Consider the following 57,671-nt stretch of genomic DNA (forward strand, 5'->3'; position numbering starts at 1 on the left):
GTAGCGCATGACTGTTAATCATGATGTCGTAGGTTCGAGTCCTACTGCCGGAGTTCTATATTCGGTTTAAAAGACAATTTTATTGTCTTTTTTTGATTCTGATGGTTCTAGTTCTTTGTCAAATAGAACTGATAGGAAATTTTTGGTCAAAGGATGAATTTGAGAGTTTTCTCAGATTCATCCTTTTTTGCGTTATTTAATCGTAATCAGCTGATTGATTAAAAAGATTTAAATCTTCATGCTTCTGAATGATTTAAAAGAATAAGAAATATATTTTTTATATCAAAAATAAAAATAGGGCTGATAAGAATTTTAAATTCTCATCAGTCCTATTTATTATAGAGCCAAAATTCTCATCAGCTTTATTTAGTTGGTTTTTTTATTAATATTATAGTCATTTTTAAAAATGTTATGAATATCTTTTGTTAATTTTTCAATGAATGACTGTGTAGCAGGATTTAATAAATATTGTTGTTTTACAAGATAAAAGGGTTGTAGTTCATTAAAATTATTTAATTTGATTTGAGATATTTTTTTATTATTTAAATCATGATGAATGGCAGCTTCATAGAAAAAGGCAATAGATTGACCTTTTTTTACCAGTGATTTTGCGAGTTTGATATTACCAACCGTCTGTCGATTAATAAAATCATTAATATGTAAGTTGAAAGAATGAAGTTTATTATTGATCGCATCTTGTAAACCAGAACCATCCTCTCGAATGAGCAACTTTTCATCCTTGATATCGTTAATATCTACCGTTTGGTTAGCCAAATGGTGATTATTAGAGCAGGCTAGAACGATTCGATCAGTATAGAAAATATCCTTAACAAATAAATCATCATCAACTGGTCCTGAAATTAAAGCTAAATCAATTTTATGTGTTTTTAAAGCACTTAAAAGATGATCAGTATGATCAACCATTAAAGAAATATTAACCATAGGGTATTGATCGCTATATTCCTCAATGATATTAGAAATTAAATATTCACCAATCGTTTTACTTGCACCAATTGTTAAAGTTGTTTGATTATTCAAAGATTGTTTAATTTGATTTATTTGTGATTGTAACTGTTTAATTTTATCGTAGAGATATAAGCCCTCATTAGTGATGCTGACGACACGATCATCGTATCGAACGAGTGTTGTATTTAGTTCTTTTTCAATAAACTGAATATGTTTTGTGACAGCAGGTTGTGTAAAATTAATTATTTCAGCGGTTCTAGTATAGCTTTTGGTTTCAACCAAAGTCACAAATGTATTGTATCGGTAGTCTAGCATAAATCTCCCCTAATTCTATTGATTTGATTATCTCAATTATAGTATAAAAAAAGCCTTTTAGTAAGTGCTATAAAATCAATCATAATCTTTTGTTATAGCACTATGACAATTCATTATTTTATTTTTGTGAAATAATGTACTAATATTATTTGTGTAGTCATTAACAAGAGGAGGAATAAAGTTGAAACAGGAGAATACGTTACAGAATGAAGGGTTTGCCTGGTCACAACCGATTATTGCAATCATTATTGTGATATCATTAACAATCTTTGGTAGTATGATTGGGCATGAAAAAGCTGTTTTACCTATTCAATTATTTTCAGGTGTTTTGTTAGGAATAGTTTTAACACGCTCACGTTTTGGTTTCGCAGGTGGGATTAAACGAATTTATGTTAGAGGAGAAGGTAGTTTAACAAAAGCATTGTTGGTTATGCTATTTTGTACCATGTTATTATTTTTAGGTATTCAGTGGTTTTCAGCTCAGAATGGTGCGATTCCAGCCTTTCAAGCTGCAGAAGGACAAGCGATTATCCCTGGTACTCAAAATGTTCACTTTGCCAATTTAGCAACGGTTCTAGGTGGTATTTTGTTCGGGATGGGCATGATATTTGCTGGAGGATGTGCATCAGGAACCTTAACGGATATGGGGGAAGGTGAAGGCCGAGCAATGTTTGTTTTTATTTTCTTTATTTTAGGTTCTGCACCGGGAGAATGGGCACGATATACATTTGATCAGGGAACTTTCGGTAAGATTGGTATTCAAGCTTACTTGCCAGAACACTTTGGTTTCTTTGGGGCTTTTGCGATTTCAATCTTATTGCTTTTAGCGATTTATTGGTTGGTTTTAAAATATGAAGCACGTCGTAAAGCGGAAGGAACCTATGCTAATCCACTTGGCGATTGGGAAGACTTTGAAAAGCCGTTAATAGAGGATGATTCAGAGCGAACATCACTCTTTAGTTTCCGTACTTATCATAAATTATTTATTGAACGTTTATCATTTAAAACGGGCGCTGTTTTGATTGCAATTATTTGTACTTTCATTTTATTGACAACAAATAAAGCTTGGGGAGTAACGAGTGCTTTTTCTAAATTAGAAGTAGCAGCTTTACAACTATTTGGTGTTGAATTTACATCACCTGCTTTTGCGAAGATTGTTGAGGATGTCAACGGTGGTTTATTACAAGATGGAGGAACCATCCGAAATTTTGGGATTGTTGCAGGTTCAGCAATTGCATTTCTTTTAGCGGGACGTTTTAAATTTGCAATGAAATTAAACAAAAGTGATCTTCCTTACTTTGTTGTTGGGGGGTTGTTGATGGGCTTTGGTGCTCGATTAGCCAAAGGATGTAATGCTGGTGCGATGTATTCAGCAATATCAACTTTTTCGATTTCAGGTTGGATTTTTACAGTAGCGATGGTAATTGGTGGTTTAATTAGTTTAAAAGTGTTTGCTGGTAAGATGTCATTGATTCCAGCCGCTAGAAATAAAAAATAAAGAGATATTATTAGGAGGAAGTTTTAATGAGTAAACGCGTATTAATTGTTGGTGGAGTTGCCGGTGGTGCTTCAACTGCTGCTAGAGTAAGAAGAATTGATGAATTTGCAGAAATTATTATGTTTGAAAGAGGACCACATGTTTCATTTTCAAACTGTGCTTTACCGTTTCACTTAAGTGGCATTGTGGAAGAAGCAGATAGCTTGGTCTTGATGTCGCCAGAAGTTTTCCACAAACAATATAATATTGATGCTCGAGTGAATCATGATGTGATTAAAATTAACGCTGATAAACAAACTATTATTGTTAGGAATGTATTAACTGGTGAAGAAACTGAGGAACATTATGATGAATTAATGGTTTCACCAGGTGCGAATCCAATTTTACCTGCAAGTATCAAAGGGATTGGTTCGGATCATGTCTTTACTGTTCGTAACGTTCCAGACATCGATCGTATTAAAAAATACTTAGATACAAATGCAATTAAAGATGTAGTCGTTGTCGGAGCCGGATTTATTGGGTTAGAAGTAGCAGAAAACTTAGAGATGGCAGGGAAACACGTCACAGTTGTCGAAGCTGCTAATCAAGTGATGGCTCCATTTGATCATGATTTTGCTCAGTTATTACATAAAGAAATAATTGATAATAAAGTAGACTTGGTTTTAGAAGATGCGGTTAAAGCAATTTATTGCGATAAAGTTGTTTTAGAATCAGGAAAAGAAATACCAGCAAAAGCTGTGATTATGGCGATTGGAGTGACACCAGAAGTTGAATTAGCGAAACAAGCAGGTTTAGAAATTGGTGTAACGGGTGGAATAAAAGTCAATCAACATTACTTAACGTCAAAACCACATATTTATGCAGTAGGAGATGCGATTGAAACGTCTCATTTTATTACGAGAAAACCAACGCGTTTAACTCTAGCAGGGCCAGCGCAACGTCAAGCTCGTGCAGCAGCAGATCACATGTATGGTAAAGCACACCGAAATACAGGAGTCATCGGTTCTTCAGTCATTCAGTGCTTTGGCTTAAACGCAGCAGCAACAGGTTTGAATGAAAAAGAGTGTCAACGTGAAGGAATTGCTTATCAAACAGCTTATGTGATTCCAAAAGATAAAGTTGGTTTAATGCCGAATGCGCGTCCTCTATTTTTTAAATTAATTTTTGCAGATCCTTCCGGTGATATTTTGGGAGCACAAGCGATAGGTGAGGGAAATGTTGATAAACGAATTGATGTGATTGCAGCGATGATTATGAATCATGCAAATCTTGAAGATTTAAAAGAATTAGAATTATCTTATTCTCCAATGTTTGGGACAGCTAAAGATGTAGTTAATATGGCTGCTTTGGTTGGTTTAAATGTCTTGAATGGTGAATACAAGCAAATTCCAGTGACAGAAATTCGTGGTCTAGTTGAAAAAGGAGCGTTTATCATTGATGCTCGTGAAGTACATGAATACGCCGAAGGACATATTAAAGGGGCTGTCAGCATTCCATTTAGTGAGTTTAGACAACGTTTGGATGAAATTCCAACCGATCAACCAGTCTATGTTCATTGTTTATCTAGTCAACGAAGCTACAATATGGTAAAAGCTCTACAAATGCGTGGTTTTGATAAGGTCTATAATCTAATGGGGTCATTCTTAGGACTATGTGTTTATGAATATTTTACCGATCAACAAACAGGTCGTGAACCAATTGTGACAAATTATCGTTTTGATTTACTTTAAAAAATAAGATAAAGGAGGTGTTGATAAAACAGGATGTTTTATCACAGCTCCTTTTATAATAAGGGCAAAAAAGATAGGAGTTAAGTCATGAAAAAAGACAAAACAAAAAAATATAAACGCTATACCTATTTAACGTGGCTTGTTATTATTTTAGCGTGGTTTTTAGCGACTCATTTTAAATTGATTTCGTCTCAATTAGTCCCTTCTCCTTTGGAAGTAGTTCGAACATTTATCAGTATTTTAAAGGAAGGGTATAACGGAACAACATTTTGGGGACATGCGGGTATTAGTCTCTATCGTTTGGTCATTTCTTCAAGTTTAGCTCTTATAACTGCCATTCCATTAGGTTTATTAAGTGGCTATTTCCCTAAATTTCGAGCGATTATCGATTCGGTCGTTCAATTTTATCGCCCGTTGCCACCATTAGCGTATTATACATTATTAATTTTATGGTTAGGAATTGATGAATCATCAAAAGTAACGTTACTCTTTCTAGCAGCTTTTGCTCCTATTTATTTAGCTTGTGTCTCAGCAGTTGGTAAGATAAATCCAGATTTTATTCATAATGCTGAATCTTTAGGTGCAAGTAAACAAGCAGTTTTTTTAACGGTTGTTTTGCCGAGCTGTTTACCAGAAATATTTACAGGCTTGAGAACCGCAGTTGGTGTCGCTTATACAACATTAGTTTCAGCTGAGATGATTGCTGCAACGTCAGGTATTGGGTGGATGGTAATCGATGCTTCTCGTTACTTAAAAAGTGATGTCATGTTTGTTGGGATTATAATAATGGGCTTAACGGGTTTAGCCATTGATTTTGTTTTACGAAAATTAGAAGAAAAAATTGTTTTTTGGAAAGGGAAGGAAAGTTAATGCCTAAAAAGTTAAAACAACTTATAAGTATATTACTGCTGTTGTCTCTTTTTTTATTACTAGGAGCTTGTTCAGCTAAACCTCAATCAGCAACATCAAAAGAGAAACAACCTAAAGAAATTAGGATAGGAATGATTAGGGTTCCTAACGATAAGCAAGTAGCAAAAGCAGAAGGTTTTTTCAAAAAACATTTTGAAGATAAAGGAATTAAAACAAAATTTATCTTTTTTGATTCGGGAGTTGCTGCCAATCAAGCATTTGTTTCAAACAGTATTGATTTCGCTGAGATGGGTTATACAAATGGAGTGGTGGCACTAGCAACAGAAGTACCAGTTGAATTAGTTTGGATTCATGAAGTTTTAGGAGGAAACGAAGCTTTAGTCGCTCGAAAAGGAGCAAAGATTAAAAAAATAAAAGATTTAAAAGGAAAAAAAATAGCAACCCCCTTTAGTTCAACCTCTCATTTTAGTTTGTTACAGGCATTGAATGAAGCAGGGTTATCTCATCAAGAAGTGACACTTTTAGATATGCAAACAAGTGAGATTGTTGCCGCTTGGGAACGTGGTGATATTGATGCTGCTTACACGTGGGAACCCACTTTGTCTAATTTAAAAAAGACTGGAAATACGTTGATTGATAGTAAAGAGTTAGCAAAAAAAGGGTATATGACGACTAATATTGAACTTGTTCATCAAAGCTTTGCTGAGGAATATCCAGAATTAGTAAGTGAATTTTTATTAACCTTGAATGATGGTGTCATGAGTTACCAAAAAGAGCCTAAAAAAGCTGCTGCAAGTACTGCTAAGGAATTAGAGTTATCAACTGAAGAAGCACTTGGACAAATGGAAGGAACAACGTGGGTCCCACTAGAAAGCCAGATAACAGCTGATTATCTTGGAACACAAACAAAGCCCGGACAGTTTCATCACGTTTTTTTTAAGACGGCTCAATTTTTAAAGGAGCAAGGCTCTATAAAAAAAGAATTGACAGAAAAAGAAATTTCAGAATTTATTAACCCTTCTTATGCTGAGAATGCAATGAAAAAAATAAAGGAGTGAGAATGATGACGACCAAACTTCCGTTAATTGAATTACAGAATGTTTCACAAACTTTTTCTAGTACAAATGAAGCTTTAAATGTTTTACATGAAATCAATTTAGAAATTGAAACAGGTGAGTTTGTTTGTGTCATTGGTCCCTCTGGTTGCGGTAAAAGTACGTTATTAAAAATGCTGGCAGGCTACTTATTACCAACAGATGGTTCTTGCGTAATGAAAGGTGAAAGCATCAAAGGACCTGATAAAAGAAGAGGGGTTGTTTTTCAATCTCCCACCCTTTATCCTTGGTTGACAGTTGAAAAAAATATAGAATATGGTCCTAAAATGGCCAAAATAGCGCCGAAAGAGATTAAGAAAAAAAGTGAACACTATCTGGAAGCAGTTGATTTAACTGATTTTAAAACGGCTTATCCTTTTGAATTATCAGGAGGAATGAAGCAACGTGTAGCAATTGCGCGAGCGCTAGTTAATGAACCTGAATTAATCTTGATGGACGAACCCTTTAGTGCACTAGATGCAATCACCCGTTTATCAATGCAACAATTGCTAAGGAAAATGTGGTACGAATCAAAACAAACGATATTTTTAATTACTCATGATATAGAGGAAGCTTTGAAATTAGGAACACGTATTTTAGTAATGTCAAAAAATCCAGGCGAAATTATAATGGAAAAACGCGTCGACTATACGAATCATTTGTTACGTGAGCCCAATTATGAATTGCTTGAAGACCCTCAATTTCAAGCAGATAAGCTAAGTTTACTCAATCAAATTGCTTAAAAAATTTTCCCAATGAATAATTAAATTTAACTAAAATAAAATGAGGCTAATCTTCTAGAGACTAGCCTCATTTTGTTGTTTATCTTATCTTATTTTAATTTTTCCAAACGGTAAAAGCGCCACAACATAAATGATTCAAAAAGTGCTAATACTAAGCAAACAAAAGCGGTTAAAAGGATTGCTTTCGCTTCCCATTTAAAAGCATCGTATAAGCCAACGGAAGAAACAACGCCAAGTAAAAAGAAGCTCACAACAAATAGAAAGTGACTTGCTTTTTTCTTACTCTCTCTATTTTTAGTGGTCAAATAATCATATAAGTTAGAGGCTAATCCTTTTAAGTTTCCGGTTGTAAAAAGATTGGTATAAGCGATTCCATTAATTTTATCAAATGAAATCCACTGGATTGCCGCTGTAAACGAAATTAGAATAGTGACGAGTGCTGGGTAATGATTAATCGGAGTTAAACTAATTAAAAAAAAGATAAAAGCTTCATAGTAAAGAACAATTAAACGCCAAGTATAGAATTTTTTTGAGCGACAAAAGTCAATGAGGAACTTAGCTGATAAGATACCCAAGAAAAAGAAAAAAGTCGAAAGAAGTTTTTTCCCTACATCTGTCCACTGTTGATCAAAAGCTTGAATAATTGCCATTACTAGATTTCCAGTTTGGGCAGTAGCAAAAGTCCCATAATGAATATAGGTATAGCCATCCATCGCCCCACCAATAAACGCAAGAGTCAGACCGACTAAGCGATCTTCATGAAAATTTTTTAACAAAAGAACCACCTTCAACTATTTATTATCTACTATGCTATTAGTTTAGCACAAAATAATAGCATTGTTTTAACTATTTTTATGCTACATAATAAAAAAAACAGCAAAAAATAAAAATCTTTCTGAGATTTTTATTTTTGCTGTTTTGATTATACCACCATCATTTTCTAAACCAACGGAGATAAACAGTAAGAGAAAAAACAGTTAAGAGGGCAAAACCAAAGTTTGATAGCCAGGCTTGTCCATTTTCTCCAGTTTGTGGTAGTAACTTAGTATTTCCCATAGGAACCCTTTTATAGGTAATTCCTCCGGGTTGACTATTATGATTTGAATTATTATTTTGATTGTTGTTATTCTGATTATTCTGAGATGGGATTTTATGTCCTTTGACAACGACCTTCGTTTGTTGGTCTTTTTTGATGGTAAAATTAAAGCGATTATTATTTATTTCGTAGCCTGTTGGAGCGTTTGTTTCTTTCAAATAATAGTTACCTTCTTTCAAATCATTAAAAGTAACTTCTCCTTTGCTATTCGTTGCTAAATTTTGAGCTATTGCGACACCATTATCTTGAAAGATTGAGAAGGCTGCTCCTGCAAGACGAATTTTATTATTATTGTCATCTTCTTTGATGATTAGGAGGGTTCCTTTAGACGTATTATCAATAATCGGAGCTTTTTTCTTTTTATTCTCAAACACTAAGTCTATTTTTTCATTTTCAATTTTACCAGAAATGCTGAATGACTGTTTGAGATTTTTAGGTAACTCGTATTGGTTAGTCGTTTTAGTCTGTTGTACATAATAACTGCCTTTTTTTATATTTTTAAGAGTCGTTTTTCCATAAGCGTCTGTTCGAAGCGTATTAGAAAGTAATTTATCATTATTGTCGTATAAACTAAAAATAGCATCTTTAATTTTTACAGTCGGTTTACCTTCTTCAGCAACTTCGATTGTAAGAATCCCTTCAAAATCTTCTTTTGCATCTGGTTTTTCGATATTAGTCCCCTCGCTATGTCCAACAGTTGATTCTGCCGAAGCAGCGATATCTCCATCAATAGTAGGATCTTTTTGAGAAACAGGTAAAATAGGATTGATATTATTTAAAACAGGAGTAATGATTTCCTTTTCATTTTCTGGAGTATTCACTGCTTTAGGTTGAATAATCCTAGCATCAGGGGCAATAATCTGTCCTTGCCACTCTGTATCAAAAGTTATCTTTTTATCATAAAAGGCATCCTTTTGAGCAAAAATCCAAAAAAGTTGCTTGTTAATTTTATCATTGTTTAATGTTTCAATCGTTAATTGACGGCGAACGATTAACTCACTCTCTTTTTTTGCTTCGACGATGATAAACACTTTTTGTGCTTCTGTTAACCCAATGATCTTTAAAGAGCCATCAACTTCTAAAATCTCAGAAGGCATTTCAATTAAAATAGTTTCCTTTTTTTCTTTAACATCAATAATCACTTCTTTTTTATTATCCGTATCTTTTAAAGAAAAATCTGGATTATTCATTTGTCTTTTATCTAGAAGAGCCTCGAATTCATCTTCTTTGATATTTTCTTTGGCAGCTTTTTCTTTAATCAGGTCTTTAAAAGGAACTTGAGTCCCAACAATAAAACGATTGAAAATATTAAAATTCATTCTATTTAAATCAAGAGAATGTGCTTGTGCATTTAAAGGTATCACTCCAATTAAGAATGTTAAGAGTGTGGCTCCAAAAAATAACTTAACCCTTTTTTTCATTTTAAAACTCCTTTCATTTAAAACGTTACTTTTATTATAAAGGTGTTTGTAATACATTACAAACTAAAATGTTCATTTTTGTCTAAAAAAGTGAAAACCTTTACTTAAAAATCAATTTTAGGTATGTTTAATTAGTATCTGTTGTTTTAAAAAAGACTAATCCTTTTTATTTAGCGACTCATACTAACTATATGTATATTATTATGATTATTTTATGAATTTAATGTTCGTTTTTAAGGTGTGAAACTTGAATTTTTATTTTAAAGGGACTATAATAAAACATATAAAGGAGAGAGGAGTTGGAATAAAATGAAAAATAAGAAGCAAATTAAACTTTTGATTGGGGTTTTAGTTCTATTTATAATCAGTTTTTGTTCATTAAATGTAGTTAAAGCTGAAAAAATAGAACAAGACGATTTATCAACCCTAAAGCAAGCTAAAGTAATATCAAATCGTGATAAAAACCTAATCATTGATGTAGTTGCTTCTAAAGATCAACCCTACTTAAAAATCCCTTCGTCTTATTTGAAAAATAAAGACAAAGTAACTTTTAAAGGAATAAAAAACAGTCAAAAAATATCGATTTTAATTGATAATAGTCAAAAGAGTATTGAAAAATTATTAATTAATTTTCAAGTAGATGCGATTGGTTTATCCAAAGTTGAGATGGGAAGACAGTTGAGTTGGATTTTTGTAAGTAACTTAGAAGAAAAATTAGTTTTTAAGTCTGAATTGCCCGGTAAGATTAGTTTAGTAGATATACCAAAGATGACATCAGATAAAAAAGAGAAGAATCATCAGGTTCAAGAAATAACAGAAAATAAAGAAGACTTAATTTCTAATAAAAATAGCTTGAATGCCTTAGAACTAAATGAGGATAAGAAGGTTACAAGATTTGGAAATAAGTTACCCGTTCAAAAAGAAGAAAGTCTTGTTAATATTGTTAGTAGTCATGAGGAAGAAACAGAAGATATTGATAGACCCTCAACGAGTAGTGATGGGACAGAAGAAACTGCAAATCCTGATAAAGATGAAAATACATCATCAAGTGATGGGCAGGAAAACCCAGGTGGGTCACTTCCTAATGAAACTGTTGGCGAAAGTGTGGTTACTATTTATTGTATTGATATAGAGGATGAAAACGTACGATTAGCGGGAGCTGTTTTTACGATATTTGATGCCAATCATACGATAGTTCAAGATGATGTAACAACAAGTGAAGATGGTTATATTGTCTCTAAGAAACTAAAAGAAGGTAACTATTATATTAAACAAAAAAAAGCACCACAAGGTTATTTGTTTGATGAAGATAAAAAATACGATTTTAGAATAAAAAGTAGTTCAATGCAACAAATTTATGTAGAAAATAAATTAGACGATAGCAGTGTACCTGGCGAAAAACCTCAAGATACAGATTTTGGAGCAATTATGATAGTTAAAGTGAATGAGAAAAATACTGAAGAACGATTAGCAGGAGCAACGTTTGCTATTTATAAAGAGAGCGGTGAACTTTATGAGGATGAGGAAATCGTGACAAATAGTGAGGGTGAAAGCTTACTATTGGACCTTCCGTTTGGTAACTATTATTTAATAGAAACAAAAGCACCACAAGGTTATCGTTTAAATAGTGAAAAACATTATTTTACGATTGATGAAAATAATAAAAGTTCCAAACTCGAACAAATTGTTGTGATGGGGTTGAAAGAAACCGATTCGACGGATGCTTCGTCAGCTAATAGTGGTCCTACTGGAAAAACAAGCACGACTTTTTTAGAAAGTGATGGCACTGCTACAACAGAGACGCCCTCCATTTCTTCAGGTGCAACGAATAGAAAGTCACCATCAAGAAGCCAAGGGGAATATTATCAAGTTTCTAATGGAGATCAAAGTCAACAGCAGACGCCAGGGACTATAAAATATCTACCACAGACTAATGAAGAAGATGAAACAGGAATGGTTGTTGCAGGTTTAATAGTTTTTACTATAGTCTCATTAATTAGTTATGGACGATTTTTGAAAAATTAGTCTCAACTTAGTTTAGCATAATTGGTTTTGATAGACATCGTGTCAACTTAGTTTTTATGTTATTTAAGTTAGATTGGTTAGATTATAAAAATAGTTAGAAGAATCATCGAAACAGGAGGTTACATAAAAAAGTGTAATCGATGATTATTAAGAAAGGATAGGATGAAAAATGGATAAGGAAAAAATGTCGCGTTTTAGTTTTTTCGCAATGACAGCGTCGCTATTTATTACAGTATATGAGTATCCAACTTTTGCTGAGTCAGGCAAAACGTTAATATTTTTCCTACTGTTGTGTGGTATCGCCTGGTTTTTACCTGTTGCGCTTTGTTCAGCTGAAATGGCGACAGTTGAGAAATATAAGGAGGGAGGAATTTTTGGTTGGGTTGGTCATAGCTTAGGCGAAAAATATGGATTTGCAGCATTATTCTTCCAATGGTTTCAAGTCACAGTAGGTTTTGTAACCATGATTTATTTTATTATTGGTTCATTGTCTTATGCACTTGATTTTAAAGCTTTAAATGATAATCCCGTTATCAAATTTATTGCTGTTGTAGTCATCTTCTGGTTAGTTACATTATTACAATTACGAGGAACTGCATTTACAGCAAAAATGGCGAAAGCTGGATTTATCTTTGGGATAGTTATTCCAGTATTGATTTTACTCGTCTTAACATTGAAGTATAAATTTTCAGGGCATGCTTTTTCACAATCCTTTTTAGATAAAAGTTTTTTACCAACTAAATCTGATTTTCCAGCACTGGTTACTTTTATGCTTGCTTATATGGGGGTTGAGGCATCTGCACCCCATATCACACAACTAGACAATCCTAAGAAAAATTATCCAATGATTATGGTTGCTTTGGTTATTGTTGGTATTATTCTAAGTACTATTGGTGGAGCCGCTGTCTCAATGGTTGTACCTGGAAGTGAGTTATCACTCAATAGTGGTGTGGTTCAAGCCTTTGAAAAATTAATTTTAGATAATAATCATCATTTAGTTTGGATTGTTAAAGTTCTAGCTGTTTTATTAGCATTTGGGGTAACGGCTCAAGTTAGCTCATGGACAGTGAGTCCAACTGAAGGGCTACGTTTTGTTGCTGATAAAGGCTTATTACCAGCTAAATTTAAAGAAGTTAACAAAGCAGGAGTACCTGTTCCATTGTTAATAGTTCAAGGTATTTTAGTCACAATTTGGGCAGCAGTCCTAACTTTTGGTGGTGGTGGTAACAACGTCTCATTCTTAACCGCTATTTCATTGACTGTTATCATTTATCTTAGTGCTTATGTTTTGTTATTCGTTGGTTACTTCACGTTAGTTTTGAAAAAAGACAATCAAAAATTAGAACGTGCTTACCAAGTTCCGGGAGGACAAAAAGTAAAAGTTTTACTAGCTAGTGCAGGATTAATTTTATCAGTATTAGCAATTATTTCTTCATTTATTGCTCCTAAAGAGCTACATGCGAGTCAAGCTCATACTTATATACTCACATTAGCTATCAGTTTTATTATTACGTTACTTGTACCTTTCGTTTTCTATCGTTTTTACTATGAGAAAAAGAAAGCGAAACAGTAGACTTGCTAAAGCAAGTGTTAGGAGGTAAAAAAAATGAACATGGTTAAACAAGAATTTAAACATATTTTTAAAAATAAAATTCTTTTAATATCAGTGATTGCCATCACTTTTATCCCCATTCTTTATGCCGGTTTCTTTGATAAATCTGTTTGGGATCCCTATGGGCGCGCCAAAGATTTACCAGTGGCTGTTGTGAATGAAGATGTGGAAACGGAAATGTTAGGGCAAAAAGTAGATGTCGGAAAACAAGTGGTAGATCAACTTAAGGAAAATAAAGATTTGAAATGGGAGTTTGTTTCTAAAGAAAAAGCAGATAAAGGTATGAAAGATTTATATTACTATATGATTATTGAAATACCGAAAGATTTTTCTAAAAACGCAACAAGTCTTTTAGACAAAAATCCTCAGAAAATGAATATCACCTATACAACGAATGGTTCTTTGAACTATATCGGTGAAGAAATATCAGAAATCGGTGCGACGACTTTAAATTCCCAAGTTCGAGATAATGTAACAGAAGCATATGTTACTGCTCTAAACGAAGTTGGAAAAAAGGCAGTTCAGGGTATTGGTGAAGCAGCGAGTGGTTCTAATCAATTAGCAGCAGGCTCTGTAGAGTTAGGTTCAGGGCTAGGTGAATATACAACAGGTGTGGGCAGTGCTCACTCTGGCTCTAACCAATTAGCACAAGGAACCTCACAACTTGCTGGAAATATTGGTCCGTTATCTGGTGGTGTTTCAAAATTAACAGATGGAGCGAGTCAACTGAATAATGGCTTAGGGACGATTAATCAGCACTTACAACCATTGTCTGTTCAAGCTACACAATTAAAAGTGGGCTTAGACGAGTTAAGTGAGGGGAGTCGTAATTTAGAAACAGCTTTAGCCAATGTTGAAGGGTCAATGGGCCAGTCTTCAAAAGATACGATTGAAGCAAATATTAACCAAATTAATAATGATTTAGATCAGATTTTATCTCATGTGAATGAGTTGAATCAGGTTAGTTTGAATGCAGCACAGGTGACAACTGATTTACAACAAGTCAGTACAGACTTAAATCATTTAGAAGCAAATATTGTTGCTGATTCATCAGCGGTTCAAACGAATATCACTTCATTAATTAATGCGCAAGATACAATCGATGAAGGGATTAGAAATGAATTAATTCATTCAATCAATCAAGAAGTTACCCAATTTGAGAATAATATTAATGAAAAAATCTCAAGTGAAACAGCTAAGGCTACACAGGGATTAGATCAAGCGATTGCTTCTTCAAATGCTTTAGTGGAACAAACCAATGCTTTAAGTGAGCTAACTTCAGGGTTGGCTAAACAAAGTGAGCATTTATCAGCTTCGATTGCAGAAGTTGAAAAAGGAACCAATGAAATTTTGGGTACACTTGGTATCGTTCCATCCTCAGCAAGTGTCAATCAATTAGTGGGTGGCTTAGAAGTTTTAACTGCCAAAGCTGATCAAGTGATGGCTTTATCGCCTAAAGCTTTTGCTGGAGCAGATCAATTAGCAGGAGGCAGTAATCAATTGAGTGATGGTTTAAATCAGTTATATGGTCAAATGCCGACACTTTCAAGTGGTGTGAATCAGTTAAACAGTGGAGCAGGTCAATTGCAAAGTGGTTTAGGTGAGTTAAATAAAAATTCACCGGCGCTCATGTCAGGAATTAGTCAACTTAAAGATGGTTCAAAAGAATTGGCTACTGCTTTAGATGAAGCAAGTGAAATGGGAGCTAAAGTTAAGTTAAATGAAAAAAATATTAACATGTTCTCAGATGCTACCAAATTAACAAACAAGAAATATAGTAGTGTATCGAATTATGGTGAAGCTTTAGCACCTTATATTATGTCACTTGCATTATTTGTTGGCTGTTTAGTCTTTAACTTCGTCTTTCCAATTCGTCGTGTGTCGATCAAAGGCCAGAGTAGTCGTGATTGGTGGTTAAGTAAAGTGGCAATTGGTTTTGTTGTTTCGACAGGAATGGCATTAATCGAAGCAACCATCATGATTGCTTTGAAATTACAAGTCGATTATTTAGGTAAATTTTACTTGATGGCACTGATAAGTGCATGGAGCTACATGTTCATTGTCATGTTCCTAGCGATGACCTTTGATAATCCAGGACGGTTTATCGCGATGATATTACTCGTATTGCAGCTCGGAGGTGCGGGAGGAACATTCCCAATGCCTTTAACAAATGGATTCTTTAATGCTATTCACCCCTACTTACCAATGTCTTATTCAATCTATGGTCTAAGAGAAGCCATTTCAGGTGGAATTGGTCAATCGATGTTCAATAAAAGTACAATTATATTAGTAGTAACGTTTATTGTTTTCGTTATTCTTTTAAGATTATCGATGGCTTGGCTCCAAAAACGTCACGAAGAAGGCATTTCAGAGCTGGATGACAATCAGATGTTACAAGAATTAGAAAAATAAATAGAAAAAAGAAGAAAGAAGTGGTTAATTATGTGTACAAGTATTCATTTAAAAACAAAGGATCAACGTCATTTATTATCAAGAACGATGGACTTTGCCTTCCCCTTAGAGGCCAGACCAACTTTTTTACCAAGAAATTATCAATGGAAATCTAGTGTGAAATCCCATGACTATAAGAATCAATATGGTTTTGTTGGGGCAGGTCGTTTATTAGGAACCTCTTATTTTGTAGCGGATGGTGTCAATGAAAAAGGTTTAGCCGCAGCAGAATTATACTTGCCAGGTGAAGTATCTTATCGTAAAAATGCTAAGGAAGGTGCTCTTAATCTAGCACCACATGAATTTATCATTTGGTTGTTAGGCACTTGTGCAACGATTGCAGAATTAGAAGAAAAAATTGACAAGATACATCTTGTTGGAAAAGAAGCACCTGTTTTAAACACAGTGACTCCCCTTCACTGGATTATTACAGATTTAACAGGACGTTGTGTGATTATTGAGCCAACTGAAATTAAACTTGTGATTAAAGAAAATCCTGTTGGAGTGTTAACAAATACGCCTTATTTTGAGTGGCATGTTGATAATTTACGTAACTATTTACATGTTCAACCAGAACAATATAAAGTCAAACAATTTGGTGATTATATTGCTCGCCCATTCTCACAAGGAACTGGAACTTTAGGGTTACCTGGTGGCTATACACCGCCAGAAAGATTTATCCGAGCAGCCTTCTTCAGACAACATATCGAAGAGGCTAATAATGAAGCTGAAGGAGTGATGAACGCTTATCATGTCTTAGCCACAGTTCGTATCCCAAAAGGCATTGTGATTGATCAAGATGGACATTCAGATTATTCACAGTATGTAGGAACAATGTGTAATGAGTCTCAAACGTACTATTTTACTGATTATAGTAACGCACACATTACTAAAGTTTCTCTAAATGCTGAACTATTAGCAAACTCAGAACCAAAAACATTTAATATTGAAAAAATCGAAGCGATTACAGCTTTAAATTAAGGAGAATTTTAATGAAAAAACAAACAGGAACTAAAAGTGAAGAATTAAGAAACTTTGAAGCAGCAGAAGCAGCACCGATTTTTGGATCAGTTCAATCACGTGAAGATATTATTATGAAAAAACTACACAAAGATCCAGTACCAGCAGAACTTGCGTATCGTTTAATTAAAGATGAATTAATGGATGAAGGAAATGCTCGCCAAAATTTAGCGACGTTTTGTCAAACGTACATGGAGCCAGAAGCGACAAAATTAATGTCTGAAACCATGGAAAAAAATGCGATTGATAAATCAGAATATCCAGAAACGGCTGAATTAGAAACAAGTTGTGTGAACATCTTAGCTGACCTTTGGAATGCACCAGATCAAGACCGAGTGATGGGAACATCAACGGTTGGTTCGAGTGAAGCTTGTATGTTAGGTGGAATGGCAATGAAATTCCGCTGGCGTGAACATGCTGAGAAAAACGGGATTGATGTGAAAGCGAAAAAACCAAACCTTGTGATTTCATCTGGTTTCCAAGTTTGTTGGGAAAAATTCTGTGTCTATTGGGATATTGAGATGCGTGAAGTACCAGTAGATGAAAAACATTTACGTATTAATACCGATGTTGTGATGGATTATGTTGATGAATATACCATCGGAATTGTAGGTATCTTAGGGATTACTTATACAGGTAAATTTGATGATATTAAAGTATTAGATGAATTAGTATCAGAATATAACCGTAAAAATAATAGCAAGTTAGTGATCCACGTGGATGGTGCGAGTGGTGCGATGTTTGTACCTTTCGTTAATCCGGAATTGGCTTGGGATTTCCGACTTAAAAATGTGGTTTCAATCAATACATCAGGCCATAAATATGGTTTAGTTTATCCAGGTGTGGGTTGGATTTTATGGAAAGATAAAAAATATTTACCAGAAGAATTAATCTTTGATGTGAGTTATTTAGGTGGACATATGCCTACAATGGCGATTAACTTCTCAAGAAGTGCGAGTCAAATAATTGGTCAGTATTACAACTTCTATCGTTATGGTTTTAATGGCTATAAAGAAATTCACGAACGCACGAAAGAAGCAGCTATGACAATCGCTAAAGCAGTTGAAGCAACAGGGCTTTTCGATATGTATAATGATGGCGAAAATATTCCAATTGTTTGTTATAAACTAAAAGAAGAAGCAGATGTTGAGTGGACACTTTATGACTTAGCCGATCGTTTACAAATGAAAGGTTGGCAAGTTCCGGCATATCCGCTACCTAAAAATTTAGACAAAGTGGTCGTTCAAAGATTCGTTTGTCGTGCGGATTTAGGTCAAAACTTAGCCGATGCATTAGTAAGAGATTTTAACGAATGTTTAGATGAATTAAGCAAAGCTCGTATCCTTTATCATGATAAAGGTGATATTCATACACACGGATTTACGCATTAATTATAACTAAAAAAGAGAGGATGGCTGCAAATGTCAATTGAAAAAACAGAACAAAAAGAAGAGGTTGTTATCGACAAAATAGTTAAAACAATCAATAAATTAGACGCTACTTTAACATCTTTAGATGGAATTGAAGAAAGTGATAAAAAGCATACCCTGAAAAAATGGTATGAAGAAAAGAAAGCTATGCATGAAATTAAGAAAATTTTACATGAAGCAGGGCGTTATGAAAAGTACGATGAAAAAGAATTAGACCAATGGGATGAAGATTTAAATACGATTGTCTAAAGAAATAGAGAGAAATTTAATGATTAAAATGACAACTAATTTGTAGGAGGAAAACAACAATGAAAAAAATTAAATTAATAGGTGTTACTTTTGGTGTAGCCGTATTAGCATTAGGATTGGGCGCTTGTTCTAAACAAGAAGAAAAAGGGACCATTGAAAGTGGTAAAGTTGAAGAAACATCTGTTTCTCTAGATGATGGTGAAGCAGCTGATGTTGATGAAGTATCTTTAAAAGATGATGGTTCTTTTAAAGAAGTCGTAACAGGTAAAGAAGATCCAAAGATTAAATTTGAGGCTACTTATAAAACCGATTGGTCTGATGATACTTGGGATGATGTTGACTTTAAGATTGATAAAGTAAAAGTAGTTGAAGTGGATAAATTTAAGGATAAAGATAGTGATGAAACGTATCATGGTTTAATGGCAATGCACTATACTTTAAAAAATAATGGAACAGAAGATGTGGTTATTCGTCCAGATGAGGCTACCATTGTTTTAGATGACGGTAAAGAAATTAAAGGTGAACATTTCAGAGACACTTGGGAAGATATCTTTGAAAAAGATAAAGAAAAAGATGGTCATGTTCACTTCAAATTTGATAAAATTGACGAAATGGATAAAATTAAAACCGTTAAATTAGGCTTTAAAGGACACAAAAAAGGTAGCGAAGATGACAAGGTAGAACATACTTATGATGTTGAATTACCTTTAGAATTAGAAAAATAAATTGCCTCTTTAGGGTTAAGGTCAGAAATGACTTTAACTCTTTTTAGTATTGATGATAATTTTCGGTGTGCAAATGTTGATTTACAAGCAATTTGAAAGTGAAATTCACAAAAAAAGAGAAAGAGCTAGTTTAATCTTTAAAAAGGTGCTACAATGAATTTACATTTAAATAGAAGCATTTGGGGTGCGTAACAGCTGAGATAATACCCATCGAATCTGCTCCAGTTAATACTGGCGAAGAGAAATGTTGATGTGTTTGTTGATTAACAAAAGACTTTTCGCCTGACCATTTAATGATGGTTGGGCTTTTTTTAATACTTAGTTGTATTGAAAGAAAAGTGTTATAAAACACAACGATAAAGCGCTAACACTCCAAATGTAACTATCTAAATAGTTTACATTTGGAGGTTTTTTTATATATGAAAGAGAAATGGACGTTATCAGATGTTGTATTACTAGCTTTTTTAGCTTTTTTATTTGGGGTAGTCTTTATGGGAGCAGGTTTTTTATATTCTGTTCTTTCAACAGCACTGACACCTTTTGGGCTAAGTCCTTTTGCTAATGAGATTTTATTTGGCTTATGGACGATGGCAGCTCCTATGACCGGGATGCTTATTCGGAAAAAAGGGAGCTCAACTTTAGGTGAGTTATTAGCCGCATTAGCAGAGATGCTTTATGGGTCTTATTTTGGTCCTGGTGTTTTGATATCCGGGTTCTTTCAGGGGTTTGGTACAGAACTTGGTTTTATCGTTACTAAATATCGTCGTTACGACGGAGTGACTCTCATTTATAGTGCAATTGGAACCACAGTTGTTAGTTTTATTTATGAATTTTTTAAATTTGGTTATGGTGAACTTGGCCTAGGAATGATTGTAAGTTTGTTCATCGTTCGTTTACTTTCAGTTCTCTTCTTTGGTGCTTTTGTTGTTCATCTTATTATGAAGCTATACGAACGAGCACAAAAACTAGCGGTGGTGAAATCATAATGAACATTGAATTAAATCAATTAACCTTTAAAAGAGAGCAACATGTCATTTTAAATCAAGTTGATTGGTTATTTCAAACGGGGACATTGACGTTATTAACTGGAGATAGTGGCAGTGGAAAATCAACGTTACTTCGGTTAATGACCCAATATCTACCTTTAAGCTATCAAGGGACGATTCATCTGGGGACAGAAGAAGTGAGAGAATTGTCGATTCAAGAAAAAGCTAAAAGATTAGGAATGATGTTTCAAAAACCAAATCGACAATTTACAATGGCAACATTAAGACGGGAATTAATTTTTGCGCTTGAAAATTTAGACTTAAGACCAGTAGAAATCAGAGAACGCATGGCCTATGCCCTTGAATTTGGTGAAACGAATCATTTGTTAGAGCAGTCGTTAACCACACTGTCAGGTGGAGAAAAACAAAGAGCAGCGTTAACTATCTTAGTCGCTATGGATCCTGATATTTATCTATTAGATGAGCCATTTGCCAGTATTGACCCGAAAAGTCGTCAACGTTTACTAGCTAAATTAGTAGAATTAAAAAAACTAGGGAAAACCTTAATTATTATTGATCATGATTTGTCTGATTATGCTCAACTTGCCGATGATTGGGTTCATTTAAAGGATGGGCAACTGATACGACGAGAACGAGAAGGTTTAATTCAAGAAAAAGAAAGTCTGTTATTAGGAACTCAAACAGAGGTTGGTTCTTCTTTAATCACGTTTGAAAATTTTAAGTTGCATCAGAATAAGCGTTTATTGATTGATGCCCCAACCGAATTGTTAACAACAGGCATTACCACTCTAACTGGTGAAAATGGAACAGGGAAGACAAGTTTATTAAGAGCAATGGTTCAGCAAAAAAAATATCAAGGAACGTTACGCTTTGAAGAGGTTAAATTAAGAAAAAATCGATGGTTATATCAAAAATTATCATTAGCAGTACAAGAAGCTGAAAAACAGTTTTTAACCTTAACGTTGCAAGAAGAATTAAGTTTTGATCAGTCTAAGCTGTCCCCAAAGCAACAAGTGAAACAAAAAGAAGCGTTAGAATTTTTAGGTTTAGATCGTTACTTGAAGCAAAGTTTATTTCATTTAAGTGAGGGACAGAAAAAAATGGTTCAATTAATAACCATGTTAAGTTTGGATTTGAAATTGTTATTATTAGACGAGCCGTTTGCTGGACTAGATGAACGAGCGTGTCGCTACTTTATGGAATGGATAGATGAAAAGAAAGCAGAACAAAGCTTTGTAGTGGTTTCACATCGATTATCCCCATTAATCAATCATAGTGATTACCATCTTCAATTAGCAGAACAAGCATTAACTTATCAATTTATGGAGGTAGAAAAAGATGACTAAAAAAACAAATGTACTTGTTTTAGCGATTTTTATTCTTTTAATCACGTTTGAGATTTCTTTTACAAAATCAGTCATGGTTAATATAGGATTAGTCATCTGGGCTTTATCTTTTTTAGCGTATCGAGGAAAATGGTTTGGCTTTTTTGGTGCTATTTTATTACCAATTTTACCGGCTGTTGGTAGTGCTTGGTCCATTTATTTACATGGAACAGGAGCGACAGGAGCTTGGCTTTTGTTTAGTCGAACCTATGCTTTTGCTGCTTTAGGAATGGTTTTTGCTTTTGGTATTAATTTAGAGGAATTATTACGCTATTTGGAACAGAAAAAAGTTCCAACTGCGTTTGTATATGGCATTTTAGTTGTGATCCATGCAGTTCCTGAAATCAGGCGAGAAATTCAATCGTTACGCGAAGCGAGTCAATTACGCGGGAAAAAACTACGTCCCTGGTCACCGATGCTATATCTTAAAACAATTTTTGTCGCTTTTTCTTGGCGAGATACATATGTTGAAGCGATGACCTCTCGTGGTTTTGATGAGAATGTTCGTCGAAATCCCTATGAAAAATTGGTTACACCAATGCTATCATGGGTCGTTTTACTACTTAGTTTTTTAATCATTAATGTTAGTCTATTTATTTAAGGAGGAAGAAAAATGTTTACAAAAAAAGCAAGAGAACTGGCAAATCCATATTGGGAAGGAAGCTTTAAACATCCCTTTATCACGCAACTGCAAGAAGGAAAATTATCGGAGGATGCTTTTCGCTATTATTTAATTCAAGACCGTTATTATTTGGAACATTTTAGTAAAATTCATTTGTTAATTGCTGAGAAAACCAACAATTTAGAGTTAAAGAAATTATTAGTGGATAGTGCCACACATTTAGCAGAAGGTGAAATCAGTATTCGTGAAACGTTCTTTAAAGAGTTAGGGATTACAGATGAAGAAATCAAAACGACGCCAATCGCTCCAACAGCTTATCACTATGTATCTCACATGTATCGCCAATTGGTTGATGGAACGGTCAATAGTGCTGCAGCTGGTTTATTACCTTGTTCATGGTTATATCAGCAAATAGGTACTCGCTTGATTGCAGCGGGGTCGCCGGTAGATATTTACCAACGCTGGATTGAAACTTATTCAGGTGAGGATTTTGCGGAAGAGGTTAAAGAACAATGTGGTTTATTTGACCGTTTATATCAAGATAGTGGGACCGAAGAACAAGAAAAGATGATTGAAGCTTTTTATATCAGTAGTCAAATGGAGTATTTATTTTGGGAAATGGCACTGGTACATGAAATTTGGCCAACAGGCATTGTGGTGAATGGTTAGAGAACGACAAAAAACTCAAAAATTGATTATTTTAGCTTTAATGATTGCGTTGGATGTCGTACTTTCTCCCCTTTTTAGAATCGAGGGAATGGCTCCAATGTCAAGCGTGTTAAATATCATCGGTGCGACGTTAATGGGGCCGGTTTATGTGACTATCATGGCTTTGGTTTGTGGCTTGATTCGCATGTTATTACTAGGTATTCCTCCATTAGCATTAACGGGTGCTCTTTTTGGTGCTTTATTCGCAGGGGTGGGTTACCGCTGGTCTAAACAGATAGGCGGGGCGGTAATAGGTGAAATCATCGGGACGGGTGTGATTGGCTCTCTCTTGTCTTATCCAGTGATGGTTTGGTTTACAGGAAGTACACAGAAAATGTATTGGTTAATCTATACGCCTCGTTTTATTGGTGCTGCTTTCATCGGTGGTTTCATTGCGTATCTAATTATTATTAAATTAGTGAAACAAAAGAAATTTAAAGAGATACAAAATTTATTTGAAAGAAGGAATTCATAAGATGAATACAGAACAGCGATTAAAAGCTGAAATGACGACTATTTTTCCGTTAAAAAGAAGTCCATTAGTTCATTGTATGACCAATGAGATTACGTGTGAATCTATGGCGAATGCCCTACTTTATATTGATGCAAAACCTGTTATGGCAGCTGACCAACGGGAGTTTGATGATTTTTTTAAACAAACAGATGGTTTATTATTAAATATCGGTCATCTTTCGACCTCTCGTGAAGCAAGTTTGCGCCATGCGAGTCAGCTAGCTCAAAAGCTGAAGAAACCAACAGTTGTTGATATTGTAGGAATCACGGCAACTGAACTTCGTTATCATCTATCTCACCAATTGTTAGAAAATAATCCTGAGGTAGTTAAGGGAAATTTTTCAGAGATGCGTGCTTTATGTGGCCTTGAAACGAAAGGAAGAGGTGTTGATGGTGCTGAGGAAGACCAAGAGCCAAATGCATTGATTGAGCTTGCTACTTCTTTAGTTGAATTACAAAAGCAATATCCTAAGACGACGTTTCTAGCAACGGGAGCCACGGATGTGGTCGTTTCTTTAGAGGGCACTTTTCTTTTAAACAATGGGGTTAAAGAGTTAGATTGCTTTACAGGAACGGGGGATATCGTCGGAGCAATGATTGCTGCTTTACTTGGGCTGCAAGTTCCGGTATTGCAGGCTATCGTGACTGCTGTTAGCTATTTCAATTGTTGTGGTGAACAGGCGAAATATCAATTAAAAACAGGCGAAGGCCTGGCTAGTTTTAGGCATCAAACACTTGATCAGTTATCTGTTTTAATGAAACAAAAAAATTGGGCAGAAGGAGTGACCTTAAAAAAATTATGAAGCCATTAGATTTAACTCTTTATTTAGTGACACATTGCTATGATTTTTCAGAGGAGTATTTTTTAAGTAAAATTAAGGAAGCGTGTCAAAATGGAGTAACTTTAGTTCAATTAAGAGAAAAAACAGAAACAACTCGTCATTTTTTTGAGTTGGCAGTTAAAGTAAAAAAAATAACTGATTATTATCAGATTCCTTTAATCATTAATGATCGTGTGGATATTTGTTTAGCAATTGACGCAGCAGGTGTCCATATTGGTGATGACGAATTACCAGTTGCGGTTGTTCGTCAATTGATTGGACCTGATAAGTATTTAGGCGTTTCTACCAAAGATGTTCAACAAGCTAAAGCAGCAGCAGCAGCAGGAGCAGATCATTTAGGTGTTGGAGCCATATTTGCAACATCAACTAAAACGGATGCCCAATACACAAGCATTGAAACGTTACGAGAAATATCTGAAGCTGTCGAGATTCCTATTGTTGCTATCGGTGGAATTACATTGGAAAATTTACATGAGTTGAAAGCAGGCGAAGTAGATGGCATTGCGATAGTGAGCGAGCTTATGTTAGCAGACGATATCGCCTTGATGAGTAGACGTTTAAAAAGTGCTGTCACAGAATTAAGGAAGGAATAAAAAAATGAAAAAAAAAATACCTCAAGTAGTAACAATTGCCGGATCTGATTCAGGTGGTGGGGCTGGTGTTCAAGCAGATTTGAAAACCTTTCAGGCACGAGAGGTTTTCGGTATGAGTATCTTTGTAGGGTTAACTGCTCAAAATACATTAGGTGTTCAAGATAGTATCGGTGTTCCTTGCTCTTTTGTAGAAAAGCAATTTGAATCATTAGCTGCCGATTTTGAAATTAAAGCTGCTAAAACAGGGATGTTAGTAGATGAAGAACATGTAAAAACGGTTGTTAAATGTCTGAAAAGGGTTAACTTCGGTCCGCTCGTTGTTGATCCTGTGATGATTGCAAAAGGTGGCCACTCATTGTTAGACCAAGGGGCAATCGCTGTGATTAAAGAAGAACTTTTACCACTTGCGACTGTATTGACACCGAATCTTCCAGAAGCAGAAGTATTAGTAGGCTATAAAATTGATAGCGAGGAAACGTTATGTCAAGCTGGCTTGGAACTACAACAATTAGGTTCGAAAAATATTGTGATGAAAGGTGGTCATTTTTCTGAAGCAAGTCATCTGGCACGAGATTTTGTTCTATTAGAAGATGGGACGTCCTTTTGGATGGAAAGTCCACGAATTCAAACGAACAATACTCATGGTACGGGAGATACTTTTTCCTCTTGTATTGTGGCTGAATTAGCAAAAGGAAAAAAATTGGAAGAAGCCATCCTTTTGGCAAAACGCTTTATTCAAGGAGCGATTACGGAGGGAATAGAGGTTGGTCATGGTCATGGCCCGACCAATCACTGGGCTAGTTTAAGTGAGGAAGTGACACAGGTTTTTAAGTGAAAAATAAAGTGTCTACTATATATAAGATTGAAATCTGTTGTTTTTAAATCAGCAGATTTCAATCTTTTTTTTTTTTTCTTCTAAAATTATCTAGAAAAAATAATTTTTTTAAATAATTATAGCAGGAATTATATAACAGAAACGCTAAACTTGTTTGTTTTTATAACCAACCTTTTAAAAAACAAGTCCGAATTAAATTTTAAGTTATCATTCTATGTTTTATTAGAGATGTTTTTAAGTTGTTCAATAAAGAGGCATATTATTTTATTATCCAATAGTTATAGGGTATTCTTAAGGCAATACGTTAAAGAACTTTCGTTTTTTTAAATTAAATAAACGTAGTCTTTTTTTATATAAATGCTCATACTTTGCTTAAATATTTTCGAAAATGGTTTTATTAGTGAATTGTTAGAGTTGAAACATTGAACATTTTATGAAGCTTGATTATAACGACTCTTATAAAATATAATCATTAAAACAAAAATAGAGAGTGTTTTTTTTAAAAGAATTGTTCATTTTATAACGATTTTATCAAAAGAGGTTGATTAATGGGTTTAGAAAAGATGAAAAGAGGGTGAAAAATGAAGAAGAATTTAAAATGGCTTGTCATGGCTCTTGTGAGTGTCATGATTCTATCCATAAGTTATGGTGTTTTCGCTCAAGATAGTGAAGAGGATGACCCTAGCGGTGGAGTAGGAATAGGCTTTGTTAATAAAGTTTCAGATAGTTCGGATAAGCCAGAAGAAAGTAGTACCTCAACAGATGATGTTACATCGCCAGTAAATACCGAAGACTCGTCATCTAGTAGTACGAGCACGACTAGTGATAGTAGGACGTCAAGTAACACATCAGGAAAAGATGATAATAACAAACCGAATGATAATCAAGGTGGTTCAGCGCCTAACAATAAAGGCATGATAAAATATTTGCCTCAAACAGGTGAAGGTCGTCGTAATTTTGCTTTAGTTGGTGTTGGTATCATTGTTTTGGTTATTGTATTGGTGATTGTTTATTATAAAAATAAAAACAAGGGAGAGAAAAAATAATGAAAAAAACCTTAGTTAGTAGTTTACTAGTAAGTGCGATTGTATTAGGAGCAAGCTTACCAGCTTTTGCAGCAAGTGAAGGGGTAACTGAAAATGAAGATTGTTCAATTTCATCAACTTCTAAAGTCACTTTAAAAGGTGGCAATAAGGATAAAACGGATCCTGAAGAACCAAATATTGATGGTGGAGAAACAGGGCAAGCAGGTCCATTAAGTATTGACCAAGTTCTTAACTTTAACTTTGTTGAAACTGAATTAGGTAGTGGGACATTATCCATTCCTTTGATTACACCAAAGGGATCTTCAGCTAAACGAACAATTCAAGTTACGGACAAACGTGGTACAGGAGCTGGGTGGAATTTACAAGTTAAACAAAGTGATCTAGTTTCTACAAACACAGAAGGTGAAAAACGTACACTTAAAGGTGCTTATATCCAAATGAATAATCCTAAAATTACAGGAAGCCTACAAAACAATCCTGAAGCAGCAGCGCTATCAATGGTTAGTTATCAACCAAATGGTAGCAACAAAGGTGAATATGCACGTGTATTATCAGCAGGAGCTGAGCAAGGAATGGGTACTTGGAAAGCAGCATACAATGATACTCAAGACACAGCCAACAAACCTGGTACAGGAAATATTATTAAGTTAGTGATTCCAACAGGTAACTATGCAGGTAGCTATCAAGGTAATGTAACTTGGGCATTGTATGACGGTCCAGAAGGTCAAACTGCCTTTGTTCCTGAATAATAATAATAATTATGATTTAGGAGGAGGGGAATCTATAGATGAAAAGGAAAGGGCTAACGCTATTAGCTTTTCTTCTTACTAGTTTTTTTGCAATTACATTTGGAACAGTTCAAATGAAAGCAGAGAATTCACCATCTATAAGTCCTCAAACTTCAGCTCAAGTAACGACATCAGGCGTGCAATCGGGTTCTGGGGTTGATTTGGATCCAGGGGATTTACTTCCGACAAAACCGGAAAACCCTAATCATCCAAAAGACCCTAATCCAGGCACGAATTTGCCTGGTCCTTTAAGTCTAGATCAAGTGATTTCGTTTGATTTTTTGGATACAGAGTTAGTTTCAAAAACACAGCAGATTGAAATGAAAACAAAACTATCCCAAAATATCCAAGTCACGGACAAAAGAGGTTCAGGAGCAGGTTGGAATTTGCAAGTTAAACAAGATGATTTAATTAACGTTGAAAAGAATGAATACCTGTTAAAAGGTGCGTTTATTGATTTTCCAGCGGCGAATATCCAGCGAGGAAAGGAAGTCTTTAAAGAGGCTATCCCGCCAGCTGCTCAGGTAGTGAATTTTAGTAACCAAAACAAAAAAGACTTTACTAAAATCATTACTGCTGAAGAAGGTCAAGGGATGGGAACTTGGCTAGGTATTTATAACGAACCAAAAGCAAATAAGAAATTTTCATTAGTTATCCCACCGGGTAGTTATAAAGGACAGTACAAAGGCAGCGTTACTTGGTTACTTTTAGAAGGACCATTAGTGAATTCAGCAATTTAAAAAAATTTGGAGGGCTTTAAACATGAAAAACATTAAATTTTTAAGTGCAGCAGCACTATTAGCAACTTTATTTATCGGAGGTCAAGTGGCTTCAGCAGAAGATGGTATTCGCGAGGAAGATTTAACAATCGGTGCTTCATCGTTAGTTGAATTAGCAACAAGTACTGAACCAGGTGAAGTATTACCTCCAGACGAAGGACCATCAACTGGACCATACCGCCCAGTAGGGATTTTAGGGATTACAAGTGCGACTAACTTACTTTTCCCACAAATTACATTAAACGGAATGATCCAAACCGTCGATGCTCAATATGTTTTAAATGATAAAGATAAAACAGAAGTTCCAGCTGAAAAGAAATATTTAACAATGGTTAAACCAGATGCAGATGGTAAATATACAACAGAACAATTAGATAAAGCATATGCACCAGGATACAGTGTGGTAGATAAACGAGGTACAGGTGCAGGTTGGACACTAAGTGCAAAATTAAGCCATTTCGTGAAATTAGATGCAACAGGTGCACCATTAGCTGAAGATTCTGAGGATTACAGAGTACTAAAAGGAACACGTATTGATTTTCCAGCTGTAGACGGAATTACAGTTGCAGAGGCTAATCCAACACCGGAAGAACGTGTAAACACAGTTGCGAAAACTGTTGCTGCTGGTGAAGCTGCAGCTAAAAATAAATTACATGGTGCGACAGTCACTTTTCCAGCCGCAGTTACCTCAGTTAAAAACTTATCAATTGCGGGGCAAGATACAAACGGACCATCAATTGCAGCTAATACCGTCTTAACAGCAACAAATAAACCATTATTTAATGCTACAGCAGGTAAAGGAATTGGGAAATGGGAAGTAAATCTAGGTGGAGCTAACACAATTAAATTAACTGCACCAGCAGGTAACTTAGCAGATACCTACACAGCAATTATTACCTACTCAATTGCTTCAACACCAACACCTGGAGCATAATTTAGGCTAATTTCAAATTAGAATTTTTGGATGAACCCTATACAAAAAAAAGACAGAAATTTAAAGGTTTGTTTCAATCTTTATCTTTTTTTGGGGGGATACTTTGAAAAAAAATAATAAACAATTATTCGTTAGAAAAATTTTGTTTTTTATTCTTACCTCATCTCTGTTGGTCGTATCGTTTTCATCTCGTGCATTTGCGGCTTTATCGGATACATCAACGACTAACTTTGAACTTTTAAAGAATGATAATGGCTTAGAGTTAGAAGCTTCCAATGTTGTTTTTGATCAGAAAGCGATTGAAAAGATGCCAGCGAATGGGGCAACTTTAGCTAAAACTAAAATGTCAGTTCCAATTGAATTAAAAATCAATGATTTTTCTGGTAAGGGAACTGGTTGGAATTTGTCAGTAAAACTTGATAAATTATTAGAGGGTCAAAAGGAATTAAAAGGAGCTAAGATTATCATACCAGCCACAACAGCGACACCCGTCAGTTCGTTTGAAGCTTCAATTATAGCTTCAATCAAACCAGATGTTTCGGCAATTAATTTAATTGCTGGTACAACTGGAATGACGACTTTAGCTAAGGCTGATGTAGGTAAAGGCTATGGTGAGTGGAAAATAAATTATAATAACAGTGATGCCACAGCTTGGCAACTTGAGTATTTATACGGTAACTTAGCAGATAATTATACTGCTAATCTAACGTATCAATTAAAAGATGGTCCAACTCTTTAATTTTTTTAAAGAGAAGATAATTAAAATAGGATAAGAAATAAGAAATTAAAATATTCAGGTAATTTTGAATTATTCAAAATTACCTTTTTTATTTGTGAGTGGTGTTATATTTTGATAATTAAAAAGATAAACTGGTTTTTATAGTCTAACTAGTTCAGTAAAACAAGTATTTAATACAATTAATCAATAAAAAAACACTTAGAATCATTCCCTTTTTTTTATATATGATATATAATAAAGGGTGTAAGTTAATAAAATGAATAGGAGTGTACATATGGAACAATTATCTAAAAATCGTAAAATTAACTCGTTTGTTTTGAGTTTTTTAGCGTTGATATTATTTTTTATCGCACCAGTAGTATCATTTGCTGAAGGAGAAAAAGACGAGGCTTTAAGCTTTACGATGGGAATTGTACCCGCTAGCAATCAAATCAATAAAGATGCAACCTATTTTGATTTGAAAGTAAAGCCTAATCAAGAACAAGACTTAAAAGTTGTTGTTTCTAATACAGGTAAAAAAGATAAAAAAATTCGCGTAACACCAACAAATGCTATTACGAATCAAAATGGTGTGATTGATTATTCACCACAAGCAAAAGACTTTAAAACAGACGATACCTTAAAACATCCTTTTAGTACCTTAGTTGGTGAAGGTCAAACCGTGGATGTTCAAGCGGGTAAAAACAAAGAAGTAACTTTTAAATTAAAAGCACCGAGTGAAACGTTTAAAGGTTTGATTTTAGGTGGTTTTGTTGCTGACTTACCAGACGATGAAAAGAAGGATGAAAAAGGTGGCGGCGGTGTTAAGATTGTTAACAAGTTCCAAGTTGTTAAGGCCGTTATGTTACGATCAAACGAAGATAAAATATCACCTGATTTAAAATTGAATGCAGTAAAACCAGCTCTAGTTGGTTCTCGTACTGCGGTAACAGCAAACTTGCAAAATATTGAGCCTGTTATGTTTGGCAAGATGAAAGTCGAAGCTGAAGTTACTAAAAAAGGTTCAGACGAAACAATTAAAAAAGAAGTAAAAGAAGGGCTAGAAATGGCTCCTAACTCTAACTTTGATTTCCCAATCATGTGGAATAATCAAAGATTAGAACCTGGTAAATACACATTAAAATTAGTTGCATCATCTGGAGATAAAAAATGGCCTTTCACTAAAGACTTTGAAATTAAAAAAGAAGATAGTGATAAGTTAAATAAAGAGGCTGTCGATTTAGAAGAACCAGAAGGCTTACCGATGTGGGTTTATATTTTAATCGGTGTAGTTGTTTTATTATTATTGATTATTATTATTATTTTAATTATGAAATCAAAAAATAAAAAATCATCATCACGTAAAGGTGGTAAATCATCATCACGTAAAGGTGGTAAGTCATCACACTCCGGTTCAAAATCTAAAAAACGTAAATCATCAGGATCATCTTCAAAAAAATCATCAAAACGTAAATAAAAAATAGAAAAAAGTTGTGTCACTCTTAAAAGAGTGACACAACTTTTTTAATCTTTAGGATTTTGTAAATCTTCGATTTCTGAAACAAAGAAGTCTTTTTTATCTAAAGCTTTGATAATTTGTTGACACGTTTCTTCGCTTGTATCTGCTGGTAAGGTAATGATTGTTCGACGAATATATTCATCTTTACCAATATCTAAAGTAATACAACTTGCAATATCCGAAATTTTAGAAATGGTTCTTGTCATCGTTGCAAGGTCTCCCTTTTTACCCGTTGAAGCAATCGTTAAGGCAAAACGACCTTCATTGACATTCCAAGATTGAGAGAGGATATTAAGTAAACTACTGTGTGTTAGAATACCAAAGAAATGATCATTGTTATCTAAGACAGCGATGTAAGGTAATTCTTTAATCGTAAAGAAAATCTTGAAGAAAGAGGAATTAATATGAATGAATTTTGTTGCATTCTTAATTAAATGAGTGACTGGTAATGTCATATCTCCACCATTTGATTTGTGGCGATAAATATGCATTTTGTAGATATTACCCCTAAAAATTTTACCTGTTTCATCAAGAATTGGCACACATCTAAAACCAGACTCTTCTAAAATAATCAGAGCTTCTTCAAGTGAGCAAGTTTCTGTGACAATGGTAAGTTGTCGTTTTGGTATACAAATAGATTCAATAAGCATCTATGTGTCCCCCTTTCGTTTTTATACTCTAATAATACCATAGAATAATTGATAAACAAAACGCAATAAAGCGAATGAAGATAACATTAATTCAAATTTTGTTGATAAATCCGTTTGACGCAATTTTAATAAAATGATACACTTGTTAAGATAATGAATAGTATAGGAGGAGTCTGTCATGGCTCAAAACAAATCGTCTTTGGCTTGTTCTGTTTGTGGTTCACGTAATTATTCGCGATCGATAAATACAGCACAGAGAACAGAGCGTTTAGAGATTAAAAAGTATTGTAAATATTGTAAACAACACACGCTTCATCGTGAAACAAAATAAAAACGCAAATTTTGGAGGTTATGAAATCATGAAATTTATAAAAGGTGTTATTGATGAAATGAAAATAGTGACTTGGCCTACTAAGAAAAAATTAGGCAAGGATGTTGTCACGGTTATTCAAACAACGTTAATGTATGCAGTTTATTTTGGAATCGTCGATTTTGCATTAACACAAGTATTACAATTATTTATTAAATAAAATAATTGGCTATCATCCATTGGAGATGCTATAATAAGACTTGTAAGAAAAAACTTCGGATGTCTGAGGTTTTTTTATTTTATCAAATAAAGGTAGGTTCATATAAAAATGGAATCTTTTGAAAAACAATGGTATGTGTTGCACACATATTCTGGTTATGAAAACAAAGTAAAAACAAACATCGAATCTCGAGCGCAGAGCATGGGTATGGAAGAGTTTATTTTTCGTGTCGTTGTTCCTGAAGAAGAAGAACATGAAATTAAAAACGGAAAAGAAAAAATTATTTCTAAAAAAACTTTTCCAGGTTATGTATTAATTGAAATGTTAATGACAGATGATTCTTGGTATATTGTTCGTAATACACCAGGTGTAACTGGTTTTGTGGGGTCACACGGTGCAGGTAGTAAGCCAGCTCCTCTGTTACCAGAAGAAGTAGAAGAAATTCTAGGTAAGTTAGGAATGAGTCGTCGTCATGCTGATTTAGCTGTTGAATTGGGTGAAGTCGTTAAAATTGTTGAAGGTGCCTTTGCTAATTTAACAGGTGAAATTACAGAAGTTGATTTTGAAAAACAAAAGTTAAAAGTTAATATTGATATGTTTGGTCGAGAAACAAGTACAGAACTTGATTTTGATCAAGTTGACAAACTATAAAAAACCAATGAGACCACACTAAAACAAAGACGTTTTTAGTGTGGTTTCAACATTAATAAAGAATAAACAATAATGGAGTTGAACTTAAATGACACGTTATCCAGAATACGAACGAATGATTGCTGAAAAACTTTATTTTTCTAAAAAAATAGAAGAAGATAAAAAATACACTAAGCATAAACGATTGGCACAAAAGATTAACCAAACCCCGTTGGACCAACCAGAGGAAATTAGTCGGCTCGAAAAAGAGCTGTTTGGTTCGACAGGAGAAAACTTATATCTTCAACCCCCAGTTTATGTTGATTATGGCTTTAATACACATGTCGGTGAAAATTTTTATGCTAATGTCGGTTGCTTTTTTATGGATGTCGCTCCTATTGAAATTGGTAATAACGTCATGTTAGGTCCGGGTGTCCAATTGTTAACACCAAGTCATCCTATTGATGCTGGAGTTAGAGGCAGAGGGTTAGAGTTTGGTAAAAAAATAAAAATCGGCAATGATGTTTGGCTAGGTGGCAATGTTGTTGTTAATCCTGGGGTGACAATTGGTAATGAAGTCATTATAGGGTCGGGATCAGTTGTGACTAAGAACATTGAAGACGGTGTAATTGCCGCTGGTAATCCAGCGCGTGTCATCCGTAAAATTACCGATGAAGATCGTTTGTATTGGGAAGCTGAAGAAAAAGCTTACTTTAAAGAAACAGAAAATAGTTAATCTTTATTGTTGACAAGTGTAGACCTTTTGATTTATAGTATGTTTATCAAGAGGTTTATTTTTTTTGAGATATATAACTACAATTGTAGATTTTTAGGGAAAGTGGGGATTAAGATGGAAGCACCGATAGAATTTATTACAGATGCTGAGTGGGAAGTCATGCGTGTGATTTGGACCCAAGAAAAAACAACGAGTCGAGAAGTTATTGCACTTTTAAATGATAAGATGAATTGGAAACCATCGACGGTTAAGACCTTGTTGTCACGCTTAGTCGACAAAGGATATGTTGAGACGCAACGAGATGGTAAAAAATTCATCTATTCTCCAACTGTTTCTGAAAAAAAGATGGTCAATCAAGAAGCACAGCAATTTTTTCAAAAAATTTGTCACCGAAAAGCAGGTCAAGTCTTAGCGGAAGTGATGGCAACTCAGGAATTGAGTCAAAGTGATATTGAACAGTTAGAAGATTTGTTAAACGAAAAAAAAAAGACAGCTCCAATTGAATTAGACTGTCAGTGTTCTCAAGGGCAATGTCATTGTCAATCATTTTAGGAGAAATAATTGGTTGAACCAAAAATAGAAAAAGTAGTGAGTAAGTTAGAATCAGTGAATCAAGCAAGCCTTATTTATCAAGAAAAGGAAGATAAGATTGGGGTCGTTACAGCTGTTGAAACAGTTGGTTATCAAATCGACTTATAAAAATTAAAGTAGTTAATTTATTGAGGAGGAAGAAATAATGAGTCAAAAAACATATGCGATTGAAGGGATGACGTGTGCATCCTGTGCTCAAACGGTTGAGAAAGTAGTCAACCAATTATCGAACGTTAATCAAGCGAGTGTTAATTTAGCAACGGAGAAGTTAACGGTTTCTTTTGAGGAGGGCACTGAAGATGAAACGAGTGTGATTGCAGCAGTTGAGGGAGCGGGTTATCACGTTAACTTACCTAAAAAAGAAACCACTTTTGCGATTGAAGGAATGACATGCGCCTCTTGTGCCCAAACGATAGAAAAAGTGGTTGGAAAGCTAGCTGGTGTGAAAGAAGCCAATGTCAATTTAGCCACAGAAAAATTAAAGGTACAATATGATCCAGAACAAATCAGTATTCGAGAAATAGAAACAGCTGTTGCTGATGCTGGCTATCAAGCGAGTTTAGAGGCAGATGTACTAGAGGAAACCGATGATAAAGCAGAGAAAAAAGCTTTAGCTATCAAAAAAATGTGGCGTCGTTTTTGGTTATCGGCTTTATTCACGGTGCCACTACTCTACATTTCAATGGGACATATGGTAGGATTTCCTTTACCAGGTTTTATTGATCCGATGCATCAAGCGTTGAATTTTTCACTAGCTCAATTAATTTTAACTCTTCCAGTCATGGTGATTGGAAAGAACTTCTTTATTGTAGGGTTTAAGGCCCTGTTTAAAGGACACCCTAACATGGACTCGTTAGTGGCATTAGGAACCAGTGCAGCGGCATTATATAGCTTATACGCCACGATTTTAGTCGGACAAGGTCAGTCTGAGTTTGCAATGCAACTTTATTACGAATCAGCTGCCGTTATTTTGACATTAATTACATTAGGTAAATATTTTGAAGCGGTATCTAAAGGAAAAACGTCAGAGGCAATTAAGCAATTAATTGGTTTAGCACCTAAAACAGCTCGTGTCATGATAGAGGGAGTTGAGTTTGAAAAAGCGATTGATGAAGTGCAAGTTGGCGATATTATTTTAGTTCGACCTGGCGAAAAAATTCCAGTGGATGGTAAAATCGTTCAAGGAACCAGTACGGTTGATGAAGCAATGATTACTGGTGAAAGTTTACCTGTTGAGAAAAAAATAGGTGATATGGTTGTTGGAGCAAGTGTCAATCAAACAGGCTCCTTTCAATTTGAAGCAACCAAAGTTGGAAAAGATACTACCCTTTCTCAAATTATTAAATTAGTAGAAGAAGCTCAGGGATCAAAAGCTCCGATTGCACAACTTGCAGATAAAGTATCTGGTGTTTTTGTTCCGATTGTTATTGTTTTAGCGATCCTTTCAGGTGCACTTTGGTTTTTCTTAGGACAAGAGTCATGGATTTTTGCTTTGACGATTACCATTTCTGTTTTAGTGATTGCTTGTCCTTGTGCGCTTGGTTTAGCAACACCAACAGCGATAATGGTTGGAACAGGTAAGGGAGCTGAGCACGGCGTTTTAATTAAGAGTGGCGATGCTTTAGAGACAACGCATAAGATTGAATCTATCATTTTTGATAAAACGGGAACGATTACTGAAGGCAAACCTCGTGTGACTGATTTAGTGACATTAGGAAAAATCACTGACGATCAGTTGCTTAATTTAGCAGCAGCAAGTGAAGTGAATTCTGAACACCCATTGGGTATGGCGATTGTTGAAGCGGCAAAGGAAAAGGGTCTCTTATTAAAAGAGGTTAGTGATTTTGAGGCTTTACCAGGGCATGGAATAAAAACACAAATTGAGTCTGAAACTTATCTTTTAGGGAATAAGAAACTAATGCTTGCGAATCATTTAAGCATCGGTGCTTACGAGGCAGAGGCAAATCGTTTAGCTGAAGAAGGAAAAACACCAATGTATATTGCCACACCAACTGAACTTTTAGGCTTAATTGCAGTAGCGGATACGATTAAAGAAAGCAGCTATCAAGCGATTAAAAAATTACAAAAAATGGGCTTAGAAGTGATTATGTTGACGGGGGATAACAAACGGACAGCGAATGCTATTGGAAAACAAATCGGGATTGATCAAGTCATTAGTGATGTTTTACCTGAAGATAAAGCCAATCAGGTGAAACAGTTACAAGAGTCAGGTAAAGTTGTTGCGATGGTTGGTGACGGTATTAATGATGCACCAGCTTTAGCCCAAGCGAATGTTGGAATTGCGATTGGCTCAGGAACAGATGTGGCAATGGAATCAGCAGACATTGTTTTAATGCGTAGTGATTTGATGGATGTTCCAACTGCGATTGAACTAAGTCACGCGACGATTAAAAATATTAAAGAAAACCTTTTTTGGGCTTTCGGTTATAATGTTTTAGGTATTCCAGTGGCAATGGGCGTTTTATATCTTTTTGGTGGCCCTTTATTAAATCCGATGATTGCTGGAGCAGCGATGAGTTTTAGTTCGGTATCGGTTTTATTGAACGCTTTGAGATTGAAACGGTTTAAACCAAGTAAATAAATGAACGGATTAATAAAAAGTGATTGAGGTGGATACTTCAAGCCTTATAATAAGTGGAACTGATGAAACTTTAAAAGTTTTATTAGTTCTATTTATGTTTTATCAGTAAAATTTGTTTTAAAAAGAACAATCTCTTGATTTAATTATAATAATTATAAATAGGCTAAGAACGTTAATTTTAAAGATTTTATAACGATAGTTAGTTCAATTAAACGGTAAAAAAGATGAAATGTTATTAACATATGTTAATAATGAAAACGGATAACTATGATAAGATAACAATAATTATCATTTAAAAATAAAAATGTTTAATATAGTAGGAGGTAACTTATGAAAGTCAGCTTATTTACGAGTTGTGTTGTCGATTTAATGTTTCCAAATGTAGGGATTGCAATGGTCGAGGTCTTAGAGCGACTAGGTTGTGAAACAGAACTCCCTAAAAAGCAAATTTGTTGTGGTCAACCGACTTATAATAGTGGCTATGAAAAAGCTAGTATGGCAACAATTAGAAATCAAATAGACTCTTTTGAAGGTTCTGAATATGTGGTTGGAGCTGCGGGATCTTGTGTGGCAATGTTACGAGAGTATCCAGAACTTTTGGAAAAGGATGACCCTTATTATCCTAAAGCTGTTGCTTTAGCTGAAAGAGTTTATGAGTTTAGCCAGTTTATTTATCGTGTCTTAAAAGTAAAAGATGTAGGCGCTTCCTTAGATGCAAGAGCAACATATCATCGTTCTTGTCATATGACACGCTTATTGGGTGAAAAAGAAGCTCCATTTGTCTTACTAGATCATGTGCAAGGATTAAAGATGGTACCACTTCCTCATCTTGAAAATTGTTGTGGATTTGGTGGAACGTTCTCAGTGAAGATGCCTGAGATTTCCGAACAAATGGTGACTGAAAAAGTTCAAGATGTGATGAGTACGTCCCCAGATATTTTAATCAGTGCCGATATGGGCTGTCTGATGAATATTGGTGGAAAATTAAATCGCGACGGTCATGACGTTAAAATCATGCATATTGCTGAAGTTTTAAATAGTAACGTCGATCATGTAAGAATGGAAACACCTACATTAGTAGGACAAAGTTTGGAGGGATAAAAAATGGGACTGACGACAAGTACGAAGCCGTTCAAGGAGCGAATTGCTGATAGTAAAAAAGATGAATTCATGCAAAAAGCTGTAGCAAAAGCACAAGATGCGCAGTGGATTAAGCGTGAAGGGGCTCGTGAAAAGCTCGGTAATTGGGAAGAATGGCGTGATTTAGGTGAGGCTATTCGCCAACATACAGTGGCTTATTTACCAGATTATTTGGAGCAATTTAGTGACAATGTTGCGAAACAAGGCGGGCATGTTTTTTTTGCCCAAACTGCTCAGGAAGCACAAGATTATGTCAAAAAAATTATTTTAGAAAAAGAAGCTAAAAAAGTCGTGAAATCAAAATCAATGGTGACGACAGAAGTTGATATTGATCCTATGTTATTAGGCTTGGATGATGTGAATGTTATGGAAACGGACTTAGCCGAATTTATTCTACAAATGGATGATTGGGATGAACCTTCTCATATCGTATTTCCAAGTTTACATAAAAATCGGGAACAGATTAGAGAAGTCTTTGAAAAAAAATTAGGGTATAAGGGCGATAATGATCCCAAAAATTTAGCAAATTGTGCACGTGAAACAATGCGTCAATTTTTCTTAGAAGCTGACGTTGGAATTACGGGTTGTAATTTTGCAATTGCCGATAATGGAATGATCAATCTTGATACGAACGAAGGAAATGCGGATTTAACGATTAGTATTCCTAAAACACAAATTGTACTGATGGGAATGGAAAGAATTGTTCCAACGATGAAAGAAGCCGAAGTTTTAGATAATTTACTTGCAAGAAGTGCAGTTGGTCAATCTTTGACAACGTATGTAACTTTTGCTGGCCGTAAATTGGTTGATGAATCAGATGGACCGGAAGATTATCATGTCGTTATTTTAGATAATGGTCGTTCTAATGCTTTAGGTGGTGTTTTTCAATCGGTACTTCAATGTATTCGTTGTGGCTCTTGTCTGAACGTTTGTCCTGTGTATCGTCATATTGGTGGACATGGCTATGGTTCGATTTACCCTGGACCAATTGGAGCAGTACTATCACCAATTTTAGGGGGGTACAAACAATTTAAAGAGTTACCTTTTGCCTCTAGTTTATGTGGGGCTTGTACGAGTACTTGTCCAGTTAAAATACCTTTACATGAATTATTGATTGAACATCGAAAAGTAATGACCGATGATTTGAAAATGATGCGTGGTTTCGATGATGTTCAGATGCGAGTGATCGGTCTAGGAACACAATCGCCATTTTTATTTAATTCAGCTTTACGGGTCGCTCACACGGGTCTGGGTGTCTTGAGCACGAAGAAAAACATTTCGGTTGAAAATATGTATCAATTTGGTGGTTTTGTGAATAAAGGACCTGGTCTGGTAAAAGGTTGGACCGATGTTCGTGATTTACCGCGGCCACCAAAATATAAAGATAGTTTTAAAAAATGGTATCAATTACATAAAGCAGGTGAAATAAACAATGACTAATGCAAAGATTCAAGGACGTGAAAATTTTTTAAAGAGCCTTCATGAAAAATTAGGGACAACACCACAATTAGTGACAGAACACCCTTTTATACCCGTCAATGATTTACCCCACGAACAATTAGCAGATAAATCAACAGAAGAACTGATTGAGATTGCTCGTGAAAAATTAAAAGATATTCATACAGAGTTACAAGTAACCACAACGGCTGAATTAAGCGATGTTTTATTAGGAATCATGAAAGAAGTTGCTGGTGGCCCCATCTTGTTACCATCAACCCCTGCTTTTAAAGCTGATTTTTTAGCCCCATTTATTGAAGCTGAAAAAGCAGACATTCATTATTGGCAACAAGGAAATGACTATCGTGAGCTGAATATTAAACAAGCTCAGGCATCGAACGTATCAATTGCATTTGCCGAGTTTTTATTGGCAGAATCAGGAACCGTTGTTGTTGAAAGCTCAGCAGCTCAAGGAAGAACCTTGCACTTCTTACCAGATAATTATATTGCCATTATTCCCAAAAGTAAGATCGTTGCACGCTCAACTCAAGCGGCGGATTTTTATGCTGAAAAAATAGCAAAAGGTGAAGCAACGGGTTCAGCGATTCATTTTATATCAGGCCCCTCTAATTCTGGCGATATCGAGATGGAATTAGTTGTTGGTTTACATGGCCCAGTAAAAGTTTATTATATTGTTGTCGAAGATTTATAAAAAAAGAAACAAAGCGGATCACTTTTCTCAATTGAGGAAAGCATCCGCTTTGTTTTTTATTTTTTCAAGTTCAAAGGTTGTTTTTTTTATGATTTTTGAAGGAGGAAGGTAACGCCCTTCTTTTTGCTTTGAATTTTCTAAATCAATTTGTCCTATTCCTGATAGTTGACTAAGATCACTGCTAGTTAAACCTAACTCGTTCGCTAGCTTCCACATTTTATCAAGTTTTTTCTCTCGTTGTTTGACAAAGTGATGACTAGAGTAGCTAACCAAGAAAACAAAAGAAAAATAAAGAAGCATTCCGTAAAAGGGATGATCGTTTAGAAAGTAAAGAGTAAGAGTACCTATGAGTAGCGAGATTAGTAAGAGTAGTAAGATTAGATAAAAAGTCCTATTTTTTTTATGTTGTAACAGTTTAACCACTTCCTTAATTTTATAACAGAATAACACAAAAAAACTGATGACGAAAGGGTCACCAGTTTTTTATATTAATTTTTAGCTGAAAAGTTTATCAACAGCGTTTTTAACTAATTCTTCGTTTGCAAGATAAGGAATAGTAATATGGTCTGAACCTTTACGCATTTCATTATATTCAATCGAAGTTTCAATCGCATGTTCGTTACGAGCCCAGTTACGACGAGCAACTCCACCCATAGTATCCCAAGCAATTGCAGATTTAATGATTTCATCTGTTAATTCAGTTCCATCAAGAACCATACCGAAACCACCGTTGATAGATTTACCAATACCAACGCCACCACCGTTATGTAGAGCGATTAAACTCATACCACGAGCAGCATTACCTGCGAAACATTGTGTTGCCATATCAGCCGTTACGTTAGAACCATCTTTGATGTTAGATGTTTCACGGAAAGGAGAATCAGTTCCAGATACGTCATGGTGGTCACGACCTAACATAACAGGACCAATTTTTCCTTCACGGATAAGTTTGTTAAACTCAAGAGCGATGTTCACGCGTCCCATAGCATCTTGATAAAGGATACGAGCTTCAGTACCAACAACTAATTGGTTCTTTTCAGCGTCACGGATCCAGTTATAGTTATCACGGTCTTGGTAACGACGGTTAGGGTCAATAACATCCATAGCCGCTTTGTCTGTTGCCATTAAATCTTCGTGTTTACCGCTTAGACATACCCAACGGAATGGTCCATATCCGTAATCAAATAACATAGGTCCCATGATATCTTCAACATATGAAGGCCAGATAAAGCCATCTTTGTCGTCCACACCATTTTTAGAGATTTCTTTAATTCCTGAGTCAAAAACAGATTTCATGAAAGCATTACCATAATCAAAGAAATAAGTTCCTTTAGCTGTTAACTCTTTAATCACGTTATAGTGACGAGCTAATGTTGCGTCAACTAATTCGATAAATTTAGGTTTATCAGTTGCAAGTAATTCTGTTCTTTCATCAAAAGTAATTCCAACTGGGTTATAACCACCTTCATGAACGTTGTGACAAGAAGTTTGGTCAGATAACAAATCAATATGAACGTTATGTTCATTCATATATTCTAATAAGTCTACGATATTACCATGGTAAGCAATTGAAGTAGATTCTTTTTTGTCAAGATATTCTTGAGCAATTTTTACTGCTTCTTCAGGAGTCTTAGCTAATTTACTAATCCAACCTTGTTCTAGACGAGTATCAATACGAGACATATCAACTTCAGCTACGATTGAAACAGATTTAGCAATCTCTGCAGCTTTACCTTGAGCCCCACTCATACCACCTAAACCAGAAGTTACGAATAATTTACCAGTTAAATCACCATCATCAGCAATCCCTAATTTCAGACGACCAGCATTTAATAAAGTATTAAATGTACCATGAACGATACCTTGAGGTCCAATGTACATTAAGCCTCCAGCTGTCATTTGTCCGTAGTTAGTTACTCCCATTTCTTCAGCAACTTCCCAGTCTTCGATATTGTCATATTCACCAATAAGTAAACCGTTAGTGATAATCACACGAGGAGCGTCTTTTTTAGAAGCGAAGATTCCTAAAGGATGTCCAGAACTGATAACTAATGTTTGCTCATCAGTTAAGACTTCTAAATATTTTTTAATTAATTGATACTGCATCCAGTTAGAACAAACTTGACCAGTTTCACCATAAGTTACTAACTCATATGGATATAAAGCGATATCGAAATCTAAGTTGTTATCCATCATAACTTGCATTGCTTTAGCAGCAGTACATTGTCCTTTATACTCATCAATTGGTTTACCGTAAATTCTTGTTTTTGGATACCAACGATAACCATAGATACGGCCACGAGTTTTTAATTCATTTAAGAATTCAGGGATCACTTGTTCGTGAAATTCTTCAGGTACATATCTTAAAGCATTTTTTAAGGCTAATTCTGTTTGTGATTTACTTAAACGGAAACCACGGTCTGGAGCACGGCGGATACCTTCTTGGAATTCAGGCATTTCTGGCAAGACGTTGTCTAGTTTAACCGTCATTGCGTCACTAATTTTTAAGTTATCAATATTCATTACAAAATTTCCTCCTTAAAGAAATATAAATTATTTGTTTGATATCAGTCAGATAATCAAGATAATTGAAAGTTATGACCCTAGTATAAGCGACACCTGTCAAATAAAGGTCAATTTTGTGAAAAGAAATAAAGAAACTTTTATTTGGAGGCGCTATCATATGTTTTGACGAAAATTTGACAATGAACTAATATAGTAGAGTAGTATAAAAATTTGAATAGAAAAGGTGATGTAAGAAATGTTTGCAGATAAAGTATTAGTTCATTTTAGCCAAATTTTTTCTCCAATCGATCATGGTCGTCCTTTAAGAGGCGCTGAAATGTCAGAAGCTACTATTATAGAAGATGGATTTATTGCGATTAAAGAAGGTAAGATTTTAGAAATCGGTAGTGGAGAGCCTCGTAAAGAATTAATCGGTGAGCAAACAAAAATCGTTGATTACTCTGGTAAGATGGCTTCACCAGGATTAATCGATTGTCATACTCACTTGGTTTATGGTGGTAGTCGTGAAAATGAATTTTCTAAAAAATTAAATGGTGTGAGTTACTTAGATATATTACGTGAGAGTGGCGGTATTTTAAGTACAGTACGCTCAACTAAAGCAGCGTCATTTGAAACGTTATATGAAAAAACAAAACGTTTATTAGATAAAATGTTAACTCATGGTGTCACAACAGTCGAAGCTAAAAGTGGTTACGGGTTAGATTGGGAAACAGAAGAGCGTCAAATGAATGTGGTTAAAAAATTAGGCCACGATCAACCAATTGATTTAGTATCAACTTTTATGGCAGCACATGCTATTCCAGAAGAATATAAAGAAAACCCAGACGCTTTTATTGAAATGATTATCGAAGACATGTTACCAAAAGTAAAAGCCGGCGATTTAGCTGAGTTTTGTGATATTTTCTGTGAGACAGGTGTCTTTACAGCTGAACAATCACGTCGTTTATTAACGGCAGCAAAAGAGCAAGGCTTTAAATTAAAAATTCATGCTGATGAAATAGACTCTATTGGTGGTGTTGATGTTGCGGCAGAAGTTGGCGCATTAAGTGCAGAACATTTAATGGTAGCAACAGATGAAGGCATAAAGAAAATGTCTGAAGCGGGTGTGATTGGTAACTTATTACCAGGAACAACCTTTAGTTTAATGGCAAATACGTATGCTCCAGCTAAAAAAATGCTTGAAGCTAATATGGCAATCACATTATCAACAGATAGTAATCCAGGAAGTTGTCCAACAGCAAACATTCAATTTATGATGCAATTAGGATGTTTTAAAATGGGCTTAACGCCGGTTCAAGTTTTTAATGCAGTTACGATTAATGCTGCTTACTCAGTAGCTAGAGGCGAAACGGTTGGTAGTTTTAAAACAGGCAAACAAGCTGATATTGCGATATTTGATGCTCCAAATATTGATTATCCACTTTATTTCTTTGCAACAAACTTAGTTCAAGATGTTTATAAACATGGTGAATTAGTCGTCAAAGACTTTGCAAGAATTTAGACAGAAACCGTTTTAACTCCTATTTTGAATGAAATAGGAGTTTTTTACTATTTTTTTACATATTTTTGTAGAATATGGTTTTTTGTAGTATCATAGAAACTAGTAGTAAAAACAATTTTGAGTAGGTGGTGACGCGATGAGCAAAGAAGTTTACGGTCAATTATTCGGAAGTCCCCAAATCTTTTTAGATGGTCAACCTGTAATTTTCTCATTTGGAAAAATTAATGCTTTGTTGTTTTATATGTTTGTTAATAAAACGGTTAGTCGTGATGAGGTAGCTGGGTTATTATGGCCGGAGATGGATGAAAAAAATGCCAAAAAAAACCTAAGGAATACTATTTATCAAGCCAACAAAATATTAGGCGATGACTATATTTTTTCACCTAATCGAAAAATATTATTATTAAATGAATCACTACCAATCACTAGTGATATTAGTTTGTTTCGGGAACGACCTGAAACGCATTTAGAGTTATATAAAGATCAGTTTTTAAAAGGGTTCTTCCTTAAAGATTCGGAAGATTTTGAGCTTTGGACCGTGAAGATGCGCAATTATTTTGAAAAAATATTTATTAATGAATGCTACCGTAAAGTTAAACAAGATATTGAGATGATGAACTATCATCATGTTGAAAAATATATTCAGCAATTGATTGATATTGATGAGTTTGACGAGCGCAATTATCAATTATTAATGACATATTATCAAAAAATTGAGCGTCATGAAAAAGTGATAGAAGTTTATTATGAACTCGCTGATATTCTTCACTTAGAGCTAGGGATTGACCCTAGTAAGGAAACGCGAGAATTATTTGAAAATTCTTTAAAAATAGCAAATGTTAATAACAAATGCGCACCCAAACGTTTTATCTCAAGTTTTTTTGGTCGCCTTAATGAAATTAATCAATTAGAGAACAATTTTAATTCCTTTTCTAACAATGACGGAGCTTATTCTGTTGTCGTGAAAGGACCAGGTGGCGTTGGGAAAACGAGTCTAGTTAACCGTGTGCTCGATAATATCGCTGAAGATTTTTGTGTTTTAGAAACCCAATGCTACGAGGTTGAAGTTGATTATGATTTGAGGATGTGGCGTCAAATTTTTGCTCAAATTACTAAAATTTTTGAAAAAGAAAATTTATCTCATCCCGCTGGTTGGCAAGCGATTGTTTCCAATTATTTTCCAAGTATTGAGGGTGATTTAAGCCAAACAGTCGATACAGAAACACGAAAACATATTGACATGAACATGTTATCGCAAGTTTTAATTGATGCGTTACGAACCATTGCCGAGAAACAAAAGGTAGTTATTGTGTGTCGTAATATTCAATGGTTAGATAAAGCTAGTTTTAACTTATTATTAAGTACGATGTTACATATCAATAATCAACAAGTTATTTTTGTTTTTACTTTACGAGATGACATGCCAATGTCCATTCATAATTTTTTAGCTATTTTAAATTCGTATGATTTATTACTGGAATTAGAGTTAACGCCATTGAGTTTTCAAGAGATGAAAGATTATGCGAAAAAAGAATTAGGTGAAGAAAAAGCGACGGATTCACTAGTTGAACGACTGTATCAATTAACAGAAGGAAACTTTTTCTTTTTAACTGAATATTTATATATGCTTAAAAATGATACCAAATTAGACGTGATGAACGTTAAAATGCAGGATGCATTGCGAAATCGTTTCATTAATTTGTCACCACAAGAATTACGTATTGTTAATATTGTTTCTTATTTTTATGATTATGTTTCATTGAAACTGGTTTCTGAAATTTTAAATATTTCAAATATTGAATTGGCAGAATTAATTGAAAAATTAATGAATGAATCAATCTTAACCGAGCAGTTGGTTAACAATGATGTGAAAATTAGTTTTACTCATAACCGTTTACGTGAATATATTTATATGAATGAGTTAGAATCTAAAAAATGCCTTGTTCATAAAGAAATTGCGAAGCTTTTAGAGCGCGAAATTCAAATGTTAAGCGAAGATCATCTTATCTATGCTAAAATTGCACATCATTATGAGCGTGCAAATGAACCTTTAAAGGGCATCGAATATCAGATAAAATATCTGCAAACCTATTTTAAGTTTTATCATGAGCTTTTCCCAGTTAATGACCATCCAGATGAGTTGACGATTGATAAAAATAAATTGACTAAAAATTATACGTTAGCTGAGTTTGGAAAAATACGTCAAAAATTAGATGAATTAAAACCTAAATATGAACATGATCGTGAATATGAACGTTTAGTAATGCAGTTCTATAGTATGGAAGGCCGTTTTCATATTCGTTATGGTAACTATGAACAAGGGCTTAAAGCGAGTCACTTAGTTATTCAAATTGCTAAAGAACTAAATGATAGTATCTTTTTATTAGAAGGTTACAAGCATTTAATTTATTATTGTATTCAAACGGATGACGAAAAAGAGATGAGCCATTATATTGAATTGGCTTTAAGTGAAGCTATTCGTAGTAATAATCATGAGTTAATTGGTATTCTGCTACGTTTAAAAGGTCTCTATTACTTAATGATTGGTAATATGACCTTGGCAGAGCAACAATTGAATGAATCCATCCGAACGTTTAGATTAACCGAGTCAATTGAAAAAAAATATGCAGTTAATATTGCGGCAGCCTATGATTATTTGGCTGAAATTCGTAGTATTGAAGAAAAGTACGATGAAGCCATTCTTTTACAGCAAGATGCGATTGATCTATGCGAGGATAAACGTGCTTATTCTAGTCTTTCCGTTTTTTATATTAATATGGGAATTATTTTATTTGGTAAAAAAGACTATGATAAAGCTAAAATGTATTTTGAAAAAGCGTATCAAATTTATGATCGTTTTTCATCTTTGTGGAAGCGACCACAGTTGGATGCTTATATGTCTTTAATTAATCTATACGAAGGGAATTTTATTGAGGTAGCGAAATACCTTAAAAGTTCTAAAAAATATATGGAGCAATTTAATAGTCCGCGTGTTTTGGGTACGATTTATTTTGCAGAGGCGATGATTAAACATCAATTAGTTAATCATCCAATTGAAGAAAATGAAGAATTGAATTCCGTTTTATCGAAGGATGAATTTTATTATTATCAAAAAGCAATGGAATCATTGAGTCCCAATCGAAATAAATTAGAAACCAATGCACTATACCGAGCATTTAATGGCATTACTATTGAAGGTTCTTCCTTTAAGTCAAACAAACAATCATAAAAAATCTTCCTAAACATGTCTTTGTTTAGGAAGATTTTTGGTTTAAAGAGGTTGAATAATTTGTTTTAAAAGATTGAAAGCTGTTTCTGGATAATGTTCACCTAAAAGACCGAGAGCCGAGAGAAGATAATCTCTATCTAACATGAGTTGTGGAGCGATTGGGGTCAACTCACGAGGGGATTGCTGTAAAGCTTCTACTATTAAATCTTTGGGACAAGTACTATGGACAATTACTCCGCCAGTTCCGATTAAGTAATTTAGTAAACGGAGATCCTTACCTTTTTGATAGTATAAATTAAAATTAGGGCGAGGTTCCACGCGTAATTCACCAACATGACGACGGATTGCATTAAAGATGGCTAATTTTGCAATCGTATAATCGAAGTTGCGTTCTTCTGAATGAGTGGGGATAAACTCAGGGTGTTGTTCCCGGTAAAGACATTTTTCTTCTATTTCTTGGTTAGATAATTTTGGAAGGAATTTCTGGAAAGCTCCGAAACCTGTTGTTTCAAGTAAGCTCATTGCCGAATATCGCATTCCTAGGTCGCCTTCAACCGTTCGTTTGAGGAACGGTTCTTGTAAGCCTTCAAAGATGACCTCTTGAAATCCAGATAAATTATTGGAAACCGAATGTACATCTGTGGTTGCCCCACCGACATCAAGAATTGCTAATGGACCAAGCCCTTCTTGACGTTCAGTTCCTTCTGATAACAATTGAGCTGCGGATAAAACAGCTGAAGGTGTTGGAATAACAGGCTTTTTACTAAGTTTAGCTATCTCACCAAGTCCCTTAGCATAGATAATCTTTTCAAAAAAGATCGTTCTTAGAATCTCACGTGTTTTATCTGGATTAAGAACGTTGACTTTTGGCATCACATTATCAGAAATAAAATAATTTCCTCGAGTATTTAAAATGTTCGTAACTTCAGTACTCATCTTTTCGTTACCAGCAACTAAGATGGGGATACTAGAAGTAGTATGTAATAGTTTTTGAGCGCTCTCTTTAATAAATGCTTTGTTTCCACCATTTGTCCCACCAGTCAATAGAATAACATCTGGTTTGAGCGCATTTATTTCGTTGACATCTTGTTCAGATAAGTGGTAAGAATAGGTTTTTAAAATTCGAGTACCAGCACCGAGAGCTACTCTCTTCGCAGCATCAGTGGTCAAACTTTGCGTCAAACCGATAGCGACCATTTTAAAGCCGCCAAAAGCAGAAGAACAAATAAGTACTTCTGCTTGTTCTATTTCATCTAAAGAAACCCATTCTGTTAATTGTTTTTTTAGTTGTTCATAACTATCGACTAAGTGAGAGGTAACCGTCGTTTTTGTTTTAGTTGTAGCTAAAACTTTTTCTTGTTTTAAATCAATCAACGTTGCCTTTGTATCAGTACTCCCAAAGTCAATGAGTAATACAAGTTGTGTCATATCGATACTTTCCTTTCTTTTGTGAATAAATTAGCATGAAGATTAAAATTTGATTAGAAATGCTTTCGTCAAATCGTCAAATGAATAATCTAAAATACGTCAAATGAACAAATTTTAAGGTTGAAATTTAACAAAAGTTAGGAGAAAAGCGGAGATCTTATTTTTAACAACTCTCATAGGTTAAGAGGTTAAAAACGGTCGTTAATTGATGTATAAGGATGTAATTTTATATAAAAAATGTAAAAGAGGCAACACATATCAATCATATCTGAGATTAGTCTAATAAAAGTCAAAACGATATATTTAAGAACGCTTTCATGGGTTAGTTGACCATAAAAAAAGTCAAAAAAACAGATAAAACCCTTGATATATATAGGTTTAGCTTGGTTTGACTTATTTTGTAAGCGGTGTTACTTTTAATGCAAGTCAGATAGAGTTATTGAAAGAAAGTGTTTTGATATTTGATTTCTAAACGAGCATTTGCTTAATGGAAATACCTTATAGAGTAAAGGAGTGACTATTGTAAACGACGTAACAAAATTAGTAGGAAAAAAAGCAAGTTGATGTTATGTAAGAGTTGGCGACTCAATGAAATTATTTTAATTATTTCTATAGTAAAGATGAACAAGTGATATTCCAACTAGTTATAAAAAGAGTATGTTAGGATAAAATAGTCTAAGTCGTAAAGAGAATAGTTAGTCATATTATATGGTTTAAATTAAGTGAGTATGTTTTATTTAATCAAATAAAAGAACATAAAGTTTTTTAAAATGAAAGGACGGAATAAAATGGCAAAATTAGTAGAATGTATCCCAAACTTTAGTGAAGGAAGAGATGAAAAAGTTATTAATGGTTTAGTAGAGGTTGCTAAAAGTGTTCCTGGCGTTACTCTTTTAGACCACTCATCAGATTCAAGTCATAACCGTAGTGTTTTCACTTTAGTTGGAGATGTAGATGGTATTCAAGAAGCAGCATTTAAATTGGTAAAATATGCAAGTGAAAACATCGACATGACAAAACATTCTGGAGAACATCCACGTATGGGCGCAACGGACGTTGTACCATTTGTTCCAATCAAAGATATTACTGCTGAAGAATGTGTTGAAATTTCTAAAACAGTTGCTAAACGTATCAATGATGAATTAAATATTCCAATTTTCTTATATGAAGATTCTGCAACTGCCCCAGATCGTAAAAACTTAGCTCGTGTTAGAAAAGGTCAATTTGAAGGAATGCCTGAAAAATTAAAAGAAGAAGCTTGGGCTCCTGATTTTGGTGAAAGAGCGATCCATCCAACTGCTGGTATTACAGCTGTCGGCGCAAGAATGCCTTTAGTAGCATTTAACGTAAACTTAGATACATCAGATATCACAATTGCAAACAAAATTGCTAAAATTATCCGTGCTTCAGGTGGCGGCTTTAAATATTGTAAAGGAATTGGCGTAATGTTAGAAGATCGTAACATTGCTCAAGTTTCTATGAACATGGTTAACTTTGAAGGAACACCACTTTATCGTGCTTTTGAAACGATTCGTTTCGAAGCTAAACGTTACGGTGTTAACATTATTGGAAGTGAAGTAATTGGTTTAACTCCAGCAAAAGCTTTAGTTGATGTAGCAGAATACTATTTACAAATTGAAGATTTTGATTACAGTAAACAAATTTTAGAAAACCATTTATTAAGCTAATAGAAAAATAAAACTAATTCAATCAAAGGAGAATATGGATGAAATTAATTGATTTAAAAGTTCATGAATTTATGACTGTTTTAGGATCGAATGAACCTGCACCAGGTGGTGGTTCAGCTGCAGCTCTTTCAGCAACAATGGGAGCTTCACTTGTAAAAATGGTAGCTGAATTGACAAAGGGTAAGAAAAAATATGTTGAATTTGAAGAATTAACACATGAAGTTCTAGTTGAAGCAACTCGTTTACAAGATGAATTACTTCAATCAATTGATAAAGATACTGAAGCATTCAATGAAGTATCGGCAGTATTCTCAATGCCTAAAGAAACAGAAGAACATAAAGCAGCACGTCGCGAAGCAATGCAAAAAGCATTACAAGGCGCAGCAATCTCACCATTTAACATGATGACTTTAATGGTTGCTACTTTGAAAGTAACAGAAAAAGCAGTAGGTAAATCAAATGTGAACGCTGTTAGTGACTTAGGTGTCGCTGCACTTAACTTGAAAGCTGGTTTACAAGGCGCTTGGTTAAATGTACTAATCAATCTTTCTGGTATTAAAGACGAAACGTTTGTAAAAACATATCGTGAAAAAGGGGAAGCATTGTTAACTGAAGGTTGTACAATTGCTGATCGTGTTTACGAAGAAGTATTAAAACTTGTTTAATTTATAATTAACCAATTCTAGAAGGGATGATATGAACAGATGGCAACAGATATAGAAATAGCAAATCAAGTAGAAATGAAACCGATTAAAGAGGTAGCAAAAGCTCTTAACTTAACAGAAGAGGATTTAACTTTATATGGAAACTATAAAGCTAAACTAAATGTTAATGAATTAGAAAAAATGAAAGACAAAGAAGATGGAAAATTAATCTTAGTAACAGCAATCACACCAACACCAGCAGGTGAAGGTAAGACAACTGTATCAGTGGGATTAGCAGACGGTCTATCACGTCTTGGTAAAAAATCAATGATCGCTTTACGTGAACCATCATTAGGACCTGTTTTTGGTGTTAAAGGTGGAGCAGCAGGTGGTGGACATGCACAAGTTGTCCCAATGGAAGATATTAACTTACACTTTACAGGTGACTTCCATGCGATTGGCGCAGCTAATAACCTTTTAGCAGCACTTTTAGATAACCATATTCATCATGGTAATGCTTTACAAATAGATAGTCGTAAAATCACTTGGAAACGTGTTGTTGACATGAATGACCGTCAATTACGTCACATTGTTAATGGACTACAAGGTCGTGTAAATGGTGTTCCTCGTGAAGATGGCTATGATATTACAGTAGCTTCAGAAATTATGGCAGTACTATGTTTATCTAATGACATAGTTGACTTAAAAGAAAAATTAAAGAAAATGATCGTTGCTTATAACTTCAGTGGCGAACCAGTAACTGCTGGCGATTTAAAAGCTGAAGGTGCATTAGCAGCTTTACTTAAAGAAGCAATTAATCCAAATATTGTTCAAACGTTAGAGCATACACCAGCAATTATTCACGGTGGCCCATTTGCAAATATTGCACATGGTTGTAACAGTGTTTTAGCAACAAAAATGTCAATGAAATATGCTGACTATACAGTAACTGAAGCAGGTTTCGGAGCTGACTTAGGCGCTGAAAAATTCATCGATATCAAATGTCGTATTGCAGATTTACAACCAGATGCAGTTGTTTTAGTCGCAACAATTCGTGCGCTTAAAATGCATGGTGGCGTTCCTAAAAAAGAATTAGCTGAAGAAAATGTTGAAGCTGTTATTGCAGGTTTACCAAACTTAGAAAAACATATTTCTAATATCCAAGATGTTTATGGTTTACCAGTTGTTGTAGCTATCAACAAATTCCCATTAGATACAGATGCTGAGATTGAGGCAGTTGAATTAGCTTGTAAAGAACGCGGCGTTGAATGTGTTCTTGCAGACGTATGGGCTAAAGGTGGCGAAGGTGGACAAGCCTTAGCTGAAAAAGTAATCGAACTTGCTGACCAACCAAATAACTTTAGCTTTGTCTATGAAGATGAAGATTCAATTGAAGAGAAATTAAATAAAATTGTTCGTAAAGTTTATGGAGGAAAAGGTGTTGAATTAACGAAAGCAGCTCGTAAAGAAATGCTTGAGTTAGAACGTCTAGGATTTGGTAATTTACCAATTTGTATGGCTAAAACACAATATTCATTCTCTGATGATGCAACACTTGTTGGGGCACCAAAAGACTTCACAGTAACAGTTCGTAATTTAAAAGTATCAGCAGGAGCTGGATTTATTGTTGCTTTAACAGGCGCAGTAATGACAATGCCTGGTTTACCTAAATCTCCAGCATCAGAAAGAATTGATGTTGATGAAGAAGGAAACATCTCTGGATTATTCTAATGATTAATCTCCGAGTTCAAGAAGCAAAAAACGTTAAAGTAGCTCAATGGAGTGGAGGAGAAACACGTGAAGTGTTTCTCGCTCCAGACCATGGAGTTTACAAAGTTGGTCAGTTTGATTTTAGAGTGTCATCGGCAACAGTGGAACTAAAAGAATCGAAATTTTCGGCATTACCAGGCTATGAACGTTTGATAATGTCATTAGATCACTGTATTCGCTTAGTTCACGAGAAAGAAGAAGAGATTGAGGAAATTATTCTTCAGCCTTTTGAAGCTCACCATTTTTCTGGTGATGATCAGACCACATCGTATGGTCAATGTACTGATTTCAATTTAATTTATAAGCCAGAATTAAAAGGCTTTATGAAAGCGTGTAACAAAGCCGAACAATTGACTTTGGAAAGCGAAGTAACTGTTATCTACTGTTTGGAAGATGTAGACATTCAGGTTATAAAAAATGAAGAGTTGATAAAAAGTTATCAGTTAGAAAAATATAGTAGTCTTGTTCTAGAGAATCCCGAATCTCACACACGAGTTGAATTTGATTCTCAAGAAAGTTTTCAACCAATTGTCGTTTGTTCAATGATTCAAGAAAAATAAGGCATTGTGTTAAACGTAAACACAGCCGGGAATCTAGAAAGGATAAAAATTATGGAAACGAAAGTTAATGGGGATGAGATTCAAAACACGGAGACACATGAAGATTCAAAGTTTAGCCTGGGAGGGGCAACTCTTTACGGGATAAACGCGGTAATCGGTTCAGGTATTTTCTTATTACCTCAAACGATTTATAAGGACTTAGGTCCAGCTTCATTGTTAGCTATGATATTTGATGCTATTCTAGTATTATTGTTAGCAGTCTGTTTTGCGGAAGTAGCGGGATACTTTGATAAAAACGGAGGAGCTTTCCAGTATTCTAAAGCTGCCTTTGGAGATTTTGTTGGATTTATTGTTGGTTTATTAGGTTGGTTTGTAACGATTATTGCATGGTCAGCGATGGCTGCCGGTTTTGCGAAATTATTGATTGTAACATTCCCAGCATTAGCAGGAAAAAATATTTTAATTAGTATTTTATTAGTTATTGCTTTATCAATAATTAATAGTACTGGTTTGAAAACGTCAAAAATCTTTACAATTACGATTACAATTGCCAAATTAATTCCAATTATTGCCTTTGTTTTAATTGCAATCTTCTTTATTAAAGGTGGATTTGATAAAGGTAACTTTACACCATTCTTACAACTAAAAGAGGGTATGTCACTTTCTGACGCGATGGGATCAACATCGTTAACAATTTTCTATGCATTTATCGGATTTGAAGCGTTACCAGTAGTTGCTGGTGAGATGCGTGATGCGAAGAAAAACGTACCAAAAGCTATTATTGGTTCAATTAGTATTGTTTCTATTCTTTATTTCATGATTATTGCTGGTACAATTGCAATGCTAGGTGTAGGAATTTTAGAAACAGATGCACCAGTACAAGATGCATTTACACAAATGATAGGACCAGCAGGTAAATGGATTATTTCAATCGGAGCTTTAGTTTCAATCTTAGGATTGAACGTAGGGGACTCAATGATGATCCCTCGTTATGGAGCATCGATAGCAGACGAAGGGTTATTACCAAAAGTCGTAGCGAAGAAAAATTCAAAAGAAGCACCAGTTATTGCGATTATCATTTCATGTATTTTAACAAGTGGTTTATTATTGAGTGGTAGTTTCGAACAACTAGCAGAACTTAGTGTAGTGTTCCGTTTCATTCAATATATCCCAACGGCTTTAGCAGTTATCTTTATGCGTAAGAAAAACCCAGATATTACTCCAGCGTTCCGCTTACCATTAGGACCAGTTATTCCAATTTTAGGTATTCTTGTTAGTGTGTGGATGCTTTGGGTTGGAGCTGCAATGACAAGTAAGATTGCAGGTTTAGTAGGTATTGTTGTTGCTGGTGGACTATACTTTGTCTTTAACAGACAAGATAAAGGAACAGAAGCATAATAATTAAAGAGTTTAAAAATTAAAATATTTTATAGATAAACGGGAGGATTCATAATGAGTAAAGAAATTATTTTAGATGGTAAAAGTTTAACTTTAGAACAAGTAATCGAAGTAGCAAGACAAGGTGCTCGCGTTTCGATTTCAGATGAAGCAGTTGAAGCAGTTAATACGTCACGTAAAATCATTGACGACATTGTAGCAAGTAAAAAAGTAACTTACGGTGTGAACACTGGTTTTGGTTCTTTAGTTAAAGTAAGTATTCCACAAGAAGAAACACGTCAATTACAAGAAAACTTAATCCGTACTCACTCAAGTGGTTTCGGAGATCCATTAAAAGAAGATGAAGTTCGTGCGATTATGTTAATTCGTATCAACTCTTTATTAAAAGGTTACTCAGGTATTCGTTTATTAACAATCCAAACATTGATGGATATGCTAAACAAAGGTGTGGTTCCACACATTCCTGAAAAAGGTTCTTTAGGAGCTTCAGGAGACTTAGCACCATTATCACATATGGTATTACCAATGTTAGGTTTAGGAAAAGCTTATTACCGTGGTGAGTTATTACCTGGTAAAGAAGCAATGGAAAAAGCTGGCGTTCCAGTTATCTTCTTAGAAGCAAAAGAAGGTTTAGCTCTAATTAATGGTACAACTGTATTAACAGGTATCGGCGCTTTAGCTACTTATGATGCAATTGAATTATTAAAATTATCAGACGTTATTGGCGCTTTATCATTAGAAGTACACAATGGTATCGTGAATGCCTTTGATGAAGATTTACATACAATTCGTCCTCAAAGTGGACAATTAGCAACAGCACAAAATATTCGTCATTTATTAAAAGGTAGTACATTGACAACACAAGCAACAGCTGAACGTGTACAGGATGCTTATACATTAAGATGTATGCCTCAAATCCACGGAGCAAGTAAAGATTCAGTAGCTTATGTGAAATCAAAAGTAGAAATCGAATTAAACTCAGTAACAGATAACCCAATCGTTACTCGTCGTGGAGCTGTTATCTCAGGTGGTAACTTCCACGGTGAACCATTAGCACAACCATTTGACTTCTTAGGAATCGGTGCTTCTGAAATTGGTAACGTGTCTGAACGTCGTGTTGAACGTCTAGTAAATAGCCAATTAAGTGGTTTACCATCATTCTTAGTGAAACACCCTGGTGTTAACTCTGGGTTCATGATTACACAATATGCTGCTGCTTCATTAGCATCAGAAAACAAAATTTTATCTCACCCAGCAAGTGTTGACTCAATTCCATCTTGTGAAAACCAAGAAGACTTTGTAAGTATGGGAACAACAGCTGCTCGTAAAGCTCGCGACATCGTTGGTAACTCACGTCGTATTTTAGCTACAGAATTAATGGCTGCTTGTCAAGCAATTGATTTTGTTAAAGACCGTGGCGTAATGGGTGTTGGTAGTCAAATCGCTTATGATGAGTTCCGTAAACATGTTAAATTCTTAGAATTAGATAAAGAAGTTGAAATCTATGATGAATTAGAAAAAGCAACAGATGTTTTAATTAAGGGAGACCTATTAAGAGCTGTTGAAGCAGAAGTAGCATTAGAAATTCAACTTTAATACCAGACTTTATTAAACTGAGCCAAAAGAATTACTCTTTTGGTTCAGTTTTTTTTTGAGTTGTTAAAATTTATTTTACAAATAAAGGGAAGTTAGCTATGATGGGTATAATTACTTTTGATAGAGGCTAAGGAGAGGGTTTGGTTGGATAAAATAAGACCGCATGCTGGTCGCTTACAAGAATATGGGACAAAAATTTTTATTTTAATGATTTACGCATTCCTTTATTCGATCGCATTAAATGTATTTTGGCAAAATGGTGATATTTATTCTGGAGGTATTACAGGGATTTCACAAATTATTTCAACACTTGTTGGAAAAACAACGGACTTTACTTTACCAATCTCCTATATTTATTATGCTTTAAATATTCCGTTATTACTGATTGGTTGGTTTATTGTTGACCGTAAATTTGTTGTATTTACAATTATTGGTGTGACACTTGCTTCTTTTGCGATTGAAACAATGCCAAAGATAACTTTAACAGACGATCCAATCATTTGTGCTATCTTTGGGGGAGCGATTGGTGGTTACTCGTTAGGTCTAGCTTTAAAGTATGGCATGTCAACAGGTGGTATGGACATTGTTTTAATTGGTTTGAGACGAATAACTGGAAAAAGCATTGGTTATTTTTCTATGATTATTAATGGAATTGTGGTTCTAACAGCTGGTTTTATTTTTGGGTGGCAACATGCCTTGTATAGCGTATTATCAATTATAGTAAGTGCTAAAGCAACAGACATGGTTTATGTCAAGCATCGTAAAGTAC

Annotated in this window: 51 protein-coding genes and 1 riboswitch (1 of these 52 running past the window's edge); of the genes, 45 read left to right on the forward strand and 6 right to left on the reverse strand. The window is 34.7% G+C overall.

Annotation, left to right across the window (positions count from 1 at the left end; all coding sequences use genetic code 11):
• Positions 1-366 precede the first annotated feature (366 nt).
• A complete protein-coding gene (locus ACTJFD_RS09590) occupies positions 367-1,281 on the reverse strand; it encodes a LysR substrate-binding domain-containing protein (protein WP_442261238.1) in 915 nt (304 codons plus the stop codon).
• A 181-nt stretch (positions 1,282-1,462) separates the two neighbouring features.
• Between ACTJFD_RS09590 and ACTJFD_RS09595 the strand changes: the two genes are divergently transcribed.
• From ACTJFD_RS09595 to ACTJFD_RS09615, 5 genes are all read left to right on the forward strand, one after another.
• Complete coding sequence (locus ACTJFD_RS09595; protein WP_442261240.1) at positions 1,463-2,779, forward strand: YeeE/YedE family protein; 1,317 nt, start codon at positions 1,463-1,465, stop codon at positions 2,777-2,779.
• A 26-nt stretch (positions 2,780-2,805) separates the two neighbouring features.
• Complete coding sequence (locus ACTJFD_RS09600; RefSeq protein ID WP_442261242.1) at positions 2,806-4,509, forward strand: FAD-dependent oxidoreductase; 1,704 nt, start codon at positions 2,806-2,808, stop codon at positions 4,507-4,509.
• Positions 4,510-4,596: 87 nt separating this feature from the next.
• Positions 4,597-5,379 carry an ABC transporter permease gene (locus tag ACTJFD_RS09605; protein WP_442261243.1) on the forward strand — a complete coding sequence of 261 codons (783 nt, stop codon included), beginning with the start codon at positions 4,597-4,599 and terminating at the stop codon, positions 5,377-5,379.
• Positions 5,379-6,437 carry a taurine ABC transporter substrate-binding protein gene (locus tag ACTJFD_RS09610; protein ID WP_442261244.1) on the forward strand — a complete coding sequence of 353 codons (1,059 nt, stop codon included), beginning with the start codon at positions 5,379-5,381 and terminating at the stop codon, positions 6,435-6,437. Before ACTJFD_RS09605 ends, ACTJFD_RS09610 begins: the two co-directional genes overlap by 1 nt.
• 5 nt (positions 6,438-6,442) lie before the next feature.
• Positions 6,443-7,216: an ABC transporter ATP-binding protein gene (locus tag ACTJFD_RS09615; protein WP_442261246.1), complete on the forward strand. Its 774-nt coding sequence runs from the start codon at positions 6,443-6,445 to the stop codon at positions 7,214-7,216.
• Positions 7,217-7,305: 89 nt separating this feature from the next.
• Here ACTJFD_RS09615 and ACTJFD_RS09620 read toward each other — a convergent pair whose 3' ends face one another.
• On the reverse strand, positions 7,306-7,992 hold the full coding sequence (locus ACTJFD_RS09620) for a YoaK family protein (RefSeq protein ID WP_442261248.1): 687 nt from the start codon (positions 7,990-7,992) through the stop codon (positions 7,306-7,308).
• Between the two features lie 157 nt (positions 7,993-8,149).
• Positions 8,150-9,733, reverse strand: coding sequence for an MSCRAMM family protein (locus ACTJFD_RS09625; protein ID WP_442261250.1), 1,584 nt, complete (start codon positions 9,731-9,733; stop codon positions 8,150-8,152).
• Positions 9,734-10,042: 309 nt separating this feature from the next.
• On the opposite strand from ACTJFD_RS09625, the gene ACTJFD_RS09630 reads away from it, so the two are divergent.
• From ACTJFD_RS09630 to ACTJFD_RS09730, 21 genes are all read left to right on the forward strand, one after another.
• Positions 10,043-11,758 carry an MSCRAMM family protein gene (locus ACTJFD_RS09630; protein WP_442261252.1) on the forward strand — a complete coding sequence of 572 codons (1,716 nt, stop codon included), beginning with the start codon at positions 10,043-10,045 and terminating at the stop codon, positions 11,756-11,758.
• 169 nt (positions 11,759-11,927) lie between these two features.
• On the forward strand, positions 11,928-13,331 hold the full coding sequence (locus ACTJFD_RS09635) for an amino acid permease (protein ID WP_442261253.1): 1,404 nt from the start codon (positions 11,928-11,930) through the stop codon (positions 13,329-13,331).
• 33 nt (positions 13,332-13,364) lie between these two features.
• The gene (locus tag ACTJFD_RS09640) at positions 13,365-15,782 is read left to right on the forward strand and encodes a YhgE/Pip family protein (protein ID WP_442261255.1); all 2,418 of its coding nucleotides are present in this window, start codon (positions 13,365-13,367) and stop codon (positions 15,780-15,782) included.
• A gap of 30 nt (positions 15,783-15,812) precedes the next feature.
• Complete coding sequence (locus tag ACTJFD_RS09645) at positions 15,813-16,802, forward strand: choloylglycine hydrolase family protein (protein ID WP_442261256.1); 990 nt, start codon at positions 15,813-15,815, stop codon at positions 16,800-16,802.
• Positions 16,803-16,813: 11 nt separating this feature from the next.
• The gene (locus ACTJFD_RS09650; RefSeq protein ID WP_442261258.1) at positions 16,814-18,232 is read left to right on the forward strand and encodes a glutamate decarboxylase; all 1,419 of its coding nucleotides are present in this window, start codon (positions 16,814-16,816) and stop codon (positions 18,230-18,232) included.
• Positions 18,233-18,268: 36 nt separating this feature from the next.
• A complete protein-coding gene (locus ACTJFD_RS09655; protein ID WP_442261341.1) occupies positions 18,269-18,520 on the forward strand; it encodes a hypothetical protein in 252 nt (83 codons plus the stop codon).
• Between the two features lie 59 nt (positions 18,521-18,579).
• Positions 18,580-19,245, forward strand: a complete 666-nt coding sequence (locus ACTJFD_RS09660) for a hypothetical protein (RefSeq protein WP_442261260.1) — start codon at positions 18,580-18,582, stop codon at positions 19,243-19,245.
• A 170-nt stretch (positions 19,246-19,415) separates the two neighbouring features.
• Positions 19,416-19,505, forward strand: a riboswitch (TPP riboswitch).
• 159 nt (positions 19,506-19,664) lie between these two features.
• Positions 19,665-20,231, forward strand: coding sequence for an ECF transporter S component (locus ACTJFD_RS09665; protein WP_442261261.1), 567 nt, complete (start codon positions 19,665-19,667; stop codon positions 20,229-20,231).
• Positions 20,231-21,598: an ABC transporter ATP-binding protein gene (locus ACTJFD_RS09670; protein ID WP_442261263.1), complete on the forward strand. Its 1,368-nt coding sequence runs from the start codon at positions 20,231-20,233 to the stop codon at positions 21,596-21,598. Before ACTJFD_RS09665 ends, ACTJFD_RS09670 begins: the two co-directional genes overlap by 1 nt.
• Positions 21,591-22,238 carry an energy-coupling factor transporter transmembrane component T gene (locus tag ACTJFD_RS09675; RefSeq protein WP_442261265.1) on the forward strand — a complete coding sequence of 216 codons (648 nt, stop codon included), beginning with the start codon at positions 21,591-21,593 and terminating at the stop codon, positions 22,236-22,238. Before ACTJFD_RS09670 ends, ACTJFD_RS09675 begins: the two co-directional genes overlap by 8 nt.
• Before the next feature lie 12 nt (positions 22,239-22,250).
• Positions 22,251-22,928 (forward strand): thiaminase II, encoded by a 678-nt coding sequence (gene tenA / locus ACTJFD_RS09680; protein ID WP_442261266.1) that lies wholly within the window; start codon positions 22,251-22,253, stop codon positions 22,926-22,928.
• Entirely contained in the window at positions 22,921-23,442 is a 522-nt protein-coding gene (thiW, locus tag ACTJFD_RS09685; protein WP_442261268.1) for an energy coupling factor transporter S component ThiW, read from the forward strand. Before tenA ends, thiW begins: the two co-directional genes overlap by 8 nt.
• 1 nt (position 23,443) lies before the next feature.
• Positions 23,444-24,283 (forward strand): hydroxyethylthiazole kinase, encoded by an 840-nt coding sequence (locus ACTJFD_RS09690; protein WP_442261269.1) that lies wholly within the window; start codon positions 23,444-23,446, stop codon positions 24,281-24,283.
• Positions 24,280-24,915, forward strand: a complete 636-nt coding sequence (thiE, locus tag ACTJFD_RS09695) for a thiamine phosphate synthase (protein WP_442261270.1) — start codon at positions 24,280-24,282, stop codon at positions 24,913-24,915. Before ACTJFD_RS09690 ends, thiE begins: the two co-directional genes overlap by 4 nt.
• Before the next feature lie 4 nt (positions 24,916-24,919).
• Positions 24,920-25,750: a bifunctional hydroxymethylpyrimidine kinase/phosphomethylpyrimidine kinase gene (gene thiD, locus ACTJFD_RS09700; protein ID WP_442261271.1), complete on the forward strand. Its 831-nt coding sequence runs from the start codon at positions 24,920-24,922 to the stop codon at positions 25,748-25,750.
• A gap of 581 nt (positions 25,751-26,331) precedes the next feature.
• On the forward strand, positions 26,332-26,796 hold the full coding sequence (locus tag ACTJFD_RS09705; RefSeq protein ID WP_442261273.1) for an LPXTG cell wall anchor domain-containing protein: 465 nt from the start codon (positions 26,332-26,334) through the stop codon (positions 26,794-26,796).
• The gene (locus ACTJFD_RS09710) at positions 26,796-27,545 is read left to right on the forward strand and encodes a WxL domain-containing protein (protein WP_442261275.1); all 750 of its coding nucleotides are present in this window, start codon (positions 26,796-26,798) and stop codon (positions 27,543-27,545) included. The genes ACTJFD_RS09705 and ACTJFD_RS09710 overlap by 1 nt, the downstream gene beginning before the upstream one ends.
• Positions 27,546-27,583: 38 nt before the next feature.
• Positions 27,584-28,324, forward strand: a complete 741-nt coding sequence (locus ACTJFD_RS09715; RefSeq protein WP_442261277.1) for a WxL domain-containing protein — start codon at positions 27,584-27,586, stop codon at positions 28,322-28,324.
• A gap of 22 nt (positions 28,325-28,346) precedes the next feature.
• Positions 28,347-29,297: a WxL domain-containing protein gene (locus ACTJFD_RS09720; protein ID WP_442261279.1), complete on the forward strand. Its 951-nt coding sequence runs from the start codon at positions 28,347-28,349 to the stop codon at positions 29,295-29,297.
• A gap of 103 nt (positions 29,298-29,400) precedes the next feature.
• The gene (locus tag ACTJFD_RS09725) at positions 29,401-30,036 is read left to right on the forward strand and encodes a WxL domain-containing protein (RefSeq protein ID WP_442261281.1); all 636 of its coding nucleotides are present in this window, start codon (positions 29,401-29,403) and stop codon (positions 30,034-30,036) included.
• Positions 30,037-30,310: 274 nt separating this feature from the next.
• A complete protein-coding gene (locus ACTJFD_RS09730) occupies positions 30,311-31,492 on the forward strand; it encodes a DUF916 and DUF3324 domain-containing protein (protein WP_442261282.1) in 1,182 nt (393 codons plus the stop codon).
• A 47-nt stretch (positions 31,493-31,539) separates the two neighbouring features.
• Here the strand turns inward: ACTJFD_RS09730 and cbpA are convergent, their stop codons facing one another.
• On the reverse strand, positions 31,540-32,184 hold the full coding sequence (gene cbpA, locus ACTJFD_RS09735) for a cyclic di-AMP binding protein CbpA (RefSeq protein WP_442261284.1): 645 nt from the start codon (positions 32,182-32,184) through the stop codon (positions 31,540-31,542).
• 178 nt (positions 32,185-32,362) lie between these two features.
• Here cbpA and rpmG point away from each other — a divergent pair, with 178 nt between their 5' ends.
• From rpmG to ACTJFD_RS09785, 10 genes are all read left to right on the forward strand, one after another.
• Positions 32,363-32,515, forward strand: coding sequence for a 50S ribosomal protein L33 (rpmG, locus tag ACTJFD_RS09740; protein WP_442261285.1), 153 nt, complete (start codon positions 32,363-32,365; stop codon positions 32,513-32,515).
• Between the two features lie 28 nt (positions 32,516-32,543).
• Positions 32,544-32,714, forward strand: coding sequence for a preprotein translocase subunit SecE (gene secE, locus ACTJFD_RS09745; RefSeq protein WP_442261287.1), 171 nt, complete (start codon positions 32,544-32,546; stop codon positions 32,712-32,714).
• 108 nt (positions 32,715-32,822) lie between these two features.
• Positions 32,823-33,365 carry a transcription termination/antitermination protein NusG gene (gene nusG, locus ACTJFD_RS09750; RefSeq protein ID WP_442261288.1) on the forward strand — a complete coding sequence of 181 codons (543 nt, stop codon included), beginning with the start codon at positions 32,823-32,825 and terminating at the stop codon, positions 33,363-33,365.
• An 88-nt stretch (positions 33,366-33,453) separates the two neighbouring features.
• A complete protein-coding gene (locus ACTJFD_RS09755) occupies positions 33,454-34,080 on the forward strand; it encodes a sugar O-acetyltransferase (RefSeq protein ID WP_442261290.1) in 627 nt (208 codons plus the stop codon).
• A gap of 114 nt (positions 34,081-34,194) precedes the next feature.
• On the forward strand, positions 34,195-34,632 hold the full coding sequence (locus ACTJFD_RS09760) for a CopY/TcrY family copper transport repressor (protein WP_442261292.1): 438 nt from the start codon (positions 34,195-34,197) through the stop codon (positions 34,630-34,632).
• 9 nt (positions 34,633-34,641) lie between these two features.
• Entirely contained in the window at positions 34,642-34,779 is a 138-nt protein-coding gene (locus tag ACTJFD_RS09765) for a hypothetical protein (RefSeq protein WP_442261294.1), read from the forward strand.
• Between the two features lie 37 nt (positions 34,780-34,816).
• Positions 34,817-37,273: a heavy metal translocating P-type ATPase gene (locus ACTJFD_RS09770; RefSeq protein WP_442261295.1), complete on the forward strand. Its 2,457-nt coding sequence runs from the start codon at positions 34,817-34,819 to the stop codon at positions 37,271-37,273.
• Between the two features lie 330 nt (positions 37,274-37,603).
• Positions 37,604-38,374, forward strand: a complete 771-nt coding sequence (locus ACTJFD_RS09775; RefSeq protein ID WP_442261297.1) for a (Fe-S)-binding protein — start codon at positions 37,604-37,606, stop codon at positions 38,372-38,374.
• 3 nt (positions 38,375-38,377) lie between these two features.
• Positions 38,378-39,853, forward strand: coding sequence for a LutB/LldF family L-lactate oxidation iron-sulfur protein (locus ACTJFD_RS09780; protein ID WP_442261299.1), 1,476 nt, complete (start codon positions 38,378-38,380; stop codon positions 39,851-39,853).
• A complete protein-coding gene (locus ACTJFD_RS09785) occupies positions 39,846-40,562 on the forward strand; it encodes a LutC/YkgG family protein (protein WP_442261301.1) in 717 nt (238 codons plus the stop codon). Before ACTJFD_RS09780 ends, ACTJFD_RS09785 begins: the two co-directional genes overlap by 8 nt.
• Before the next feature lie 495 nt (positions 40,563-41,057).
• Here ACTJFD_RS09785 and ACTJFD_RS09790 read toward each other — a convergent pair whose 3' ends face one another.
• A complete protein-coding gene (locus ACTJFD_RS09790) occupies positions 41,058-43,085 on the reverse strand; it encodes a urocanate hydratase (RefSeq protein WP_442261302.1) in 2,028 nt (675 codons plus the stop codon).
• Between the two features lie 238 nt (positions 43,086-43,323).
• Between ACTJFD_RS09790 and hutI the strand changes: the two genes are divergently transcribed.
• Together hutI and ACTJFD_RS09800 are read left to right on the forward strand one after the other, a co-directional pair.
• Complete coding sequence (gene hutI / locus ACTJFD_RS09795) at positions 43,324-44,589, forward strand: imidazolonepropionase (RefSeq protein WP_442261303.1); 1,266 nt, start codon at positions 43,324-43,326, stop codon at positions 44,587-44,589.
• A gap of 136 nt (positions 44,590-44,725) precedes the next feature.
• Entirely contained in the window at positions 44,726-47,818 is a 3,093-nt protein-coding gene (locus tag ACTJFD_RS09800; RefSeq protein ID WP_442261304.1) for an AAA family ATPase, read from the forward strand.
• A 42-nt stretch (positions 47,819-47,860) separates the two neighbouring features.
• Here ACTJFD_RS09800 and glmL read toward each other — a convergent pair whose 3' ends face one another.
• On the reverse strand, positions 47,861-49,246 hold the full coding sequence (gene glmL / locus ACTJFD_RS09805) for a methylaspartate mutase accessory protein GlmL (RefSeq protein WP_442261306.1): 1,386 nt from the start codon (positions 49,244-49,246) through the stop codon (positions 47,861-47,863).
• 788 nt (positions 49,247-50,034) lie between these two features.
• On the opposite strand from glmL, the gene ftcD reads away from it, so the two are divergent.
• The 7 genes from ftcD to ACTJFD_RS09840 form a co-directional block, all read left to right on the forward strand.
• Positions 50,035-50,934, forward strand: a complete 900-nt coding sequence (gene ftcD, locus ACTJFD_RS09810) for a glutamate formimidoyltransferase (protein ID WP_442261308.1) — start codon at positions 50,035-50,037, stop codon at positions 50,932-50,934.
• Between the two features lie 38 nt (positions 50,935-50,972).
• A complete protein-coding gene (locus tag ACTJFD_RS09815) occupies positions 50,973-51,599 on the forward strand; it encodes a cyclodeaminase/cyclohydrolase family protein (protein ID WP_442261310.1) in 627 nt (208 codons plus the stop codon).
• A gap of 39 nt (positions 51,600-51,638) precedes the next feature.
• The gene (locus ACTJFD_RS09820; RefSeq protein WP_442261312.1) at positions 51,639-53,309 is read left to right on the forward strand and encodes a formate--tetrahydrofolate ligase; all 1,671 of its coding nucleotides are present in this window, start codon (positions 51,639-51,641) and stop codon (positions 53,307-53,309) included.
• Positions 53,309-53,908, forward strand: a complete 600-nt coding sequence (locus ACTJFD_RS09825) for a HutD/Ves family protein (RefSeq protein WP_442261313.1) — start codon at positions 53,309-53,311, stop codon at positions 53,906-53,908. The genes ACTJFD_RS09820 and ACTJFD_RS09825 overlap by 1 nt, the downstream gene beginning before the upstream one ends.
• Before the next feature lie 48 nt (positions 53,909-53,956).
• Complete coding sequence (locus tag ACTJFD_RS09830) at positions 53,957-55,306, forward strand: APC family permease (protein ID WP_442261342.1); 1,350 nt, start codon at positions 53,957-53,959, stop codon at positions 55,304-55,306.
• Between the two features lie 54 nt (positions 55,307-55,360).
• Complete coding sequence (gene hutH, locus ACTJFD_RS09835) at positions 55,361-56,902, forward strand: histidine ammonia-lyase (protein ID WP_442261315.1); 1,542 nt, start codon at positions 55,361-55,363, stop codon at positions 56,900-56,902.
• 207 nt (positions 56,903-57,109) lie between these two features.
• Positions 57,110-57,671 carry the 5' portion of a YitT family protein gene (locus tag ACTJFD_RS09840; RefSeq protein ID WP_442261344.1) on the forward strand. 257 nt of this gene lie beyond the right edge of the window, so the window shows 562 of its 819 coding nt (coding positions 1-562); its start codon is at positions 57,110-57,112; the stop codon falls past the right edge of the window.

Source organism: Vagococcus sp. (assembly GCF_052102835.1).
Lineage (GTDB): Bacteria > Bacillota > Bacilli > Lactobacillales > Vagococcaceae > Vagococcus.

What these genes read in the sequence shown, in the direction of transcription:
- ACTJFD_RS09590 (WP_442261238.1), bottom strand. Translation starts at nt 1,281, where the DNA reads ATGCTAGACTACCGATACAATACATTTGTGACTTTGGTTGAAACCAAA.
- ACTJFD_RS09600 (WP_442261242.1), top strand. Translation starts at nt 2,806, where the DNA reads ATGAGTAAACGCGTATTAATTGTTGGTGGAGTTGCCGGTGGTGCTTCA.
- ACTJFD_RS09605 (WP_442261243.1), top strand. Translation starts at nt 4,597, where the DNA reads ATGAAAAAAGACAAAACAAAAAAATATAAACGCTATACCTATTTAACG.
- ACTJFD_RS09610 (WP_442261244.1), top strand. Translation starts at nt 5,379, where the DNA reads ATGCCTAAAAAGTTAAAACAACTTATAAGTATATTACTGCTGTTGTCT.
- ACTJFD_RS09615 (WP_442261246.1), top strand. Translation starts at nt 6,443, where the DNA reads ATGACGACCAAACTTCCGTTAATTGAATTACAGAATGTTTCACAAACT.
- ACTJFD_RS09625 (WP_442261250.1), bottom strand. Translation starts at nt 9,733, where the DNA reads ATGAAAAAAAGGGTTAAGTTATTTTTTGGAGCCACACTCTTAACATTC.
- ACTJFD_RS09630 (WP_442261252.1), top strand. Translation starts at nt 10,043, where the DNA reads ATGAAAAATAAGAAGCAAATTAAACTTTTGATTGGGGTTTTAGTTCTA.
- ACTJFD_RS09635 (WP_442261253.1), top strand. Translation starts at nt 11,928, where the DNA reads ATGGATAAGGAAAAAATGTCGCGTTTTAGTTTTTTCGCAATGACAGCG.
- ACTJFD_RS09640 (WP_442261255.1), top strand. Translation starts at nt 13,365, where the DNA reads ATGAACATGGTTAAACAAGAATTTAAACATATTTTTAAAAATAAAATT.
- ACTJFD_RS09645 (WP_442261256.1), top strand. Translation starts at nt 15,813, where the DNA reads ATGTGTACAAGTATTCATTTAAAAACAAAGGATCAACGTCATTTATTA.
- ACTJFD_RS09650 (WP_442261258.1), top strand. Translation starts at nt 16,814, where the DNA reads ATGAAAAAACAAACAGGAACTAAAAGTGAAGAATTAAGAAACTTTGAA.
- ACTJFD_RS09660 (WP_442261260.1), top strand. Translation starts at nt 18,580, where the DNA reads ATGAAAAAAATTAAATTAATAGGTGTTACTTTTGGTGTAGCCGTATTA.
- ACTJFD_RS09665 (WP_442261261.1), top strand. Translation starts at nt 19,665, where the DNA reads ATGAAAGAGAAATGGACGTTATCAGATGTTGTATTACTAGCTTTTTTA.
- ACTJFD_RS09670 (WP_442261263.1), top strand. Translation starts at nt 20,231, where the DNA reads ATGAACATTGAATTAAATCAATTAACCTTTAAAAGAGAGCAACATGTC.
- ACTJFD_RS09675 (WP_442261265.1), top strand. Translation starts at nt 21,591, where the DNA reads ATGACTAAAAAAACAAATGTACTTGTTTTAGCGATTTTTATTCTTTTA.
- tenA (WP_442261266.1), top strand. Translation starts at nt 22,251, where the DNA reads ATGTTTACAAAAAAAGCAAGAGAACTGGCAAATCCATATTGGGAAGGA.
- thiW (WP_442261268.1), top strand. Translation starts at nt 22,921, where the DNA reads ATGGTTAGAGAACGACAAAAAACTCAAAAATTGATTATTTTAGCTTTA.
- ACTJFD_RS09690 (WP_442261269.1), top strand. Translation starts at nt 23,444, where the DNA reads ATGAATACAGAACAGCGATTAAAAGCTGAAATGACGACTATTTTTCCG.
- thiE (WP_442261270.1), top strand. Translation starts at nt 24,280, where the DNA reads ATGAAGCCATTAGATTTAACTCTTTATTTAGTGACACATTGCTATGAT.
- thiD (WP_442261271.1), top strand. Translation starts at nt 24,920, where the DNA reads ATGAAAAAAAAAATACCTCAAGTAGTAACAATTGCCGGATCTGATTCA.
- ACTJFD_RS09705 (WP_442261273.1), top strand. Translation starts at nt 26,332, where the DNA reads ATGAAGAAGAATTTAAAATGGCTTGTCATGGCTCTTGTGAGTGTCATG.
- ACTJFD_RS09710 (WP_442261275.1), top strand. Translation starts at nt 26,796, where the DNA reads ATGAAAAAAACCTTAGTTAGTAGTTTACTAGTAAGTGCGATTGTATTA.
- ACTJFD_RS09715 (WP_442261277.1), top strand. Translation starts at nt 27,584, where the DNA reads ATGAAAAGGAAAGGGCTAACGCTATTAGCTTTTCTTCTTACTAGTTTT.
- ACTJFD_RS09720 (WP_442261279.1), top strand. Translation starts at nt 28,347, where the DNA reads ATGAAAAACATTAAATTTTTAAGTGCAGCAGCACTATTAGCAACTTTA.
- ACTJFD_RS09730 (WP_442261282.1), top strand. Translation starts at nt 30,311, where the DNA reads ATGGAACAATTATCTAAAAATCGTAAAATTAACTCGTTTGTTTTGAGT.
- cbpA (WP_442261284.1), bottom strand. Translation starts at nt 32,184, where the DNA reads ATGCTTATTGAATCTATTTGTATACCAAAACGACAACTTACCATTGTC.
- rpmG (WP_442261285.1), top strand. Translation starts at nt 32,363, where the DNA reads ATGGCTCAAAACAAATCGTCTTTGGCTTGTTCTGTTTGTGGTTCACGT.
- secE (WP_442261287.1), top strand. Translation starts at nt 32,544, where the DNA reads ATGAAATTTATAAAAGGTGTTATTGATGAAATGAAAATAGTGACTTGG.
- nusG (WP_442261288.1), top strand. Translation starts at nt 32,823, where the DNA reads ATGGAATCTTTTGAAAAACAATGGTATGTGTTGCACACATATTCTGGT.
- ACTJFD_RS09755 (WP_442261290.1), top strand. Translation starts at nt 33,454, where the DNA reads ATGACACGTTATCCAGAATACGAACGAATGATTGCTGAAAAACTTTAT.
- ACTJFD_RS09760 (WP_442261292.1), top strand. Translation starts at nt 34,195, where the DNA reads ATGGAAGCACCGATAGAATTTATTACAGATGCTGAGTGGGAAGTCATG.
- ACTJFD_RS09770 (WP_442261295.1), top strand. Translation starts at nt 34,817, where the DNA reads ATGAGTCAAAAAACATATGCGATTGAAGGGATGACGTGTGCATCCTGT.
- ACTJFD_RS09775 (WP_442261297.1), top strand. Translation starts at nt 37,604, where the DNA reads ATGAAAGTCAGCTTATTTACGAGTTGTGTTGTCGATTTAATGTTTCCA.
- ACTJFD_RS09780 (WP_442261299.1), top strand. Translation starts at nt 38,378, where the DNA reads ATGGGACTGACGACAAGTACGAAGCCGTTCAAGGAGCGAATTGCTGAT.
- ACTJFD_RS09785 (WP_442261301.1), top strand. Translation starts at nt 39,846, where the DNA reads ATGACTAATGCAAAGATTCAAGGACGTGAAAATTTTTTAAAGAGCCTT.
- ACTJFD_RS09790 (WP_442261302.1), bottom strand. Translation starts at nt 43,085, where the DNA reads ATGAATATTGATAACTTAAAAATTAGTGACGCAATGACGGTTAAACTA.
- hutI (WP_442261303.1), top strand. Translation starts at nt 43,324, where the DNA reads ATGTTTGCAGATAAAGTATTAGTTCATTTTAGCCAAATTTTTTCTCCA.
- ACTJFD_RS09800 (WP_442261304.1), top strand. Translation starts at nt 44,726, where the DNA reads ATGAGCAAAGAAGTTTACGGTCAATTATTCGGAAGTCCCCAAATCTTT.
- glmL (WP_442261306.1), bottom strand. Translation starts at nt 49,246, where the DNA reads ATGACACAACTTGTATTACTCATTGACTTTGGGAGTACTGATACAAAG.
- ftcD (WP_442261308.1), top strand. Translation starts at nt 50,035, where the DNA reads ATGGCAAAATTAGTAGAATGTATCCCAAACTTTAGTGAAGGAAGAGAT.
- ACTJFD_RS09815 (WP_442261310.1), top strand. Translation starts at nt 50,973, where the DNA reads ATGAAATTAATTGATTTAAAAGTTCATGAATTTATGACTGTTTTAGGA.
- ACTJFD_RS09820 (WP_442261312.1), top strand. Translation starts at nt 51,639, where the DNA reads ATGGCAACAGATATAGAAATAGCAAATCAAGTAGAAATGAAACCGATT.
- ACTJFD_RS09825 (WP_442261313.1), top strand. Translation starts at nt 53,309, where the DNA reads ATGATTAATCTCCGAGTTCAAGAAGCAAAAAACGTTAAAGTAGCTCAA.
- hutH (WP_442261315.1), top strand. Translation starts at nt 55,361, where the DNA reads ATGAGTAAAGAAATTATTTTAGATGGTAAAAGTTTAACTTTAGAACAA.